This is a genomic window from Neorhizobium sp. T6_25, from assembly GCF_002968555.1.
Lineage (GTDB): Bacteria > Pseudomonadota > Alphaproteobacteria > Rhizobiales > Rhizobiaceae > Neorhizobium.
Genome location: NZ_PVBL01000031.1, coordinates 1 through 54,045 on the forward strand (window position 1 = coordinate 1; position 54,045 = coordinate 54,045).

General features: G+C 58.1%; 61 protein-coding genes and 4 pseudogenes (1 of these 65 only partly in view). 34 read left to right on the forward strand and 31 right to left on the reverse strand.

Annotated elements, in window-relative coordinates:
* A partial coding sequence (locus tag C5L10_RS28705; RefSeq protein WP_105432452.1) for a hypothetical protein occupies window positions 1-350 on the reverse strand: 350 nt, incomplete at its 3' end.
* Between the two features lie 958 nt (window positions 351-1,308).
* On the opposite strand from C5L10_RS28705, the gene C5L10_RS28710 reads away from it, so the two are divergent.
* Together C5L10_RS28710 and C5L10_RS28715 are read left to right on the forward strand one after the other, a co-directional pair.
* Entirely contained in the window at window positions 1,309-1,563 is a 255-nt protein-coding gene (locus C5L10_RS28710) for a type II toxin-antitoxin system Phd/YefM family antitoxin (protein WP_105432453.1), read from the forward strand.
* Window positions 1,563-1,988 (forward strand): type II toxin-antitoxin system VapC family toxin, encoded by a 426-nt coding sequence (locus C5L10_RS28715; protein WP_105432454.1) that lies wholly within the window; start codon window positions 1,563-1,565, stop codon window positions 1,986-1,988. Before C5L10_RS28710 ends, C5L10_RS28715 begins: the two co-directional genes overlap by 1 nt.
* Window positions 1,989-2,417: 429 nt before the next feature.
* Here C5L10_RS28715 and C5L10_RS33935 read toward each other — a convergent pair whose 3' ends face one another.
* Together C5L10_RS33935 and C5L10_RS28725 are read right to left on the reverse strand one after the other, a co-directional pair.
* The gene (locus C5L10_RS33935) at window positions 2,418-2,585 is read right to left on the reverse strand and encodes a hypothetical protein (RefSeq protein WP_172717233.1); all 168 of its coding nucleotides are present in this window, start codon (window positions 2,583-2,585) and stop codon (window positions 2,418-2,420) included.
* Window positions 2,586-2,635: 50 nt separating this feature from the next.
* Window positions 2,636-3,031, reverse strand: coding sequence for a DUF1236 domain-containing protein (locus C5L10_RS28725; protein WP_105432456.1), 396 nt, complete (start codon window positions 3,029-3,031; stop codon window positions 2,636-2,638).
* Window positions 3,032-3,280: 249 nt separating this feature from the next.
* Here C5L10_RS28725 and C5L10_RS28730 point away from each other — a divergent pair, with 249 nt between their 5' ends.
* The 4 genes from C5L10_RS28730 (at window position 3,281) to C5L10_RS28750 (ending at window position 8,112) form a co-directional block, all read left to right on the forward strand.
* Window positions 3,281-3,586: a DUF1236 domain-containing protein gene (locus tag C5L10_RS28730; protein ID WP_105432518.1), complete on the forward strand. Its 306-nt coding sequence runs from the start codon at window positions 3,281-3,283 to the stop codon at window positions 3,584-3,586.
* A gap of 73 nt (window positions 3,587-3,659) precedes the next feature.
* Complete coding sequence (locus C5L10_RS28735; protein WP_105432457.1) at window positions 3,660-4,523, forward strand: DUF1236 domain-containing protein; 864 nt, start codon at window positions 3,660-3,662, stop codon at window positions 4,521-4,523.
* Between the two features lie 557 nt (window positions 4,524-5,080).
* The gene (locus C5L10_RS28745) at window positions 5,081-7,378 is read left to right on the forward strand and encodes a bifunctional diguanylate cyclase/phosphodiesterase (protein ID WP_245448264.1); all 2,298 of its coding nucleotides are present in this window, start codon (window positions 5,081-5,083) and stop codon (window positions 7,376-7,378) included.
* A 356-nt stretch (window positions 7,379-7,734) separates the two neighbouring features.
* Window positions 7,735-8,112 carry a PH domain-containing protein gene (locus C5L10_RS28750; protein WP_105432519.1) on the forward strand — a complete coding sequence of 126 codons (378 nt, stop codon included), beginning with the start codon at window positions 7,735-7,737 and terminating at the stop codon, window positions 8,110-8,112.
* 461 nt (window positions 8,113-8,573) lie between these two features.
* On the opposite strand, the gene C5L10_RS33940 is transcribed toward C5L10_RS28750, so the two are convergent.
* Entirely contained in the window at window positions 8,574-8,759 is a 186-nt protein-coding gene (locus tag C5L10_RS33940) for a hypothetical protein (RefSeq protein WP_172717234.1), read from the reverse strand.
* A gap of 496 nt (window positions 8,760-9,255) precedes the next feature.
* Here C5L10_RS33940 and C5L10_RS28765 point away from each other — a divergent pair, with 496 nt between their 5' ends.
* Window positions 9,256-9,483 (forward strand): DUF982 domain-containing protein, encoded by a 228-nt coding sequence (locus tag C5L10_RS28765; protein ID WP_105432520.1) that lies wholly within the window; start codon window positions 9,256-9,258, stop codon window positions 9,481-9,483.
* A gap of 157 nt (window positions 9,484-9,640) precedes the next feature.
* Here the strand turns inward: C5L10_RS28765 and C5L10_RS28770 are convergent, their stop codons facing one another.
* From C5L10_RS28770 to C5L10_RS28785, 3 genes and pseudogenes are all read right to left on the reverse strand, one after another.
* Window positions 9,641-11,644 carry a bifunctional diguanylate cyclase/phosphodiesterase gene (locus C5L10_RS28770; RefSeq protein ID WP_172717235.1) on the reverse strand — a complete coding sequence of 668 codons (2,004 nt, stop codon included), beginning with the start codon at window positions 11,642-11,644 and terminating at the stop codon, window positions 9,641-9,643.
* Window positions 11,645-11,867: 223 nt separating this feature from the next.
* Window positions 11,868-11,978, reverse strand: a pseudogene (locus C5L10_RS34570) (transglutaminase family protein); the annotation flags it as partial.
* Between the two features lie 342 nt (window positions 11,979-12,320).
* Window positions 12,321-12,620 (reverse strand): I78 family peptidase inhibitor, encoded by a 300-nt coding sequence (locus C5L10_RS28785; RefSeq protein ID WP_105432521.1) that lies wholly within the window; start codon window positions 12,618-12,620, stop codon window positions 12,321-12,323.
* Between the two features lie 259 nt (window positions 12,621-12,879).
* Between C5L10_RS28785 and C5L10_RS28790 the strand changes: the two genes are divergently transcribed.
* Window positions 12,880-15,213 (forward strand): EAL domain-containing protein, encoded by a 2,334-nt coding sequence (locus tag C5L10_RS28790; protein ID WP_172717236.1) that lies wholly within the window; start codon window positions 12,880-12,882, stop codon window positions 15,211-15,213.
* Window positions 15,214-15,334: 121 nt separating this feature from the next.
* Here the strand turns inward: C5L10_RS28790 and C5L10_RS35080 are convergent.
* Window positions 15,335-15,676: pseudogene (locus tag C5L10_RS35080) on the reverse strand (exodeoxyribonuclease III); the annotation flags it as partial.
* Window positions 15,677-15,896: 220 nt separating this feature from the next.
* Here C5L10_RS35080 and C5L10_RS28800 point away from each other — a divergent pair.
* Both C5L10_RS28800 and C5L10_RS28805 read left to right on the forward strand, forming a co-directional pair.
* The gene (locus C5L10_RS28800) at window positions 15,897-16,106 is read left to right on the forward strand and encodes a cold-shock protein (protein WP_037062590.1); all 210 of its coding nucleotides are present in this window, start codon (window positions 15,897-15,899) and stop codon (window positions 16,104-16,106) included.
* A gap of 120 nt (window positions 16,107-16,226) precedes the next feature.
* The gene (locus tag C5L10_RS28805; RefSeq protein WP_105432463.1) at window positions 16,227-16,451 is read left to right on the forward strand and encodes a hypothetical protein; all 225 of its coding nucleotides are present in this window, start codon (window positions 16,227-16,229) and stop codon (window positions 16,449-16,451) included.
* Window positions 16,452-16,662: 211 nt separating this feature from the next.
* Here C5L10_RS28805 and C5L10_RS28810 read toward each other — a convergent pair whose 3' ends face one another.
* Window positions 16,663-18,066, reverse strand: coding sequence for an ATP-binding protein (locus C5L10_RS28810; protein WP_105432464.1), 1,404 nt, complete (start codon window positions 18,064-18,066; stop codon window positions 16,663-16,665).
* Between C5L10_RS28810 and C5L10_RS28815 the strand changes: the two genes are divergently transcribed.
* Window positions 17,993-18,889, forward strand: a complete 897-nt coding sequence (locus tag C5L10_RS28815; RefSeq protein ID WP_245448266.1) for an IS1595 family transposase — start codon at window positions 17,993-17,995, stop codon at window positions 18,887-18,889. The genes C5L10_RS28810 and C5L10_RS28815 overlap by 74 nt on opposite strands.
* Here C5L10_RS28815 and C5L10_RS28820 read toward each other — a convergent pair.
* A complete protein-coding gene (locus C5L10_RS28820) occupies window positions 18,886-19,128 on the reverse strand; it encodes a hypothetical protein (RefSeq protein ID WP_105432465.1) in 243 nt (80 codons plus the stop codon). The two genes, C5L10_RS28815 and C5L10_RS28820, sit on opposite strands and share 4 nt — an antisense overlap.
* 557 nt (window positions 19,129-19,685) lie before the next feature.
* Between C5L10_RS28820 and C5L10_RS28825 the strand changes: the two genes are divergently transcribed.
* Together C5L10_RS28825 and C5L10_RS28830 are read left to right on the forward strand one after the other, a co-directional pair.
* Window positions 19,686-19,943, forward strand: coding sequence for a hypothetical protein (locus C5L10_RS28825; RefSeq protein ID WP_105432466.1), 258 nt, complete (start codon window positions 19,686-19,688; stop codon window positions 19,941-19,943).
* 177 nt (window positions 19,944-20,120) lie between these two features.
* Window positions 20,121-20,498 carry a response regulator gene (locus C5L10_RS28830; RefSeq protein WP_105432467.1) on the forward strand — a complete coding sequence of 126 codons (378 nt, stop codon included), beginning with the start codon at window positions 20,121-20,123 and terminating at the stop codon, window positions 20,496-20,498.
* Between the two features lie 66 nt (window positions 20,499-20,564).
* Here C5L10_RS28830 and C5L10_RS28835 read toward each other — a convergent pair whose 3' ends face one another.
* Window positions 20,565-20,768, reverse strand: coding sequence for a cold-shock protein (locus C5L10_RS28835; RefSeq protein ID WP_105432468.1), 204 nt, complete (start codon window positions 20,766-20,768; stop codon window positions 20,565-20,567).
* Between the two features lie 1,229 nt (window positions 20,769-21,997).
* On the opposite strand from C5L10_RS28835, the gene C5L10_RS28840 reads away from it, so the two are divergent.
* Window positions 21,998-22,384, forward strand: coding sequence for a response regulator (locus C5L10_RS28840; RefSeq protein WP_245448256.1), 387 nt, complete (start codon window positions 21,998-22,000; stop codon window positions 22,382-22,384).
* A gap of 88 nt (window positions 22,385-22,472) precedes the next feature.
* Window positions 22,473-23,546, forward strand: coding sequence for a sensor histidine kinase (locus tag C5L10_RS28845; RefSeq protein ID WP_105432469.1), 1,074 nt, complete (start codon window positions 22,473-22,475; stop codon window positions 23,544-23,546).
* Window positions 23,547-24,551: 1,005 nt separating this feature from the next.
* Here C5L10_RS28845 and C5L10_RS28850 read toward each other — a convergent pair.
* From C5L10_RS28850 to C5L10_RS34770, 8 genes are all read right to left on the reverse strand, one after another.
* Window positions 24,552-25,130: a DUF2076 domain-containing protein gene (locus C5L10_RS28850; protein WP_105432470.1), complete on the reverse strand. Its 579-nt coding sequence runs from the start codon at window positions 25,128-25,130 to the stop codon at window positions 24,552-24,554.
* Window positions 25,131-25,158: 28 nt separating this feature from the next.
* The gene (locus C5L10_RS28855; RefSeq protein ID WP_105432471.1) at window positions 25,159-25,875 is read right to left on the reverse strand and encodes a Bax inhibitor-1/YccA family protein; all 717 of its coding nucleotides are present in this window, start codon (window positions 25,873-25,875) and stop codon (window positions 25,159-25,161) included.
* Window positions 25,876-25,892: 17 nt separating this feature from the next.
* The gene (locus tag C5L10_RS28860; protein ID WP_105432472.1) at window positions 25,893-26,654 is read right to left on the reverse strand and encodes an anti-sigma factor; all 762 of its coding nucleotides are present in this window, start codon (window positions 26,652-26,654) and stop codon (window positions 25,893-25,895) included.
* Window positions 26,647-27,177 (reverse strand): sigma-70 family RNA polymerase sigma factor, encoded by a 531-nt coding sequence (locus C5L10_RS28865; protein WP_105432473.1) that lies wholly within the window; start codon window positions 27,175-27,177, stop codon window positions 26,647-26,649. Before C5L10_RS28865 ends, C5L10_RS28860 begins: the two co-directional genes overlap by 8 nt.
* 175 nt (window positions 27,178-27,352) lie before the next feature.
* A complete protein-coding gene (locus C5L10_RS28870) occupies window positions 27,353-28,603 on the reverse strand; it encodes a cyclopropane-fatty-acyl-phospholipid synthase family protein (protein WP_105432474.1) in 1,251 nt (416 codons plus the stop codon).
* Window positions 28,604-28,977: 374 nt separating this feature from the next.
* On the reverse strand, window positions 28,978-29,535 hold the full coding sequence (locus C5L10_RS28875) for a hypothetical protein (protein WP_105432475.1): 558 nt from the start codon (window positions 29,533-29,535) through the stop codon (window positions 28,978-28,980).
* 294 nt (window positions 29,536-29,829) lie between these two features.
* Entirely contained in the window at window positions 29,830-30,885 is a 1,056-nt protein-coding gene (locus tag C5L10_RS28880) for a Cj0069 family protein (RefSeq protein ID WP_105432476.1), read from the reverse strand.
* Window positions 30,882-31,010 (reverse strand): hypothetical protein, encoded by a 129-nt coding sequence (locus C5L10_RS34770; protein ID WP_256384743.1) that lies wholly within the window; start codon window positions 31,008-31,010, stop codon window positions 30,882-30,884. The genes C5L10_RS28880 and C5L10_RS34770 overlap by 4 nt, the downstream gene beginning before the upstream one ends.
* A gap of 161 nt (window positions 31,011-31,171) precedes the next feature.
* Here C5L10_RS34770 and C5L10_RS28885 point away from each other — a divergent pair, with 161 nt between their 5' ends.
* Together C5L10_RS28885 and C5L10_RS28890 are read left to right on the forward strand one after the other, a co-directional pair.
* Window positions 31,172-31,465 (forward strand): hypothetical protein, encoded by a 294-nt coding sequence (locus C5L10_RS28885; protein ID WP_205837107.1) that lies wholly within the window; start codon window positions 31,172-31,174, stop codon window positions 31,463-31,465.
* A gap of 323 nt (window positions 31,466-31,788) precedes the next feature.
* Window positions 31,789-32,181 carry an ester cyclase gene (locus tag C5L10_RS28890; RefSeq protein WP_105432477.1) on the forward strand — a complete coding sequence of 131 codons (393 nt, stop codon included), beginning with the start codon at window positions 31,789-31,791 and terminating at the stop codon, window positions 32,179-32,181.
* A 758-nt stretch (window positions 32,182-32,939) separates the two neighbouring features.
* Here C5L10_RS28890 and C5L10_RS35085 read toward each other — a convergent pair.
* On the reverse strand, window positions 32,940-33,269 hold the full coding sequence (locus C5L10_RS35085) for a DUF982 domain-containing protein (RefSeq protein WP_371412000.1): 330 nt from the start codon (window positions 33,267-33,269) through the stop codon (window positions 32,940-32,942).
* 1,170 nt (window positions 33,270-34,439) lie between these two features.
* Between C5L10_RS35085 and C5L10_RS28900 the strand changes: the two genes are divergently transcribed.
* Both C5L10_RS28900 and C5L10_RS28910 read left to right on the forward strand, forming a co-directional pair.
* Window positions 34,440-35,561: a helix-turn-helix transcriptional regulator gene (locus C5L10_RS28900; RefSeq protein ID WP_172717238.1), complete on the forward strand. Its 1,122-nt coding sequence runs from the start codon at window positions 34,440-34,442 to the stop codon at window positions 35,559-35,561.
* A 588-nt stretch (window positions 35,562-36,149) separates the two neighbouring features.
* Entirely contained in the window at window positions 36,150-36,332 is a 183-nt protein-coding gene (locus C5L10_RS28910; RefSeq protein WP_105432481.1) for a hypothetical protein, read from the forward strand.
* A gap of 150 nt (window positions 36,333-36,482) precedes the next feature.
* On the opposite strand, the gene C5L10_RS28915 is transcribed toward C5L10_RS28910, so the two are convergent.
* Entirely contained in the window at window positions 36,483-36,719 is a 237-nt protein-coding gene (locus C5L10_RS28915; protein WP_105432482.1) for a hypothetical protein, read from the reverse strand.
* Window positions 36,720-36,827: 108 nt separating this feature from the next.
* Here C5L10_RS28915 and C5L10_RS28920 point away from each other — a divergent pair, with 108 nt between their 5' ends.
* Window positions 36,828-37,091, forward strand: a complete 264-nt coding sequence (locus C5L10_RS28920; protein ID WP_172717239.1) for a hypothetical protein — start codon at window positions 36,828-36,830, stop codon at window positions 37,089-37,091.
* A gap of 6 nt (window positions 37,092-37,097) precedes the next feature.
* On the opposite strand, the gene C5L10_RS28925 is transcribed toward C5L10_RS28920, so the two are convergent.
* A complete protein-coding gene (locus C5L10_RS28925; protein ID WP_105432484.1) occupies window positions 37,098-37,370 on the reverse strand; it encodes a hypothetical protein in 273 nt (90 codons plus the stop codon).
* Window positions 37,371-37,779: 409 nt separating this feature from the next.
* Between C5L10_RS28925 and C5L10_RS28935 the strand changes: the two genes are divergently transcribed.
* Window positions 37,780-38,115, forward strand: coding sequence for a hypothetical protein (locus C5L10_RS28935; RefSeq protein WP_245448258.1), 336 nt, complete (start codon window positions 37,780-37,782; stop codon window positions 38,113-38,115).
* A gap of 1 nt (window position 38,116) precedes the next feature.
* On the opposite strand, the gene C5L10_RS28940 is transcribed toward C5L10_RS28935, so the two are convergent.
* Window positions 38,117-38,842, reverse strand: a complete 726-nt coding sequence (locus C5L10_RS28940; protein WP_105432486.1) for a Crp/Fnr family transcriptional regulator — start codon at window positions 38,840-38,842, stop codon at window positions 38,117-38,119.
* 342 nt (window positions 38,843-39,184) lie between these two features.
* On the opposite strand from C5L10_RS28940, the pseudogene C5L10_RS28945 reads away from it, so the two are divergent.
* The 3 genes and pseudogenes from C5L10_RS28945 to C5L10_RS28955 all read left to right on the forward strand — a co-directional run bounded on the left by C5L10_RS28945 (window position 39,185) and on the right by C5L10_RS28955 (window position 40,882).
* Window positions 39,185-40,020, forward strand: a pseudogene (locus C5L10_RS28945) (IS5 family transposase).
* A gap of 90 nt (window positions 40,021-40,110) precedes the next feature.
* Entirely contained in the window at window positions 40,111-40,317 is a 207-nt protein-coding gene (locus tag C5L10_RS28950) for a DNA-binding protein (RefSeq protein WP_245448260.1), read from the forward strand.
* Window positions 40,318-40,330: 13 nt separating this feature from the next.
* Window positions 40,331-40,882 (forward strand): hypothetical protein, encoded by a 552-nt coding sequence (locus C5L10_RS28955; RefSeq protein ID WP_105432487.1) that lies wholly within the window; start codon window positions 40,331-40,333, stop codon window positions 40,880-40,882.
* Window positions 40,883-40,892: 10 nt separating this feature from the next.
* Here the strand turns inward: C5L10_RS28955 and C5L10_RS28960 are convergent, their stop codons facing one another.
* Window positions 40,893-41,243, reverse strand: a complete 351-nt coding sequence (locus C5L10_RS28960; RefSeq protein WP_105432488.1) for an ethanolamine utilization protein — start codon at window positions 41,241-41,243, stop codon at window positions 40,893-40,895.
* Between the two features lie 972 nt (window positions 41,244-42,215).
* On the opposite strand from C5L10_RS28960, the gene C5L10_RS33945 reads away from it, so the two are divergent.
* The gene (locus C5L10_RS33945) at window positions 42,216-42,362 is read left to right on the forward strand and encodes a hypothetical protein (RefSeq protein ID WP_172717240.1); all 147 of its coding nucleotides are present in this window, start codon (window positions 42,216-42,218) and stop codon (window positions 42,360-42,362) included.
* Window positions 42,363-42,453: 91 nt separating this feature from the next.
* On the opposite strand, the gene C5L10_RS33950 is transcribed toward C5L10_RS33945, so the two are convergent.
* From C5L10_RS33950 to C5L10_RS35090, 3 genes are all read right to left on the reverse strand, one after another.
* The gene (locus C5L10_RS33950; protein ID WP_172717241.1) at window positions 42,454-42,717 is read right to left on the reverse strand and encodes a hypothetical protein; all 264 of its coding nucleotides are present in this window, start codon (window positions 42,715-42,717) and stop codon (window positions 42,454-42,456) included.
* Between the two features lie 75 nt (window positions 42,718-42,792).
* The gene (locus C5L10_RS28965) at window positions 42,793-43,323 is read right to left on the reverse strand and encodes a DUF4142 domain-containing protein (protein WP_105432489.1); all 531 of its coding nucleotides are present in this window, start codon (window positions 43,321-43,323) and stop codon (window positions 42,793-42,795) included.
* A 508-nt stretch (window positions 43,324-43,831) separates the two neighbouring features.
* Window positions 43,832-44,014, reverse strand: coding sequence for a helix-turn-helix domain-containing protein (locus C5L10_RS35090; protein WP_205837108.1), 183 nt, complete (start codon window positions 44,012-44,014; stop codon window positions 43,832-43,834).
* Between the two features lie 495 nt (window positions 44,015-44,509).
* On the opposite strand from C5L10_RS35090, the gene C5L10_RS35095 reads away from it, so the two are divergent.
* From C5L10_RS35095 to C5L10_RS29015, 6 genes are all read left to right on the forward strand, one after another.
* On the forward strand, window positions 44,510-44,641 hold the full coding sequence (locus tag C5L10_RS35095; RefSeq protein ID WP_172717245.1) for a DUF982 domain-containing protein: 132 nt from the start codon (window positions 44,510-44,512) through the stop codon (window positions 44,639-44,641).
* 102 nt (window positions 44,642-44,743) lie between these two features.
* Complete coding sequence (locus C5L10_RS28985; protein ID WP_172717242.1) at window positions 44,744-45,031, forward strand: DUF1236 domain-containing protein; 288 nt, start codon at window positions 44,744-44,746, stop codon at window positions 45,029-45,031.
* 521 nt (window positions 45,032-45,552) lie between these two features.
* Window positions 45,553-45,837: a hypothetical protein gene (locus tag C5L10_RS28995; RefSeq protein ID WP_105432492.1), complete on the forward strand. Its 285-nt coding sequence runs from the start codon at window positions 45,553-45,555 to the stop codon at window positions 45,835-45,837.
* 244 nt (window positions 45,838-46,081) lie between these two features.
* A complete protein-coding gene (locus C5L10_RS29000) occupies window positions 46,082-46,273 on the forward strand; it encodes a hypothetical protein (protein ID WP_105432493.1) in 192 nt (63 codons plus the stop codon).
* Window positions 46,270-46,587, forward strand: a complete 318-nt coding sequence (locus C5L10_RS29005) for a hypothetical protein (protein ID WP_105432494.1) — start codon at window positions 46,270-46,272, stop codon at window positions 46,585-46,587. Before C5L10_RS29000 ends, C5L10_RS29005 begins: the two co-directional genes overlap by 4 nt.
* A 1,235-nt stretch (window positions 46,588-47,822) precedes the next feature.
* The gene (locus C5L10_RS29015; protein ID WP_105432496.1) at window positions 47,823-48,080 is read left to right on the forward strand and encodes a hypothetical protein; all 258 of its coding nucleotides are present in this window, start codon (window positions 47,823-47,825) and stop codon (window positions 48,078-48,080) included.
* A gap of 147 nt (window positions 48,081-48,227) precedes the next feature.
* Here the strand turns inward: C5L10_RS29015 and C5L10_RS29020 are convergent, their stop codons facing one another.
* Window positions 48,228-48,617 (reverse strand): hypothetical protein, encoded by a 390-nt coding sequence (locus C5L10_RS29020; RefSeq protein ID WP_105432497.1) that lies wholly within the window; start codon window positions 48,615-48,617, stop codon window positions 48,228-48,230.
* Window positions 48,618-48,716: 99 nt separating this feature from the next.
* Here C5L10_RS29020 and C5L10_RS29025 point away from each other — a divergent pair, with 99 nt between their 5' ends.
* Both C5L10_RS29025 and C5L10_RS29030 read left to right on the forward strand, forming a co-directional pair.
* Window positions 48,717-49,028, forward strand: coding sequence for a helix-turn-helix domain-containing protein (locus tag C5L10_RS29025; protein ID WP_105432498.1), 312 nt, complete (start codon window positions 48,717-48,719; stop codon window positions 49,026-49,028).
* Window positions 49,021-49,497, forward strand: a pseudogene (locus C5L10_RS29030) (HipA N-terminal domain-containing protein); the annotation flags it as partial. The gene C5L10_RS29025 and the pseudogene C5L10_RS29030, both read left to right, overlap by 8 nt.
* Window positions 49,498-49,852: 355 nt before the next feature.
* Here C5L10_RS29030 and C5L10_RS29035 read toward each other — a convergent pair.
* Window positions 49,853-50,806 carry a LysR family transcriptional regulator gene (locus C5L10_RS29035; RefSeq protein ID WP_105432499.1) on the reverse strand — a complete coding sequence of 318 codons (954 nt, stop codon included), beginning with the start codon at window positions 50,804-50,806 and terminating at the stop codon, window positions 49,853-49,855.
* 93 nt (window positions 50,807-50,899) lie between these two features.
* On the opposite strand from C5L10_RS29035, the gene C5L10_RS29040 reads away from it, so the two are divergent.
* A complete protein-coding gene (locus C5L10_RS29040) occupies window positions 50,900-51,859 on the forward strand; it encodes an MBL fold metallo-hydrolase (protein ID WP_105432500.1) in 960 nt (319 codons plus the stop codon).
* Window positions 51,860-52,453: 594 nt separating this feature from the next.
* Here C5L10_RS29040 and C5L10_RS29045 read toward each other — a convergent pair.
* Window positions 52,454-53,503: an ABC transporter ATP-binding protein gene (locus C5L10_RS29045; RefSeq protein WP_105432501.1), complete on the reverse strand. Its 1,050-nt coding sequence runs from the start codon at window positions 53,501-53,503 to the stop codon at window positions 52,454-52,456.
* A protein-coding gene (locus C5L10_RS29050) for an NAD(P)-dependent alcohol dehydrogenase (protein ID WP_105432526.1) crosses the window boundary here: on the reverse strand, window positions 53,503-54,045 show its 3' portion. 504 nt of this gene lie beyond the right edge of the window; only the last 543 of its 1,047 coding nucleotides appear in the window; its start codon lies off the right edge, out of view; its stop codon occupies window positions 53,503-53,505. The genes C5L10_RS29045 and C5L10_RS29050 overlap by 1 nt, the downstream gene beginning before the upstream one ends.

Consider the following 54,045-nt stretch of genomic DNA (forward strand, 5'->3'; position numbering starts at 1 on the left):
TCGAGATTGATCGTATTGCCCTCGCGGCTACCGGCGAGGGTCGAAGGCTTGCCCGACACCCCTACATATGTACCCGAATAGGAGTTACCCGACGTATTGACCTTGGCTTTGAAGCCCCGTGTAACGATCACGAGGGCACGGCATGATCCATCCATGGAAAAGCTTGATGCATCAGCCTCGGACTTCATATTGCAGGACACGCTGACGTTCTCACCACCGAGCCTCCGGAGCACCTTGCCGCCGCCCGTCCAGTCACCTTCGATCGACTTCAGGAAGTCTTCCTCGGTTGCCATCGCGCCGAAGGGAATAAGCGAACCTGCGATCAACGCAGCAATCGAGAATATGTGCATCGTCAGCTTCCTTGTTCTTGATGCATCACAACCGCGGTATGTCGGCGATGGTTCCGCTTGCTCTATTGGCATCGAAGCCGCTGGCGGGTGTAAAAGGAACCGAAGGCGGCGGGCACGCCTACGAAGCGTAGCTGCTTGGCAGTCGACTTCCGGTAGAAACCTCGGCAGCATTCACAAGAGCAGAACGCGCTGATGATTTATCATCTGTAACGCCCGGTTAAGCATAAGCCGGGCTGAGATCTCGCCGTTGGAACGGCGGCGGCCTGGCAGCGTTTGGCCCCCGTAGGACGGAGGCGCATATTGGACATGTTGTGTTTTTGGGGAGCTGCTGCACTGCAGCTTTGGCTCGGTTTTTTTCTAATTCGCTGTCATTTCCAATCCGGACGACGCGACGATTTGCGAGCCGCCTGGCACGCCTCGGCTATTTCTTCTCCGAGATGGGAGCACGAAATCACAGCGGCATGAACCGGAACCCCCCGCACACGCTCTATGTTACCAGATGATCTGCCTGCACCAACCCTTTCACTCTGCACCTGCCGCCGAGGAGCCCGCCAATCGGGGTAGCGGCGAGGTGGGTGCAAGCGTCCGATTGTTGTTGCCAAGTGGCGGGAATGAGCGCGTCGTACCACCTCCAGCATTGTGCCGGGAGGAGAACTACCATGCCGTGAAAGCGAGGACCGGCCTATATAGCGGGCGTTCAAATGGGGCACTCCCATTGCCGTTCGCATCGGTTACGGCTCGCCCTGAAATGATAGAGAACGCTGCGGACGGGCTGGATTTCAATTTATCCGAAGGGTCTCGGTAGCGATATATCAGCATCAATGGTGCCGCTTTCGTTTGTCGATCCAACTCGAGCTTCAAGCTTTTTTCCCGAGCGCCCGACGCCCGCGTCCGTTCTTCCAATTTCAGCATCCGTAGACCAAATGTGGTTACGTAGCCACAAACGTTGAGGCTGGTCATGACCATCACAACAATTTCAGGCCGTGAACTCAATCACGATCTCGGTCGCGCAAAGCGCGCCGCCAAGGACGGGCCTGTCATCATCACCGACAGGGGACGGCCCGCGCATGTCCTCTTGTCTTTCGAGGAATACAAGAGGCTTACTGGTAAAATGCGGACGCTGGGTGACATGCTGGCCGCGCCGGGGGCGGAAGACGTTGACTTGCCGCTGCCGCTACGCACGGAACCTGCCCAGCCGCTCGCTCTGTCCTGATGTTGTTGCTCGATACGAACGTCGTGTCCGAGCTGCGCAAGGTTGCGTCCGGCAAGGCCGATCCCAATGTCGTGGTCTGGAACGAAACCGTCGATCCGGCCGAAACATTTATTTCGGCGGTGGTTCTGCATGAGTTGCAAATTGGCGTTCGGGTGGTGGAGCATAATGATGCCGTCGCCGGGAAGGTGCTTCGCAACTGGCTCGAAACCGCAGTCCTCAAAGCATTTTCTGGGCGTATCCTGCCGCTGGACGAGGCGGCAGCCGTTAAGGCCGCCCAATGGCATGTGCCCAATCCAAAACCGATCAATGACGCCTATATTGCAGCGACAGCCTTCACCCGACGTATGACGCTGGTGACGCGTAACATCAAGGACTTCGAGGGCATGGGAGTGACGCTCGTGAACCCGTGGGACACGCCGGCATAGGGCCAATTTCGATCTTAGCGGTTTAGTCTCGGCATTTGATGGAGCGGATCGAGGGTGAAGCGTTCGGGCTGCGAAGCCCATGCTTTGCATATGAACTCGGAAAGCATCATGAAGCATGTCTCCATCGTTCTCGCGGCACTTCTGACGCCGCTCCTGATCGGAGCAGGCACCGCGGCTGCCGATTCATGGAAGGATGAGAGTGGCAAGGGCTTCGACAAACGACGTTCGAACGAAGATGGTCAGTATGGACGCGGTGAGCGCGAACGACGCCGCACCGGGGAGATCCCACGGGGCCATCTGCCTTCAGTCGGTGGATGCAGGATGTGGTATCGCGGAGTTCCGGCAGGGCAACAGCCACCGCCGTACCGTTGCTAAGTTTCCCCAGGCAACGGAATTCCGGTAATGCGCCCTCCGGGTGATCGATGGATTTCAGGATTTTGCCTTCAGTGCCAGCTCCTCGGGAATATAGACACGGGCAGGAGAATTCTTCGAAGAGTCGTTGAGCATGACAAGTGCGACGACCATTCCCACTATGGCCATCAAGACCATCAGGACGGGAGTGCTGCTGCGGCTGCTTCTGGGCTGATTGTAAATCATGGACCGATCCAACACGGTCGGGCGTGTATCCCACGCCCGACCGCACTAATTTAGTTGATGACCTGGATGACCTTCCGCGAGGAAGGTTCGACGATCACGCGCTGCTCGTTCACGACGGCATAGGCGTAGTTCGGATTGTCCGGCACTGCCTTGACGACGACAGTCGAGGGTAAGGGCTGGCCGACGACCACCTTCTCCTTCACGACGACCCGTTCCGTCGGTGCGGGCAAGTCACGGACATAAGTGACCACCGTCGGGGGCGGCGGATCGATTGCCGTACCTGCGACCGCCCCGACTACCCCACCGACCGCAGCCCCGACTGGTCCTCCGACGATAGCGCCGGTTACCGCGCCGCCAGCCGCTCCGTTGACAGTGGACGACTGAGCAAAGGCTGTTCCGCCTGCCAGCGCGAGCATGGCCGTCGTCAGGATGAGTTGCTTCTTCATTGTGTTTCCTCCTTCGTTGCTGCGGCCGAAGCCGTGAGACAGCAACGTTGGCTCGCACACGACGTTCCTCCCTTGGACTTCGGTCCAAGCGCCATAGGCCTTTATGCCCAATGCCGGGGGAGGAGGGTTGGGCCCTAGGTCCCAGAGCTTTCGGACCGAAGTCCGGGCCTCGGAACAGGACGATCCTTCCGCGGTTGTTCCAACACCTCGCGAGGCGAGTGCGGGAACAAGGAAAAGAAGGATAACATGATGAAAAAGTACATGATTTTCGCAGCAGCAGGCCTAGCCGCCATGGCAGGAACTTTCGCCGCTTCAGCACAGACCGTCGTCGTGGCCCCCGAGCAGGAAACGGTCATCAAGGAGTATGTCACCAAGCAGAAGGTGAAGTCCGTAGATGTTCCGAATGTCACCGTCAGTGTCGGTGCATCGCTTCCCGAAACGGTTGAACTCCACACGGTCGACGTGCCGGACGTGAAGTATCGCTATGCCGTTGTCGGCGGCAAAACCGTCCTGGTTGAGCCGAGCACGCGCAAGGTGGTGCACGTCATCAACTGATCAGATCGGAAATCGCGCGTCCTAACAGTCGCCAGACATGTGGGCGCCGTAAAACACAAGATGGAGAACCAACATGAGACTCTTTAATAGGAAAGCCCTCCTCGTCGCCCTGCTTGCAGGCTCCACACTTTCGCTTCCCGCACTCGCCCAGAATTCGTCCGGCGGCTCTGCCGATCCGAGGCTCCTTCCCAAGGAGGGAACCTCCAAGCAGGGTTCGGCCTCGGGTAGCCAAGGCACCAAGGCCACCGCGCCGGAGGCGGGCGCCTCGGGCCAGTCGGCAGGCAGCAACAGCCCGGAGGCAAAGCAGCAGCCGGCGCAGAATCAGGCGCAGTCCGAGCAGCTTCGCAAGCCCGGTGAAGCAGGTAGCGGCGCGTCGAAGGACGGCCAGAGCGCTGCCACGAAGGACAGCCAGAGCAAGACTGGCACCGATGCGGCTCAGACGGACGATCAGAAAAAGAAGATGAATCAGGACGCCGCCGCCGGTTCGGGCACTGATCAGACAAAGCAGTCGGCCCAGGGCTCCGGCACTTCGACCGAAAAGAAGGATACGAATGCGGCCAGCAGCACCACTCAGACAAGCCCCGACAACAACACCAATACAGCAAGCGGTACGCAGCAACGTCAGTCGAACGAGACGGACGCGGCCTCGGCTGACCGGCCCTCGAACGAGGTCACGGGCAGCATCAATATCTCCACCGAACAGAAGACCGAAATTCGAAACATCATCGTGGAGAACAAGGTCGAGCCGATCAAGCCGAGCTTCAGCGTATCGGTCGGCGTCGCAGTCCCCAAAACGGTGGAACTGCGTCCGCTTCCGCCGAGGGTTGTTGAAATCCTCCCGGCCTATCGCTCGTACCGCTACTTCGTGCTTGCCGATAATCGCATCGTGATCGTCGAGCCGGACACCTACGAGATCGTCTACATTCTCGTGGTCTGACTTAGGTCGCCACGTCTGCAGAGAGCGTCGCTGGCCAGGAAGGGTAGCGGCGCTCCTTCTTGTTCGGGCCGTACTGCGACCGCTGGCACGGCTGCGGGCCAAACAAAGACCGCCTGGTCGAATCTTGATGGTTGTCTCGGCGATGCCGGGAAGCCGTACCCGATGTTCATCACCATCTCGCCTCCGACCCATGTTGCCAGGTCAGCCCTTGCGAGGGAAAACAACATTGGAGGAGCCGATTGAAATCGGCCAAAACCGTCGCGAGTTTATAGCTTCAAGGAAGCTGTCATCTGCCTGCAGGATGAGCAGCCGAGAGGTTTGATGGCTGTCGATGTAAAAGTACCGATCGCCATTTGGGTCGGGGATGCGTAGCACCTCTATCGCATGCCCTTGGGCGTCCTGACATAGGATTACTTGAGTAGGATCTGGTGTCATCTCCACGATTCTCCCGCCTGGCCGATGATGGAACAGCGGTTCGTACGAATCAACAGGTCAGCCCATCGAGATACCACCATGGAAAAGTTGTACCTCCCGCTTGATCGAGTGCCACGTTGAGCGTGAGCCATTCTTCATTTTCGTCCGATTTCAGGTCGTTAACCAAATCGATTTCGGGAGGCTTAACCTGCGCGTTTTATTTTCTGCTTAAATACGAAAAGGCAGATACTCGCATGGTCGGTCAGTCGCAGTGGTTCTTGAAATGGCTCCTCCCCACAATCGCGTCGGCTTTGGTTGGAGGGCTGCTCCTGGGGACATTGTACTGGGCCGCGGCGAGAGCCGACCAGGTGGCTGCAGCACGCCAGAAGGACCTGGTCACTCTGATCGTTTCCAAGATGCAATCCTCTGTTGCCCACGATCAAGAAAGCGCGACCGTGTGGGACGACGCCGTCATCAAGAGCAAGGCCGGCGATCTCGACTGGCTCGGCACCAACCTGGGGCAGTGGATGAACACCTACTTCGGCCATGACGCCGCAGTGGTGCTCTCTGCGGAGGGCCAAGTAATCTACCAGTTCATAGCAGCGTCAGAGAACGCGCCTTCTGCAGAAGACTTGCGCGAATCCTATCTGCCCCTGGCCAGACGCCTTCGAGAGAGGCTGACTGCGGGTGACGAAGAAGGGGTTTCGGACACTGTCCTGTCGATTGGGCAGAGCGACCTGACATATATCGGGAAAAGGCCAGCCATCGTCAGCGTCAAACCAATCACTTCCGACACAGGCGAGATTGAGCAGCAGGCGGGCGAGGAGAACCTGCACGTCGCCGTGCGTTTCCTCGACAGTGATTTTCTCACCGACATCGCCAACGAATACCAGTTTGCGGAGATGCAGTTCACGGTTCACGAACCGCATGACAAGAGCCATTCTCAAATCCCGCTCAAGTCCGCATCTGGGCGGCCGATCGGTTTCTTCAATTGGCATCCATTCGAGCCGGGATCCAGCGTTCTCTATGCGACGCTTCCTGTGATCGGGCTTTCTGTCCTGTCAATATTCGGCGCTGCCAGCCTTGCGGGTCGAGCAATCTGGAGGCGCTCGGTCAGGCTCGCGTCCAGCCGCCGGGAACTTCAACATCTCGCGCTGCACGACAGTCTCACAGGATTGGCCAACAGGGCCTATTTCGAACGGGAGCTTTCCAGCCGGCTGGAGAGCGCCCTGCCGCAGGCCAAGCACGGTGTGCTGTTCGTGGACCTCGACCGTTTCAAGGCAGTCAATGACACCTACGGACATCCGACCGGGGATAAACTGATATCTCTCGTCGCGCTGCGGCTCGCGGATCTCCTCCCGAACGCCCTGATTGCCCGGATCGGAGGCGACGAGTTTACCGTCCTGCTTGAGGGGTTCGAGATCCAAGATGCCGGCGTTTTAGCGGACAGTATCGTAAAACGCCTACGCGAGCCCTTTGAGATCGATGGCGCTCATGTTGTGGTTGGGGCGAGTGTTGGGGCCGCGCTGTCGACCGGTAGGCTCGATGCCATGGAACTGACCCGCAGAGCCGATATCGCGCTCTATCATGCGAAGGCGGCTGGACGTAACACCTACGCGATCTTCGGCGAGCATATGGACGATCTCCTTCGCAAGCGCAGGCGCCTGGAGCACGACCTGCGTGCGGCGCTGGACGCCGGAACGCAGTTCGAGGTTTTCTATCAGCCGGTCTATCCTGCAAATAGCGACCTCCCATGCTCATTGGAGGCGCTGTCGCGTTGGCGGCACCCGGAGCTGGGCCTGATTCCCCCCGACGTGTTCATTCCCATCGCAGAAGAGATTGGCGTCATCCATGAAATTGGGGCTCTCGTTCTGGAGGATGCATGCAGCTTGCTCGCTGAGCTGCCGTCGACAGATATCGCGGTCAATGCCTCAGCCGTTGAGCTCGGTTCTCCTGGATATCCTCTCCGCGTCCTATCCATACTGGCGAAATGGGGTGTCGCACCCAACCGCCTCGAAGTCGAGATCACCGAGAGTCTCGCGGTCAGTGGAGAAGAGCAGACCACGCGGAACGTTGCAATGCTGAGAGCAGCGGGCGTGCGGCTCGCCATCGATGACTTCGGCACGGGGCATTCGTCATTCTCCAGGATCCAGAACATGATCGTGGACCGGATCAAGATCGATAAATCGTTTATTCAGGAGATCGATCAACGCCGAAGCAGAGCAGTCGTGGAGGCGATTATCACGATGGCTCGTGCGCAGGGGCTGGATACGACGGCCGAGGGCGTCGAGACTAACGACCAGAGAGAGACCTTGATTTTGCTTGGATGCGACCACGTCCAAGGCTTCCTGCTGTCACGGCCGGTCTCCCGTGGACAGGTCACGGCTCTGTGCTCTGCATCGCCGAGCACAGTCCAAAACCAGCAATGGGAAACCGCCTAGATTGATTTCCCTGACGAACTGCCAGGAGTTCGTGCGCGGGGGGTGCATGACGCGGACGACGGGGGGCCTGTCAAGCTTCCCTCTTCGGCTGCGCGAATTTGATGGTTCGGATGAAGTTGCCGAGATGCGGCCAGAATCCCGCGAACGCGGGGTTGCCCCGGTTGTTCATCATCGCGCGATGCCTTTTCTCGACAAGCCTGAGCCGGTATGGATGAGAGGTCCTGACCGCGGAAGGAAGCGACACCGCCTTTCTCCGGGGGACGCGTGCGGTGATGCTCCGCAAGAGGGTTTTCCCGCGCCGTCTTGCCGTCGACGCGCTTCACTACTACCTTCATGAAAAAATGAGGGATGGTGATATGGGTATCTTTGATGGGCTTCTTGGGCATGGATCTACGGTAGATCCCAACGACCTGAAGCGCCGCCTGGACGGTGTTCTGATCGAGGGAGAAACACCGCAACTTGCCTTCAAGGTGATTCGCGATTTCTTCGTCTTCACTCAGTCCCGCATCATTCTGGTCGACATCCAGGGCATCACCGGCAGCAAGGTCGACTACACCTCCATCCCGTATAAGGCCATCACCCGCTTCTCGGTTGAAACGGCTGGGACGTTTGATCTTGATTCCGAGCTCAAGATCTGGGTTTCCGGCTCCAGCACGCCTATCGCCAAGACGCTCAAAAAGGGAACCGACGTGCGCGGCATTCAACGAGCGTTGGCAACTGGAGTGCTACGGTAGACCGGCCAAGGTTCAGCCCTGGTGTAAGTCGGATCCCGGAGCCTGACGCCAGGACCATTGCCGTTCATATCAATGAAGATGGTTCCTACAGCATCTAGGGCAGCGCGGCCGACCGGCATCGTGCTCATCCGCTAGCCGGTATCGCCGCGCTCGATGTTCTTCACGCTCATCTCGGACTGCTTCGCAGCTCAAAAGCTCAATGATTTCACACGCGCTGGGCGTAAGCGGGATGAAACTATTCAGGCACCATTCATCGACCAGCGCGCTAAGTGCCTCCACATGGAGGAAGAAAATGCGCAATGTACTTTTGGCAGCCGGCCTATTGGTGGCTGGATTGTTTGCTGGTCCAGCCAGCTCGATGCCGGCCAGCGGGATCACTGTTCCGCCGAATCCCAACATACAGTTAGTGGATCGTGCCTGTGGCCGTGGTTTTGAATTGACCCGCCGCGGATTTTGCCGGCCTAGCCGGTGGGCGCCACCGCCGCCACCGCCGCGGTATTATCACCGAGATCGGCGTGATCGATGGGACGACCGTCGCGGTCCGCCTCGCCGAGATTGGCGAGACGGTCGCGATAGGCGCGATCGCCGCGAGTGGCTATGAAAGCGAGCCCCTTCCGTGAGGAGGGGCTTTTTCGTATCAACCTCATAAGATTCCTTGCGTTAACGCTAAAGCTCGATGTCTACCGGTGTGCGGGATAGCGGTCGGGAGATTGTCACCTTGCGATCATCACACGGCATTCTTCGATCGCTCACGCGTCCAAATCGAGTGGCTCGAAAACGCCGGCGTGCAAGCGGTGTCCAACATTGCCATGTTCAGACCGGGTTCGGGACGCGGTCCGAGATAACAAGGCTATTTTCAATGATTGCCTAAAGCTGAGCCCTCGAATGAGCAGACGGAGCAAGCCCAGGGCGTTGAAAGAGCGGTAGCGACCGCGTTCCGGAGTCGACCGCCCGTGGCCTGACCACTGCAGGCCTTAGGGTACTGGCGTCAGAAACATGAGATCCTCAGTGGAAGGCGACCGTCGCTTGGGCGTTTAGTTTGACGGAGCTGGCGTAGTGGATGCCGGACGGAACGCGGCTGAACCTATTTACCTTATCCTGCGGTTAACTGAGGCGATGGGAACGTTCTCCCACCTCAGGACCATGCTCGTAAATCGGTGGGAAAAGCCGCTCGTTTTAGAGCGGGATGGCCTACGGGTCACAATTACTAGTGCGGAAGAAGGCGTGAACTGGCTTGCTCACGAGCCAGGCCAGGCAAATCAAGCCTGGCAGCATGCTTGGCAGACCTGCCGGGCAGTGGATGAGGGGCGGTTGCCTGCGGAAGAAGCCAGATCGGCAGTGTTACTGGCGGCGGCCAACCGCCGCCACTAGCGCGCGTGCCATCTGGCTTTCGCGGGCATTTCTTTTCAGTCTGACTCATCAGGGATTGGGAGCTCGCATATGCTTTAACGTTTTGGCGGATTGCAGTAATTCTGCAGCACGTCGTAGACGAGTTGCGCCGCGGTTCGCTGGTGGATAGATAGATCCGTCAGGCAGCCTCCGGCGGTTGGCGCTTCAACAGTTCATGGACGCTGCTGATAGGGAGAGGCTTTCCGAACAGGTAGCCTTGTATTTCGCTACAGCCCTGCTCTCTTACCCGGTTCAATTGATCGCTCGTCTCGACACCTTCGGCGGTGGTCGTGATCCCGAGACTTGCCCCCAGATCGACGACGGCCTTCACAATGGCAGCGCAATCCTTGGAGTTTCCAAGTTCGCGAATGAAGGATTGGTAGATCTTGATCTTGTCAAATGGAAAGAGCCGCAGATAGCTCAAGGATGAGTATCCGGTACCGAAGTCGTCCATCGCAATCCGCACCCCCAGGCTCCTGATATGGTGCAGCGTTGCCAAGGCCGTGTCGTTGTCGGTCAGCAGAACCGATTCAGTGATCTCGAGTTCAAGCCGAGATGCTGGTAGCCCTGCATCGCCGAGCGCAGAGACGACGGTGTGGGCAAGCGTCTGGCTCTTGAACTGGAGCGGGGAAATATTGACGGCCACGGCGATATCGGCCGGCCAACTCGCGGCGTCTTTGCAGGCCTGACGCAAGACCCATTCCCCAATGGGCACGATCATTCCGGTTTCCTCCGCCAGCGGGATGAACTCAGCCGGGGAAACCAGACCGCGCTCAGGGTGATGCCAACGCAGGAGGGCCTCGAACCCAACAACCTGTTCGGTTACCGTGTCCACCTGCGGCTGATAGTAGAGCTCGAATTGATTGGTTTCGAGGGCCTGCTGGAGCACAATTTCGAGATCACGGCGGGCTTGTCTGTCGGCATCCATCACAGTTTCGAAGAAGCAAAAGGTGCCCCGGCCATTCGCTTTTGCCTTATACAACGCCGTGTCGGCGTGCCGCAAAAGTGAGTCGCCCATGTCGCCGTCGTCTGGGGCCATCGCAATGCCGATGCTGACGCCAATACGAACGGATTTCCCGTCGATGATGAAAGCCTTGTCGACAACGTCAATAATCCGCTGGGCCAGGGATGAAGCCTGGTCTCTGCTTTGGACATCGGTCTGAAAGATAACGAATTCATCGCCGCCGAGGCGCGCGATGCTGTCGCCGTCACGTAAACAGTCCGTCAGCCTGTCTGCAACCGCTTTGAGCAGGAGATCGCCCACGGCGTGCCCCAGGCTGTCATTTACCTCCTTGAATCGGTCCAAATCCAAACATAACAAGGCGCTTGCCTTCCCGCTGACTGCGAGCTCCCTGTCGATCTTCTCACGCAACAGCGTTCGATTGGGCAGTCCTGTCAGCGGGTCGTGGCCGGCCATATATTTGATTTGCTCTTCCGCGCGCACCGAGTCGGTGACATCTTCGTGCGCTGCGACATATCCGCCGTTTTCCATGGGATTGTGTGAGATCTTTATGACCCTGCCGTCCATTAGGGATATGTTCTGACTTGCCGTTGATCGTTTCAGGGCGGCTTCAACGACAACATCAAAATAGGTTTCACGATGGGCGGGCGCATTGCCCGCTATCACCCGGTAGTCGAGAATCTGCTGCAATGGTGTACCCGGTCGGGTCAGTTGCTCCGACAAACTGTACAAGCGCGAGTAGGCCGTGTTGCACAGCATTAGATTTTTGTCCGCGTCGAACATGCACAATCCGTGAGGCATGTTGGCTAAAGCCGAATCGAAAAGACTGGTCTGTTCGGAAAGCTCTTTTTTTATCGCCGCATGTGCTGAGATATCCTTGCACTGGATCAACCAGCAGCCATCGCCCACGGGAGTGGAAGTCATGGACAGCAGTACCCCGCCGACTTCTATTTCCTGCTGCAGCGATTTCTGTTCGGTGACCAAGTGTGTCAACCAAAGCCTCGTTTGGTTACAGGCAGGCAAGTGGTCTGCGATCGCCTTTGCATCCGCTACCATAGTCAGTTCAGGAATTTGCAGCAGTTGCGACAGGCGATTGTTTACCACCAGCACCCGCAAATCCGAATCCAGAAGCGCGATACCTTGAGCGATGTTAGCGAAAATGACCTCGAAGGGGGTGAGCATGTTCCATCCTCTGCTCGCTGGAGCATACACGTGTATGTGGTGTGGGGCGAGCCGAATGCAACGGGGCTCTATAGGGCTGTCATTCCTTTCGATCAGGTACCTCGTGCGCATATCGCCTCAAGCGCGCATGATGGCTTGCGATGATCGAAGGGAGCCGCGGACTAGTAGGATCGTTCAGCTTCCGTGACCTCGACCGCAACATCCATTGTCATGAAGGCGTCCATACTGGAATGAGGTTTGCACCGCCCAAGCTTTGGTTGGTTGGATCGAATGTTATCGGGCTCGCTCCGGGGACAAAGGCTTCCGCCCACGCATGGGTCGAGCCGCTATCCGTCATGGAACTGGGAGCCCCACTCGCCCAACCAGCTTCAGCAGATGAAGGACGGCCTCGCACGCCTCAGGGCCCAGGGCAGGGACGTCATCATACTTTGACAAGCGACCGGGAGCCGCCCGAGGCGGGCAGCGTAATAGTAATCGCGCGCCGAGTTCTTATCAGGCAAGCCCGACCGACTAGCAGATGATCTTGATGCCGACCATATGGCCTGGAGTTGCGGTGCTGCTATTGCCTCCGCGTTGGCGCTCAACTGTTCCCCTCTGGAGGCTTTTGGCCTCCGCGCCTTAGGCGCCGCGGTTTTGCTGCACCTTTTTTCTGCACGCATGAAATCAACAGCTGATACTAGCCACAAGTCCCCCTGACGATGCGGCCCGTTGCCGGGTCCGTTTCGATGGTCACGCGGTTTTCTCTGAAATCGTGGGTGACGCTTTGGTCCGGCTTGATCTGACGGACGATGTTTGCACCTGTCAACCGCATAGCCTCTTCATCAGTTAGCCTTGGCTTCCCCGCAAGAGCCTGAGCCGCCGTGGGGTCGCACGTTCGTTGGGGCGAGGACGCCAATGCAGTCTTGCCGTTGCATGAGACCAAAGCGGGAAGCAATCCAATCAGCAGAATGCCGAACACCCAATGCGGTGTAATCATGAGCAGCTCCTGGTTGACTGTGAATGGGAAGCGATCAGCGCAGCCGCGAAAAGAGTTGGCCGTTGCGTCAAAACTGTGGCGGAGCATCCTGTCATCGGTCTCTTGACATGCCTTTTCCTCCCTCTGTCAACTTTGAGGCGCTCCTGAGGCTGTGACGCAGGGCTTTGGTAGGTGCCTCGAATTTCAGTCGTTAAGATTTTACCGACTTCTCTAACTCGGGGGTCAGGCGGTCATGAAAGGATGGCAGCCGGAGGTCCTGATGTTCCAACTGGTTTCCTGTATCACTGAGCAACACAACTGGCTGCTTTTGCTTGTCGCAGTCTGTGTCTGCAGCGCCGGCAACCTGGCGGGGGTTTTCATGCTGTCGCGCGCTCGACAATGCGTGCGGGCGCATCGGAACCTATGGCTTGCGGTCGCCGGGACTGTGTTTGGCGGGACGATCTGGGCAACCCATTTCATCGCCATGCTGTCATACAGTATTCCCGTTTCCTACCGGTTGGTAGAAACAGGCTTATCGATCGTCGTGGCGATTACAGTCTCTTGTCTTGCTACTTTTGCGTCCCTCTGCAGTCGGGGTCGACAAGGCGCCGTCGTGGCCGGAATTCTTCTCGGACTGGCAATCGCAACGATGCACGCCATCGGCCTCAGCGCCATTGGTTCATCCGCCCTTATCGAAGGCGATTGGGCGACCCAGATGGCCGCATGGATGCTGGGCGGTGCGTTTGGAGTCGGTGCAATGCTGGTTCTCGTTCATCGGATGACAGGCGGCAGGCTGATCCTCGCCGCGCTGCTGATCGTCGGCGCCGTCTGCAGCCATCACATGGTTTCGATGAGCGGCCTTGACATCGTGCCACATTCTGAAGCGGCTCGTACTTTGACGTTCGTCGACCGTGTGGGCATCGCAGTCGGCGTCTGTATCGTCTCCAGCCTGTTGATCGCTACAGGCGTTGCGGCGCTATTCTTCGATCGGCATCTGACGGATGTCAAAGGACTTGCCAACGCGACGTTCGAGGCAGTTGTAATGACTCGGGCCGGGCGGATTGTTCATGCCAACGTGAGATTTGCAGCGCTCATGGGAAGGGCGGTCACCGAACTCAAGTCGCAGGTTCTTTCTGATTTTCTGATTGACCGGCAGGGGTCGCGAGGCGTCCTCAAGTCGCCAGATGGGCCGGTTCCCGTAGAGATCGTCGAGGGCATTATAGAATTCCGTGGCCGCGAAACCTCGGTGCTCGGTCTGCGCGACATCAGTGAGCGGCTGGAGGCCAACCGGCAGCTGGTTCATCTTGCCTCGCACGACCCGTTGACCGGGCTTCTGAACCGGCGTTCGTTCAGCAGTCGCTCCGAGGAAGCGATCGCCGAAGCTGCGGCTGGAGGAAACGAAGTCTCGCTGCTGACATTCGATCTTGATCGCTTCAAGTCGATCAATGATGTCCACGGCCACGCGCAGGGCGATGTGATTTTGCAGCAGGTTGCTGATGTTCTCAACGCTTCCTTCGACGACGGCGCGATCCTTGGGAGGATGGGCGGAGACGAATTTTCCGTCCTGTTGCCGGGACGTCAGACGTTTGAAGCGCAGCAAGCTGCATCGGTGTTTTTCACCAACTTCAAGTCACTGTTTGATGCGCACGACAAGGCAGGAGCTCTAGGTGTGAGCGTCGGGATCGCGACATCCCCGGAACATGGACTTGAACTCAAGCAGTTGCAGAATAATGCTGACGCTGCCTTGTACCGCGCGAAATCGCAGGGCAAAGGACGTATATGCGCATTCGACCGTTTCCTCGACCAGCAACTACGGACGCGTCGGCGGCTCGAGGAAGAATTGCGAGGAGCGGCGGAGTCCGGTCAACTGTTCCTTCTCTACCAGCCTATTGTTGAGGCTGTGTCGGGTGAGCCACGTGGTTACGAAGCACTGTTGCGATGGCGCCATCCCACCTACGGTGTCCTGTCTCCGGCGGTGTTCATTGGAGCTGCCGAGGAGAGCGGCAGCATCCTCGAGATCGGGAAATGGGTTCTGGAGGAGGCCTGCAGGCAGGCCGTGACATGGAATGACAGGCTCTTCGTTGCTGTCAACGTCTCGGCAAGACAGTTGTTTTCCTCCGATTTGATCGAACACGTGACGACCGCTCTCAACATAAGCGGTCTTTCAGCGGACAGGCTGGAGTTGGAGATCACCGAGACATCGCTTCTGGAAGATCGCGCAGATGTTGCCGCTTGCTTGGAAGCCCTGACAGCACCTGGTGTCAAATTGGTCATGGATGACTATGGCAGCGGTTATTCGTCGATAACCAACCTCCGGCGCTTTCCGTTTCACAAGGTAAAAATTGACCGCAGTTATGTCGCTGCGCTCGATGAAGACCCGGTCGCCGAAGTCGTCATCGACTGCGCCTTGGCGCTCGGCAAGAGCCTTGGACTGACGGTCGTCGTCGAGGGAATTGAAACGGAAGCACAACGCACTCGCGTCGCTGACAAGGCTCCGCATCAATTGCAGGGTTTTCTGTTTGGACGTCCTGAGGTCATGGAAGGGAAAATCTCCGTCTCAGAGAACGAGCCATCCGCGACACACACACCGCGACCCGCTTTTACGATGCGTTAACCATGACTCGATACCATAGGGTTCCCGACGCGATGTCCTCCCTACGCGTCGCTGGGAAAACTTGGACCGTGAGACTTCGTCTCCGGTCCTTTTTCTCGTGACGGCAAAGCTCGTGGCTCGACTATCGGTCCTGCAGTTCAATCCACTCGGGCGCATGGTCGCTTGTGTGTGACCCACGCAAACTTATCGACCCTGGGCTCGGTCAGACGGTCATGCAGCGCTGGGCCAAGCAGGAAATGACCGATGCGCTCATCGGATGGAGAAACCGGATCGCGTCCGCCCGGCCCTGGTTCATGAGCGCGGCATATGTAGGTCTGACCTCCGGACGGAGCAACGCGTCGTCCAGCCACCGCCCGGCTTGTAGACCTCGAGCTCGGCCGGCATGACGTTGAAGTCGCCGTTCATCCGCATAGGCGCGCAAGCGTTCGAACCAGCGAAGCGTGTAGTCGAACTTCAGGCCGGGGCACCGCGCCCATCAAACTATTCAACGGTGATCAGAACTAAAAGTTGACTCCTTCGTAAGATTCCGCTATTTGTGGTTTATCGATCTTTTGCTTGCTGAACTTTGGTTGCCGCGCGATTAGCACCGCGCCTGACGAACTTCCCTTTCAAAATCAATCGCTATCACCATCCGCAGGGCTTCGGCTCTGGGGTCACTTAATCTTGCTTTGAAAGGGTTCATCATGACCACAGGCACAGTAAAATGGTTTAATTCCACCAAGGGCTTCGGCTTCATTCAGCCTGACAACGGCGGCGCTGACGCGTTTGTCCACATCTCTGCCGTCGAGCGCGCCGGAATGCGTGAAATCGTCGAAGGCCAGAAGATCGGCTACGAACTCGAGCGCGACAACAAGTCGGGCAAGATGTCGGCCTGCAATCTTCAGGCGGCTTGATTTTAGGTTTCTGCTTTCCCTTGACCACGGATGTACTGGCACTGTCGAAAGCAAGTTATCTGCGAGGCCAGGCGAACAGCCTGGCCTTTTTCCGTTCTCGCGACCTACTTTGGACGACCCATGACACAGACACATTCAAAATCGCGGCAGCAGGCTGAGATTGCGTTCGGGCACACCCAGACGGAGTTTTTCGCACGCGCTCATGCGGTCGAGGAACTCGACTCGATCGTCCAGGCCCGGGAAGCAAAGACATTGCGGCTACGCGAGGCGCGCCTCGCCAAAGAGGCACAGGGTATCGCCGCCGCCGCCGAGGCGCTTATCAGCAGACGCCTTAAAAAGCCCTGATCTGCACGGGGGCCGTCCTGTTCCCTGACAAGGGACAACGCTTGGCCCCTAGTCTAGGTCTCGCCCCCGCAAGGAACCGCGGCATTAGGTAGCAAAGACCACCAAAAGCAGCTTAGGCATCTGAATACTACAGAAATTATCGGCGTTTTGGAGCAAGTGCCACATGCGTCAGGCGGCGCGTTAGGAAGTGGCAATCGCCAACGTTGTGCCTCTACCGACGCGGTTTTACCAGTGTTTCTGGGGTTATCAGATGCAGCCGCTCGTTTTCTTTCGCCAAACTCTCGACATCGCTTGAAAAACCACTTCTACTGAAAAACAGGTAGTGCTTGCCCGTCGCTCCTTCCCCGTAAGTCGTTTTCTCGGATCGCTCACGCAACAATCGGACGTGGCCAAGGTCGATCACGCGCGATCGCCATTTGCATTCGCCATAGAAAAATGCACCATCCAACAATCGCCCCGCGACATCGATGTCGAAATCGGCGTGACCCCAAATCTGGCCAACCTCCTGCGTCGGAACCGCAAGGACCTCCTGCAGATGAAGCCTTGCAAATTGAAGGGCGATCGGTTCGAACGCAATCCCCATATATTCGGAGAACCGAGGCTCCACGACGCGGTCGTAAACCTCCTCGCCAAACCCGCTGCTGATCGCGCTCAGGTTTGGTCGCACGAAACGATGCCAGAACGACATCAGGCTGTCTGCAACGCGATAGCGGCGGTTTCGGCCCTTTTTCTCGGCATCCAGCGATTTCGAATTATCGATCAAATCAAGCGCGAGCAGTTTTGCCAGGTACGGTCCAATACCGTCTGCTTTGACACCCAGTCGGTTTGCGATCTCCGACTTAGTGTTGCAACCGTCAGATACAGCCGCAACCACGCTTGAGTAAAAGGACGGCTCTCTGAGTTCGGTCTGCAGCAGCGTGTTCGGTTCGTCGATCAGCGTGCCTGTCTCGGTGAGCAAGAGTTTGATGACGTTGTTGCGGAGCGGTTCCTGAGCGTCGCAAAGCTGAAGATAGTAGGGAATGCCGCCGAAAATCGCATAGGTTCTGATAATGTCGTCGGCCGTGTACTCCGGGAAAAACTTGGCGACATCGACAAGCGGCAAGGCCTTCATGTCGAGCGACAGGGTTTTTCGCCCGTAAAGCGGGTTCCGTTCCGCCAACAGGTCTTCCATTTGAGAAATGGCAGAGCCGCAAAGGATCAGTTTCATCGCCCCATCTGCAAGCGCGCCGGAATCCCAGAATTTCTGCACGATCGATGGCAGTGCTGGCTCGTTATCAAGCAGATAGGGAAATTCGTCGATCGTGACGATCAATCCCGGATGCTCGCCGGCATGCTCGGCAACATAGTGCAGTACCCCCTCCCAGCTTGACAGGGCTTCGAGCTGTGGCTTTGATCCGATTGCCCTTCCGACATCGGATTTGAACTGCTCCAGGTTCAAAAGTGATGAGACGCGGGTCGCCTGAAAGTAGATTTCCGGGCGATTCTTGGCGGCCTCCCGAAGGAACCGCGATTTGCCGATCCGCCGTCGGCCAAATACGATGATGAGGGAAGGTCGTGGCGAATCCAATTCGGTCCGCACCAGCTTGAGTTCACGTTCGCGCCCGAGAAACTGCATATGCCTGCCCTCCGGTAAATATAATTACCTTAATCGTGATTACCTTAATCGTGATTATCATAATGGCGGTTCCTTTTGTCAAGGTCTGCGCGCTAGGGGCCATCTGGTTCTTGGTGAACTCGGTGAAGGCAAAGCGGCGCTCCAGCTCTCGCGCGACGAGATCGGCGTCCAATACAAGACCGCCTGGGTCCTCCTGATGAAGCTGCGCGATGCCATCGCATGGCGCAGGGAGGGGATGGTACTCGATGGCGAGGTCGAGATTGACGGCAAGTACGCTGGCGGCCACATTCGTCCTGAAAACAAGGCCGAGGATCGCATTGATCGTCGCCTCAAGAAATACCAGAACGTGAAGCGTCTGTGCGCCCTTGCGATCCGCCAGCGCGGACTGGAAGGGCAGACGTTCACGCGGATCATCCGAGACGAAGACAGCAATGCGGCTTGGGCAGCCGTCCGAGATCACGTGTCGCGGGAGGCAACGGTCTTCGCGGACGAGCACGGCAGCTATAACGACTTGGCTGGTTTGAACGCGTTGAAACGCGTCAGCCATTCAAAGGCATATAAGACCGACGACGGCACAAACACCAACCAGGTCGAGAGCTTCCTCGCGGGTCCAACGAGCCCACGTCGGCATCCACCATCGGTTTCCGTTGAAGTACTTCGACCGGTACGTGGCCGAACTCGCGTGGCGCGAGGACTGCCGCCAGATGAGCAACCGCGGCCATACGTTCCAGGTGCTGGGCAAGGCGCTATCTCGCCCAACGTCACGATATCTGTGCGGGTACTGGCAGGTAACAAGCCACCTGACATGATCTGGGAAGCCTAAGCGGCGACCTCCCACAGAACCTTACGGCCGTCGAACTGGCCGGACTGCCGAACGCGTCCCGCAGTCGTCAGTTGGGTGAGGACCGCCGATAGGCGGTGGGCGGTGCCTGAGAGGTTCTGTGGCTCGCTCGGGATTCCAAGTTTGGAGGCGAACTTCGTAGCGCAGTCGGTAACCGAGATCGGTTCTCCTGCTTCGCGCAGGACCTCCAGGACGGCTTGGCGCTTGTTTATGCCATTCATGGCCGCTTTTACCTCGGACAACGACGGCTTTGCCTTACGAGGCCGATCACCGCGACCTGACCCCGGCTGTACGATGCCTGGAAGTCTGGCTCATCTACCCGCTCCCTTTCAAGCTGCTGCAGCCTGTCAATCAAGGCGGCTCGCTTCTGCTTCAACTCGTACGCTACACTCATTCGAGGCTCCGTTTTTACCGGAAACCAGGGTAGTCGGGATACCATTTCAGGTCTGGTGGTTTTTGCTAACTAATGCCGAGGAACCGGCGGGTACGGGAGCAAGCTCCTGTCACGCACGATGACCGGACACCTTGGCGGAACGATCAGCCATAACTGGTCCAAAAGCGGTGTCCTCGTCACGCTTAAGATCGACGGTAACAAGCTCGCGGTCTAGCGAATAGGCATTCACAGCCAGCGGGTGGCCATTGGTCGCCGATGTTGCGGCGTTCGAGATCGCGTGCTTTGTAACGAGCTGAACCCTTGTCGCGTCAAGGAACTGATTTGAAACCTCCGAACTCGTCCGTCGTTTCTCAGGATGAACAGGCCTGGCGAAAAGGATAGCCTATGCGTGATCTTCAACAGTTCTCAACAAGCTCCAACGGTGACCGCTGGTTTCTCGGTAAGCGCGAGGGCGACGGTGAACTCGCCGTCCTTCACCGGGCCAACCTGCCTTCAGGTGGGCACGAGACCGAAACGTTAGTAGCCGACTTTCTCAACACAAAACCGTTCGGCCCGGAACGAGAGGCGCTTCTTCAGGTCTTGGGAGTGGGAGACGACACGGGCGATGACGGCCAGGAAAGTTACACTTCCGCGTCCCAATAGGATCTAGCTGGCGACGTATCCTGGGGCGGCCACCTCTGGGCCTCGACGGTATGGGCAGGGGCGCCGCCGTAAAGCGATCATTCGCATTTTATTAAGTTTGTTAGCAAAGACTGTTGTACGGGGATCGACCAGAGACGGGGGTTACGAGTTGTCGCTGCAGCCACTGAGGAGACGAACATGTATTCACGTACCGTCCTTGTCGTCGACGACGAGCCGCTGATCCGAATGTTGCTGGTGGAAGCGCTAGAGGACGAGGGCTTTCACGTGCTAGAGGCGTCCAATGTCTTGGAAGCGGTCGTCGTTTTCGGCACCCATGATATCGACGCGCTCGTGACCGACGTCGATATGCCTGGACCCCTTAACGGGTTTGATCTTGTCGACCTCGTTGCGAAGCGAGGACGACGAATTGCGATAGTCGTCACGTCCGGCCGCCACCTCGGCGGCGACCGCGTGCTACCGTCATCGAGCAAGTTTCTTCCGAAACCTTATCTTGTCTCGGAGGTACTCGAGGCACTAGCCGAGGTGGTACCCATCGAGACCTCGCTGGCGAGCTAACTCAGGCCAACATGCTGAACTCGCAGGGGCTCCACCCCGAGGCGGGGCCGCATGCGGGTGCGCTCCTCAAAGAACCGAAACGTTTTCGGCTTTCGATTTCCCGGTTTTGCGATCCTGCCCGAGTTCGAAGCTGACCTTGTCGCCCTCCCGGAGCGATCCTCCGCGCTCGAGCGCGGAGACGTGGACGAAAACGTCCTGTCCACCGTCCTCAGGCGTGATGAAACCGAAGCCCTTGTCGTCGTTGAAAAATTTTACCGTACCGGTCGCCATGATATCCTATTCCCTTATTCGCAATCTTGCGGTCGCAACGTAGAGCGGTAAGGGGCCGTCGGCAACCCAACGGCCCGGAAGTCAGCTTATAAATCGCTACACCGGCAAGCCGAGGCAAAACCGATCTTCCCTGGATGTCTTGTCGTGGAGGGTGTGCCCCCAGCGCAGCTTCCGTTGACGTGGATGGAGATCGCCGCACCGCCGATAGGGCGAACGACGACCTCTTCTCCCCTAGTAGGCGCAGTAGTGCATATCTGCGCTGATCAAACCGCATCAAACCAATCACGCGCGGCTCGCTCACGACTGCCCAGGCATACTTCGAGGTCAGATGTCCTCGTCGCCACCGAGTCCATCTCACCCGCCGGAGCCTCGGCCTCCGGTGCGGCAGCCTCGGGTGTTTCCTGATGAGGCGGCGAGTTATCAATCAATGGATTTCGAGGGCGCCCCACCAGTACCTCAACGGCAGCGCCAGATCACGGCGCTGGTGGACGCCCGGCACTTCTCAAATCAAACAAGGGGCCGAGGCGGCCGCTGGAACCTTCGACATGCGGACAATGGAAGTCCTCCCCATGCGGCGACGTCCTGCCTGGCGACCTCCGGTCGATCTGCTGACCTTAGGCTATCGCTCCAGACGATCGAGCGGCAAACGCGCTGGAACAGGAGAATGCACATGGAGGGTTCCGGCCAGATCGCTCGAACACCTTGCGCCTCCTGTGCTTCGCTCACCCATCTGTTGAACAGATTTTGCGAGCGAACCAGCGTCATCATCCCAACGAACCTGTGCTTCGGCGAATGGCCAGTGTCTTCGGCGGCGCCGAGATAACCGCCACGCTGCGCCACGGTCTCAGAACATTGGCCACATCCTTGAAACCAAAAACGACAGCTTCCGCGTCAAGAATACCTTAGCGCGTGGCCCCAAAACGACGAAAGAGCAAAGCAGGAGCTTGTCCGCGACCAAATGCGCGAAACCTAGCTAAGGCTCATTGGGAGGGAACTCCTGGGCGTCGCAGGGCAGGATTGCGCGCGGATGGCCAGCGACAGGCCAATACAGCTATGTGGAAATGGGCGATGCAACCGATGCTCAGGGCGCCGGGTAGCGAGCCACGTTTACGGCCCTCACGGTGACATGCCCGTCGATCGTGACGTCCGCTGAGCCCAGCGACGTCCGGTTGAGCCCGACGCTGTTGCAGTCGACAGGAACATATTGCTCGGCCAGAGATTTTCCTCGCGTGACGCAGTTCAGATCGGTGCAGCCAATGCCGCGGACGACCATACTGGTGATCGAAGATGAGCCATTGATCCGCATGGCAGTAGCGGACGAGTTGCGCGACGCCGGCTTCCACACCCTGGAAGCAGCAAATGCCGACGACGCCCTCGGTATTCTATCTACTGAGGCATCGATCGGAGCGATTTTCACCGATATCGATCTGCATGGCGAGCTAGATGGGTTGAGCCTTGCCTGGATCGTCAAGGATCGGTGGCCGCCGATCGGGATCATCATAACCTCTGGAAAGCGGCGGGTAGAAAGCGACCAAATGCCTGACCAGGCGGTTTTCTTTCCGAAACCCTATGCCTATCAGGCAGTCATTGACGCATTGGCGCGGCTGGTGGCGTAAGCCGCTCGGTTCTTATCCGATAAATCCTCTAGCCCTTTCTTTTGATGGCGTGATATGGACTCCCGCTGCCGACACTGCGGATATCCCCATGACAAACCCTGACGATCCGAACCCGCCGTCTCCGACCCTTTCCGATCTTCCACATCTTGCGGAAGCGCTCGACGACAACCGGTTTCGGCAGTTTCTCGACCATGTCCCCTTCGCGGTCGCGGTCTCGGAACTTGGCGGCAACGAAACGCTCGTCTATGGAAATATCGAATTCGAACGCCTGACCGGCATTTCGGCTGGAGAGCTGCAAGGGAAGTCCTGGTCTGTCCTCCCTTCTGCTCCTCCCCTGGCAGGTGGAACCGAACTCGCTGAGGCTTTGCTCGAAACCGAGGAGTACCTGGGTGCTTTCAACCTCTCGGGGAGCCCGGAGGCATGGGTCGTCGACGCCTGGTCGAATACGATAGTCGACGACGCCGGCCAGCCTCTCTTTCGGCTGCTGGCGATGTCGGCGCGCGAACGCTCCGACGATCAAGCCGCCATGACCTCGGCGCTGGCGGAAAAGGATGTTTTGCTGAAGGAACTTCAGCACCGGGTCAAGAACAACCTGCAGATGATCACGGCGTTGATCCGGATGGAGGCACGAAACGCACAGCGTCTTGAAGAGAGTGAACGTTTTCACGGGCTGGCGGGGCGGATCGAGGCGCTGTCGATTCTCTATCGGTCACTTTATGCCGGCGGCGAAACCGAAACCGTCGATCTCGGGACCTATGTCAGCCAGATCGCTTCTTCGGTGATGGCGGCCCATGCGATCGAGGGCATCCGCCTGGACATGAAGGTCGATACCTGGCCGGTTTCGGTCAATGTCGCCATGCCCGTCGGTCTCGTGGTCAACGAGCTTTTGACCAATGCTCTCAAATACGCATTCCCAGGTCGCGATGGCGGTGAGATCAAGGTGCGCTGCACCGTTGATGATGAAGGCTGCAAGGTCCTCATCGCTGACGATGGGGTTGGACTTTCGAATAAGGCCGATTGGCCGAGACGAGGCAAGCTCAGCGCCATGATCGTGCAGTCGGTTAAGCACAACGCGAATGCCGAGATCGAAGTAGAGTCTGGACCCGGCAAGGGCATGGCTGTAACGATCGCGTTTAGACGGCGGGACGCTGTTGACGCCTGACAAGGGCATCCTCCACCCAGCGCGGAATTCACGTCGCGGATCCGCCATGCCGCCCGCTCTTCCAGCTCAGCATTTGTTCGATTTATCAGGCGACCTTGTCGGCCTCGTAGATCTCCATTGATTACGTCGAGACATTACCAAGCAGAAATGCTTGCGTATCCGAGATGCCGAGGAGCCGGCCGATCCCCACGTTTTCTCGGCCTGAGAAGAAGCCTGGAATGCAAAAACGTCGACATTCACTCATATGCGATACGATGATCCACTGCTGCAAACCGAGGTGCCACGAGACGCAACGGTTGAGCATGAGGGAAAGCTTAAGCATCAGGGATGGGGCCACCGAGAATCAATGTTCAATTTGGAAACCTCCAGGCCGACCTCCTGCAGGAGGCCAGACAGCATTTTCAATTGCCTTGTCGATGCACACCGGAACAACCAGGACATCTATGTTGTTTACGCTAACGGAGCCGCATCATGCGTAGATGACAGGAGTGAGTTGACATGCTGAAGTTTATCGGTGGAACCATCGGAGCGATCTTTATAATCGGATTGATCGTGGTGGTCTTGTTCCTGAAACTTATTTTCTGACTCGGCGTCCGTTTGATGGAACCAGCCACAACTAGAGACGCGCAGCCGGTCAGGTCTTCCGCCCCTATACTCCATCACACCCCACTCGGGTCTATGTTTCTTGCTGCGGCATCACCCCACGCCGATCCGTTGGCTGTTGCGGTGGCCGCCTGGGACATGCTGTTTGATGGAAAAGAACTGCCTGAATGCACGCTTGTCGAATTGGTCGCGATACTTGTGCAGCGAGCGTCAATTCCACAAGCAATCCGCTCGGCGTAGACCCGCAGCCATCCCATCTTGCGTCAGCGGCGCCTCCCGCATCGAACACGTTGGCGGCAGCGAGCTGAGAAGACAAGCCAATCAACTATTTAGCTTCTCGATGAGCCACCGAAGCTTGGGAGGATGGGACGCCCCGCGGGTCAACTCGAATTGGTGACGAGATCAGATGTCCTCGTCGCCACCGAAATCCGTCTCATCTGCCGGAGCTTCCGCCTCCGGTGCGGCAGCCTGGGGGGTTGCGGCTTGCGCCTTGTCAGCGCCGAACATGCCACCGATCGCGTTGCCGAGAAGAACACCGCCGGCGACGCCCATGGCAGTCTGTGCCGCGCCGGCAAGGAAGCTGCCACCGCCGCGGCTCTGGGTCGGCATGCCGTTCTGGCTATATCCCTGGTTCTGCCCGCCCCACGGGGAACCGGGAGCGGCGCGCCCATCGAAGGACGGCTGTGGCGGTGCGGAACGCCGGGCAGGGGCGTTGTTGCCGAACATCGAGGAGAGGAAGCCTCCTCCGCGCGAACCCTGTGTTTCCTGCGCTTCGAGTTCTTCAATACGGCGCTGTGCCGCTTCGAGAGCCTGCTCCTGCACCACGATGGTCTGGGCCATATAATAGGGCGCGCCGGGCTGTCGGCTGATCCGCTCCTGGATGAGGCGTTCGGATTCGGCATCGCGATGGCCGGCCTGGTGCTCGACATGGGCGAGCTTGGAGAACAGACCGTCAATGGCCTGCTGGTCGTTGCGATCCATGAGATCTCTCCTTGGGTATGGACTACTGTTACTCTTCGCGCTGCCCGGTGAAGTTCAGCAGCAGCTGGAAGATGTTGACGAAGTTCAGGTAAAGCGACAGCGCGCCGAATACGGCGAGCTTCTGCTGGGATTCCTGGTCGTAATTTTCGGCGTACTGCTCCTTGATGTTCTGGGTGTCCCAGGCAGTCAGACCGACGAAAACGACGATGCCGATGACCGAGACGGCAAATTGCAGCGCACTGGAGCCGAGGAAGATGTTGACGACCGAGGCGATCATCACACCGATCAGACCCATGATCATGAATGACCCGAACTTGGCGAGGTCACGCTTCGTCACATAGCCGTAAAGGCTGGTCGCGCCGAACATGGTGGCGGCGATGAAGAATGTCCGCGCGATGCTCGCTCCTGTGAACACCAGGAAAACCGATGCAAGCGAGAGACCCATGACCGCGCAAAAAGCCCAGAAAGTCATCTGCGCTGCGGACGCCGACATCGAATGCATCTTGAACGAGAAGAAGAAGACGAAAGCCAGCGGTGCCAGCATCACCACCCACTTCAAGGGGGTGGAGAAGATCGGCACGTAGAGCGCGGGGGTCGTGCCAACGATGAAGGCGACAAGCCCGGTTACAACCAGGCCAAGGCCCATATAGTTATAGATGCGCAGCATGTGCTTGCGCAGTCCCTCGTCGAAAACTGCGGCAGATGCCGGGTTGTAGGTGCCGTAGCGGTCCTGTTGCGGATACATGATGGTCTCCCTGACGATCAATAGAGTGAGTTTTTGAGAAGTTCGGCCTCGTCGATCAGGCCGATATTGGGAGTGCTCGAGATCACCGCATAGGCGACTTCGCCGAGCTGCCACCAGGCGGCTTCGGCGTCCCTAAAATCGAGGTCTTTCACGGGCTCCACTGCAAATTGGCCTGGACGGACCGCAAAGAGCGAGATCAGCGCGCCCTCTTCCGTCCGGACACTGGTCTCGACGCTGGGCCCGAAGTCCGATGGGAAGACCTGGACGTCAATGACCGTCCAGCCCTTGGGCAGTTCCGGCATCACGATCCCAGTGGCGGCGCGGATGTCATCGCGGTCATAGGTCTTGACCTCGGGTTGTGACGGCATCCCGGCGCGGACGAGCGATGTCTGGTGGGCGCGAACGGCCTGTCCGACGAATGAAGGCGGAGGAACGGAAGCATTGACCTCGCCTGGTCCCATCGAGGAATGTGCAAACCAGCCGGCTGTCAAAAGGACGCCGACGGCCGCCACCTTCTGCAGCGCCGTCCACAACCGGGCATTGGCAAGCCCCGAGGACAGGTGACGAGCTGCTTCCCGGGTCCGCGGGTTACAAACGACATCGTCTGCGGTCATTGCGAGCTTCAAGGTTGTACGCATCCCGAGATCCGCCATCACCCGGGCCGCCGCCTCGGGATGTTTCGCGAGCCAGGTTTCGACCCTGAGCTTCCCGGCAGAGTCCAGTTGGCTGTCGACATAGGCATCGAGGTCGGTATCGAGAATGGTTGCGACGTCAGTCACTGCCGCCTCCTACGATTTTGAGATGGCTGGGCTTCCTGGTGCCGTCCTCGAACGCCCGGAGGTTAGCCCTTGCTCGAGAGACCCGGGACATCAGTGTCCCGACCGGGATGCCGATCGCGTCGGCGGCCTCCTGATAGGACAGGTCTTCGACGGCGACGAGATGCAAGGCTTCACGCTGCTCTTCCGGCAGGGCCAGAAATGCTTCCCGCACCTGGGCGAGATGTACGGAATGCTCCTGGCCGGCAGCATAGGACAGATCGGCTTCCAACATCGCCGCATCGTCGCGGCGAGTTCCTGCCGCTGACGAACGCACCCGGTCTACGTGGGTATTGTGGATGATGGAAAGCAGCCAGTTCCGCAGGCTCGCACCGGGGCGAAAGGTTGCCCGCCGTTCGTATGCCCGAACGAGGGCATCGTGAACGAGATCTTCTGCGTCAGTCGCGTTTCGTGCCAGCGAGCGCGCATAGCGCCTGAGCGTGGTCAGCTGTCCAATTACATCAAAGGCACGTTTGTTGCGGTCCATATCTCCATATACGAAGCCGGCACCGTTTTTCTTCCATCATCGCCAGAATATTTTTCGCGTTGAATGAATTAGGCCCGCGCTGTCCGTTCCGGTCGTGTGGCGCCCAATCTGGGTCAGGCCTTATTGGTGTGGTGAAAACAGCGGTAGCGATGACAACAGTCGAAAGGTGCCTGGCCTAACGTCCCTTCATAGATAAGCCAAAGGCCTCTTCCTGAAGCAAATAAGCTTTCTGCTGTTCTGTAATATAATCTCGAACGATCGGGGCCGCGTCCCGACTGCGCGACAGCTGCATGTGAAACACCAGTTGGCTTCCGGTCCGGAACATCATTTCGCAACTGATCAGATAAAATTCCCACATCCGGGCAAAACGCTCGCCGTGCAATTCGACGACCTTGTCGCGGTTCTTCTCGAAACGTTCCACCCAATGGGCCAGCGTCATCGCATAGTGGACGCGCAAAAATTCCAGGTCGGTGACCCAAAGGCTATTGCGCTCCACGACCTCGAAGACTTCCGACAAAGCCGGAGAATAAGCTCCGGGGAAAATATATTTTCGAAGCCAGGCGCTCGCCATGCCTGGAGGGCTCATGTGGCCGATCGAGTGGATGACGGCGATACCATGGTCCGGCATCAGTGCGTTCAACTTCTTGAAGAACTCGTCGTAATGACTGACCCCGACATGCTCGAACATGCCGATCGATACGATGCGATCGAACGTCTCGGTGACGTCTCGGTAGTCGCGCAGGTCGAACCGGACACGATTAGCGACGCCGGCATTCCGCGCCCGTCCAGTCGCCAGCGCCTGCTGTTCCTTCGACAGGGTGACGCCAACCACTTCGACATCTTCGAGTTGGGCGAGATAGAGGGCCATGTCGCCCCAACCGCAGCCAATATCAAGCACCTTCATCCCGGGCTTTAAATGGAGTTTCGAGGCCAGCAACCGAAGCTTGTTTCTCTGGGCCTGTTCCAGGGTTTCGTCCGCCTCGCGAAAATAGGCACAGGAGTAGAGCATGTTGTCGTCGAGGAAGAGTTTGTAGAAATCGTTGCCGAGATCGTAGTGGTGGGCGACGTTTCGCTGCGCCTCGCCCTTGACGTTCGACTGCTGGCGCTTGCGGAAGCGCATCTTGACGGCGCGCAGCAGCTTTTGGATTGGATAGGAGCCAAGCGACAACCGATTGATCGAGAACAGGGTCAGGAAGTCTCGAAGTGTCGAACCATTTTCAAAGCGGAGTGTGCCATCCATATAGGCTTCGCCGGCCGCGAGTTCCGAGTTGAAGACCAGAGTCCGGTAAAGTCTGCGGTCTGTCAGACGCATCGTCACTTCCGGGCCCGCCTCACCTGCAAAGACATGGCTGCGCCCGTCGGCGTCGATCACCGTTAGGCTGCCCTTGCGGATGAAGGCTTTCATCATATGCGACAGAGGAAACATGCACGACCTCGACGGGTGGGGCGGGATTTAAGCGTCGCGAGCGACGATTCTGCACGTGGATGAAACGAGCTTAGACAGCGGAGACAAGACCAGCCTCCGGCTGACGATAACAATGTAGCAGTCGATCGACAACATCGGCTGCATCTGTCGCCGATGTATGAGGTAAGGTCGACAGATCGCGGTGGCACCTGCCATCAGATGCGTGCCCTGCGGTTAACTCGGCGGAATTGACCAGACGCCAGTTTACGCGATCAGCTTGAGAGGGCGCCTGAGATGTTCGGACAAGAGTATTTGGTGCTAATCTCGAGCAGCCCCGGGGTGTCTCCCTTTGGGCGGTCAAGGAGCGCTATCGTTGAAACATCCTCGTGAAGCATCTAGTTCTCCACCAACTCTTCCGCGACCGCACTGGCCAGGACTTGATCGGTTCCACGAGGATACCGGGGCAGGGTAAGGGTGATGGCAATGTCGCGTCCCGCGACATTGGTCGAAAAGCGCTTGTAGATCGTGTCCTGGCCTTGCTCCTCACCGAGAGGCCTGGCCTGGATGAGGCCCGTGAGACCTTTCTCGACTGACCTCGCGTCGCTCCCGGCCGATGCTGTCGTGCATCCTTCGACCGTTCTCTTCCCCACCATCGCCTTGTAGACGACCAGGGCTTCGAGCGGGGTTCCTTCGCCGTCGCCGATCATCCAACATTCGATCGCGACTGGATCATCGACTGGGGTAAAGGCCGTGGCCATGTCTGCTGCCAGGGGAGCCCATCCTTCCTGTCGTGCCTTCGACAGCGTTGCCTCGAACTTTGGTCCTTCTCGCAAACAACGGGAGACGAACAGGTCGATGCCACCCCCAACTCCGGCGGCGGTCGCGGGCGTTGCGATCCCGGCAGCGAGCAAGATTGGCAGGACCGATATTCTCATGCTCGTTCCGTGGATCATGCGGTTACGCCCGTCGCAAGAGCTTAGGGGTTGCCACGACTATCAAGAAAATTCCCGCCAAGGCTTCAAGTTTTTTGATGTATTGGCCGTGAGCTTTTCTGCTCGCCCCGGCTAACATCCGAGATGGAATGAACTCATAGCGCATTTCAGGACCGCGCAATTGCAAGGCACGAAGGGCATCGCCAGTTGGATGGTAAGAAAAAAGCAGCTGCTTTCGAGGAGCCGCCGAAGTTCAATGATCTGTCTGTCAAGCCGAAGCTGCCGACCGGCGCCTGACGTGAAATCAACGCCCAACTACAGTGATGGCCGGTGCAGCCGCATCGCCATCGCACGCGCAATCGCTGCAGGGGCATCGTCAGGAACGGCGAAGACTGAACTGACGTTGATCTCGCAGAGAACGTAGGTGTCGTTGCCCGAAGCGTCGGGTGGGCCGTAGAGGAAATCGGCGTCCCAGATGATCGGCAACGACGCTGCTTCTAGTCCAAGCTTCGACATCATTTCCGGCGTCCACTCATTTTCCATGTTTGTCCTCAATGTCTGGAAAGGTTCTGCGGATGCTGAATGCATGATCCGCGGACCAGGCTGAAGTGGTTCTCGACCAGATCCCGGCGGCGGCGTCACCAGCGCCTTGACCAACTGTTGCCCGAATCCAACCACCCTGCCTCCAGACATGTAGCAACGAATCATGCCCTCCGGCAGACGGGACTGAAACGGTTGATCGACGATGCAGCCACCCTCCGTGAAGTAGGTCTCGCAGCGGGAAACGAAGTCGGACAGGCCTACCCTTTCCGGGACGCTGCCTCCTTTCGCTTCCAGTACCTGAATCACCGCCGGACCGTTCGGCGTTGCATTCACAAGGTCCACCTTCCAGACGCCTTGACCGCCGTTACCGCGGTTCCGTTTCAGCACACGAGGCCCGTCGGCCTGCAGCCTCGGGAAGAACTCCTTCCGGAACTTTGCAGGCGTGCGATAGAGGTGGGTGTCGACGCCCCAGCCAAGTTCTCTGGTTTCGTAAAGTACTTCCTTGACCCCCATCTTGAGGATCACGTCCGGATGCGCGCTTACAAATCGGCCAGCTTCCGCCACCTGTCGCAGAAGCGGATCGAGGACCTTTCTTGTTTTTCCGTCATCCAGCGGGTTCACCCAGACAAGAACTGCGTCAACGGCAAGAAGCTGTTCGAGGACGTCGTCTGCGAATTCTTCGTCGAAGACTGCGGGCTCCGGCGCAAGGCCGACTGCCGCGAGTTCTTCGAATATCCGGTGGAAGCGGTTGTTCTGTGGCGTGGCAGTGCGCCGTGCTTCCCGGTCGCCGCGCCAGACGATCGCAATCCGTGGAGGCGAGTTCTTCATGGGTGCGCTCCCAAGGTCAGGCCATAGGCCAGCCCGGCAACAGCGCTCGCCGCCAGAATGGTCAGGAGCCCGGCCCCTTGGATGCGGACAAGTTTGTCAGGTGTGATTTCAAGAAATGACGGCATGACGCGTCCTCCGTTGTTGCGGGTTCATGGACGCGATTCTCTAGCCGTGGCCTCGTGGGGTGATCGCAACCCCATGGCAGAGAATTTGCCCCAGCCGATCCGGATGTCAAGCATCTCGTTCAACGAAGGCCGCGCCGCATCAAATCCACCGCGACAGCTCGATGGCCGCCACGGAAATCAGTCAGGCTGGCGAGGCGCAGCCCGTTCCGGTCCAGCCGACGACATCTCAGGACTCCACGCAACCCGTGCCGCAGCAGGGTTCGAGCATTCTCGACCGGATTATCCGCGAGTTCGGGGTCTACAAGAAGGGCCGTGCCCAGCCGTCTGATTGCGGCGAATTGGAAGCCGCCTTCGACGGGAAGCACGGATGGTTCTGGCGAAATCGTACCACCAGCCCTGTCACCGACACATTGAAGACCAGCGGAGCCTACGGTGAGATCAAGCGCATGATGTGATGAAGATATAGACGGCGCGACTTAGTCGCGCCGCCTGCTCACTGTGACATCCTCGGAGACTGATGATGCTGCAGGTCTAAAGGAGGGACCCGACCCGCTGAGGAAAGACGATTTGGTCGGTACTCCGGACGCAGATCACTGAGAGCCTTCGGGTCGTCTTCCCGGCCCAGAGGACAGGACCGTGACAGGGCGCATCCTATAAAGATAAAGTAGCTATCCGCCAGAAGGCGCCAGTCGCCGCCTTGTAGGAAGGGGAGGGTCGCCATATCTCCGCCTTTTGAGGACCGCTCGGCATTTGGGCCTTCGGCGCAGGGAGACTGCCAATGATCGGCGAACTGGCGGATATATATCGTGCCTACCTGGATTGCCTCAATCGGCAGGCCTGGGATGAGCTTGGTCGCTTCGTCGACGATGACGTGCAGCACAACGGTCGGATTTTGGGGTTATCGGGCTACCGAGCGATGCTGGTGAAGGATTTCGCGGATATTCCGGATTTGTATTTCGACATTCAACTTCTTGTCTCCGAACCACCACGCCTTGCCGCGCGCCTTTCATTCGATTGCTCCCCGAAGCGCGAGTTCATGGGTCTGGGCGTCAATGGGCGTCGCGTGTCCTTCACGGAGAACGTCTTCTACGAGTTCACGGGATCGAAGATCAGTTCGGTATGGTCGGTAATTGACAAGGCCGCAATCGAGGCACAGCTCCTAGATCAGTGAGTTGGCAAGCCGCCGCCTTGGCCGAAGTGCCCGGGTCGCTTCGCCGTGACGACGTCGCCCGCACTCTAATTGCATGTGGCATCAAGGGCTGGCTCTCCTGAGAACGCCAGCCCCTGGGCTCTGACAGGGAGCCCGGCCAACAAGTATCTCAAGAGCGATTGGTTCCACCAGCAACTCATTTCGTGTGCAGCCGGCTGAAGCTTGCCTTTGGCTCGCCGACCTGATCGTCGACGCCGAACTGGATGGCCGATCCGATCCCGACGTACGGCCAGGGACTTCACGCAGCATCGCGCATATCGGCGCATCCTCCTCTGCATTCTGCCCGGCCTCCAAAACCGCAAGTTTAGTTGGTGACGGAGTTAAACCCGCCCATCCAGATGTAGATGCGCTCTGGAGTCTGGTCAGCGAGATACGGGCAAGTTTGCCTGCTCCGTCCGAGCATCGCCGCCTGCTTCCCTTCCTCGAATATCTTCTTTCGTCGCTCGGCGCTCAAATTCATGGCCCAGAACTAGCGCCGACTGCAGGCGTTCCAACCCTGCCGCTGCTAAATTCTCAGCCGCCGAGAAGATTGTTCAAGTCAATCAGCGACCAGAACGCCACAGCCACGGAGAGCAAGATCAGTGTAAGCACAACGGCGGTTCTTCGCTTCATAACTCAGCAGTTAGATCGAGTAGGAGCAAAAGCGATAGGTCGAAAGTCCCAAGCTGTCATCGAGGGCATCAGGTCCACGAGTACCCCAGCGCCGGATGAATTTCCGGCTAAGCGAGGACATAGGACTCGATCGCTGCCGCAATAAACTCTTCGCGCGCTACCTCGCTCGGTATCTGCCTGTTCAAAGCGGCGACGCACTTTCGCTTGGCGTTCTCGAAATGCCTGCCGCGCTCCATAGGCCATCGCCGGGTCAGGTAACCAACGGCATCGGCAGGGCTGCGAACTGTTTCCGATGCTCCATACCCTATTCTGATCATGACGGGTACGTGCCATTCTCTGTCCACCTCACGAGTTGTCCTGTCGCCATCCATGATTTTTCTCCCCATCGAGTAGGCGCGATGCCCGCGACTGTGCCTCATGGCTCCGGATCGCGCCATTCCTCCCCCGCACGTCAAAAAGGCGTAACAATGTTCCCATCACCGGTCACGAGAGTAACGGGGATGGTAGCAATGGCCACCCGATCGACACGGAGGAAGCGGCCCGCCCCATGCGGATGTTCCTGATCAAGCAGAAGGCGCGTTCCTCCGGACAAGATCCGGGTTGTAGATATCGACCGACCAGTCCGCAGCCTCCGTATCCTCGGCCCCCGGATGTCATTCGATCCCAACGGCCCATTTCATCGTGTTCGAGTCCGATACGGGATGCGGAGAAGTGATCGAGCTGACCGAGATGACGGGTAGCATCGGAGGAACCGATTTTTCGGGGCTCGCCTAACAGGCCTATTACGCCCGTTAGGCGATGTCCGCCGGGCGACACTCAGGGGACATCGTGGCGTCTTAAACTCCCTCTATTTCTCCCGTCAATTTGGTTACGATGGCAAAGGTTAGCCAATGGGATGGGATGTACTCGCTCGATGGGGAGACGACGCGGTTCGCATTGAGCCGCTGGCTGGCTCGATCGAGGAGCAGAACCGAATTGCGAAACAGACCGACGACGTGAGGAAACTATTGCCAACGACGACTTACTCAACCCTTGGAAGCCAGCAGCGATTGCGGATGCTGCAAAGACTGAAAAGCCAGCTGACGGGTGGAGCACCTTACGCTCCTTCGTCGTGTGTCGAGTTTCGCGTATCGGTTCGGGGATAACATCGGACGACGTGGGCATTTACAACAAGTGTTCTTCCCCGATCCAAGTGCTTCACTGCTTCCACACCCCAAGGCAGGTCTCCAAATGCCCTGTTAGGGGTAGCGGCAGTTGGGCAATTTCGTTGACGATCGACCCGGGGACAGCTCAATCGGTATAGCGCCAATGCCGGCGTGGGATGTGGCTTACTATGTGCAACGTCGTGAATCACAGCAAATCCTGCCTCATGCCGAAGTAGGTGCGGGAGTGTTGCGTGAGGTTGGCGCGGATGTCGGCGAGCGCCTCGGAGTTCGTCTTGGCATATGCTAAGTCCGCGGCGAGTACTTTTGTGGTGGTTCGTTCCAGAAGTACCATTTGTTGCACAACGGTGGGGACTGCCGACGCATCCAATGATTGATGACAGGACGCCACGAAGATAGTAAGATTCGCTGAATACCTGGGATATGTTTTGCGAAGTTATGAATTTGATCGATGCCGAAAGAGTGCTGGCGGCTGTGGCCGAAGAGGTTGAAGCGGCTGCATGTGGCATATCGACGTGGTCGAACGTTGGGCTTCGACTTAGCGAGGGGTTCCCGGGTTCGGCTTGTGTTATTCTGAACGAAGATCAGTCTCAACAGGTCCTCAGACACTACGATGCTATCAATATCGAAAACCATTACATGCATGCCTATGCGGAGTATTTTGCGTTCCGCAACCCTTGGATAGAGGTTTGGTCGCATTTACCGGAGGGGTCGTGTGCCGTTTCGGAAAGGGATTTTCCAGTCTCTCAGATCGAGCACACCGAATATTATAACGATTTCCTCCGACTGATTCCCAATTTCGACGCCTCAACAGGGCTGTCGCTCGACATCGACCCAGTCAATACGTTTAGGATACCGCTTCACTATTCCATTGCGTATGCCGGTCGCTATGACTGTCCGGCGGAATGGGTGCTCTCGCGCCTGAGGGGCGTGCTTAGACGCACCGCGAACGGGTTCGATCGATTGCAGAGCGAGGCCGACCGGCAAATCGCACAGGGCGCCCTTGCGAACCGAGGGGATACAATTGCGATCGTGGTTGACGCCAAAATGAAATTATTGGACGCAAACCCGGAAGCTTTGAACGCATTTGTTCGACGTGATTTCGTCATGGAGCAATACGGAAGGATTGCGTTTCAACCGCGGAAGCTCGGCGAGATGATCGCCGCTACCGTGAAAAGTATCGCCTCGTCCCCGACATCCGGGGTATCCTCTCTCATTTCACCCGGCGATCATGGCAAATGGGTAATTTCATTTTCGATTGTGGCCGGTTCAAGGATCAATCCCTTCGTTTCTCCCCGGCCGCTGGTCCTCATTCAGGCCAAGAACATATCGTCCTTGGCGCCGGCTCAGCCACTCCTCGAATTTGCACAGCTGTTCAAGCTCACGCCGGCCGAGGAGGTCTTCTGCCGCCACCTCATCACCGGTGTTTCTTTGAAAGACATAGCGATCGTGACCGGGGTTTCCTTCGAGACTGCGCGCGTTCGGCTTAAGTCAATCTTTCAAAAAACAGATACTCATCGTCAGGGCGAGCTCGTGGCCTTGCTTCACCGGTTTGCGAGACCTTAGAGAGCAAGGGTCGCATTGGGTGCAGGCAGGAGTGAATGGAAGACGGCGGACAAGCGGCTCGGATAGACGAGGGCGAAAAAAGCCGAGGAGAAAATCCCAAATATCGAGGAGGCGTTGGCAAAGCAATAAAGGAGTGCGGCGCCTCAATCTGTCGCCGCGTCGCGGTGAAGCTCCATTCCCTCCTGGAAAAGGAGGATCCGGGCTCTGCCCTACAGGAAGCGCCGTGGCCGGAGCTTCGGACGATGCTTGCCGATCTTGTGCGGGTCCGATGGCGATTTGAGTGAGGGTAGATGAAAGGGTTTGGAGGCCACCGAAACATGACGATGTCGCAATACATCACCGAAGTCGGCGCAGGAGTATAGGGCCCCTCGGGCGGGACCAGCGTGTTTTGCGAGACTAAAGGTAACTCGCGCGACCTCGTCGATCGACCCGACGACGCTATCGTGAGTTTCGACGGGTACCCGGCCGAATGTCTGGGACCGTACAAAGTTCTGAAATACCTTGGCAGCGCCCGCTCTTGCGATATCTTAGGCCCGCTGGTGGCGCGCAGCCATCGAGTGTGACAGTGGCCTTGTACAGGAGTGGAAGATGACGAATTCCGTCAAAGTCATCCCCGAAGACGAGCAGTTCACCGTCCGCGTTGTTGAAGACGGTGAAGTCTCCGAGAAACATTTCTCATTCGAGAAGTTCGCCCGTTCGTGGGCTGATGGGCAAAAGGTAAGGCTTGATCAAGCCAGCGGAACCGACGACGCTCGTCGAGCGCGCGGCTGACTGGCTAAGCCGCCAAAACACGCCCCTGATAGTCCCGATTGAACCGGGTATCTGCACTGTAGATGTAATCCTTGAGGCGGTTCAATCAGCTACGGGAACAAAGGCTCGGTGCGGCAAATGACACCAGTGACGATTGTCGATCCAGCGACGTCATCCATCGAGGCCGCTTCGGAATGATATTTCTCCGTAGTGAACCTGCAATCCGTTGCGATCGCGGACATTCACCCGGATATTCGCTGCGTCAGCATAGGTAATTTCGTCTTTTGCGATGTCAGTGAGAATGCGAGTTACCTCGCGCCTGATTTCGGTATCGGAGGAGAGGTCTTGACCGCTGTCGTCTCGCTCCAGGCCGTGGCCGTTGATGACATCGAAATAATACCGGGGCATGCCTCACCTTTTTGTACGCTTCCGCACCAACCATCACGAACTCCGGAATGTTCCTGCTCGACCAGGCAAGCCATTCATATTAGACGGAACTAATGCATTCTGCCGTCATTGACAGGGTCCTGCAACAGCGGTGGACCGATGACACTTTTTTATCTGGAAATTTCAGACAGCATCGAGGCGGAAACCTCGATCGACGTACCAAATCCTCAAGAAGCGATGAATGCAGCGTTGAATGCGCTCGCCCAATTTGCCTGCCGCAACTTTCCGCCGCCAGAAAAGCTCGTCATCAAGGTCTCTGATGCGGATCGAGATCATATAGCGACGCTTCGCTTCGGCTTCAGCATCGACTATGCCGAAAGGTCGCTGACCTGAGAAAAGCTACCAGTCACCCGCGATCAGGTCGGCGAGTTCCTCATCCATTGGCGGCTCGTTATCGTTGGCCGCGCCCTCCCGCAATTTGAGAAGGTTGGCCTTGTGACAAGCGAGGAACCATTCGGCCTTCTTACGCTCATCATCCGTCACGTCGCCTAAGTCGGGGAGTATGATCCGATACCCGGTGTCAAACGCCCGCAACAGGTCCTCGTACTCGCGGACAGCCCTTTCATGCAAGGCGAGCAGTTCCAATTCCCAACCTTCCAACAGTCGATCCATGAGGATACTCCGTAAGCGATACCCCCCTAACGCCTATCTCCACCGTCTGGCTCCACGATGCCGTCCCGGGGCTCGTTCTCCTCGTCGGAGCTATTGCAGACAGGACAAGGCATTCCGGCGGCACCACATCCACAATGATAATGACCCGACCATGGTCTGCGGACGTGCGCATCGCATACCCATCCGGTGTTGTGGCAGTTGTCGCACTTCGCCATCATGCGGGAATGGTAGGACGTGCTTTGGAGATGTCAAAGGGAACCAGCCTGCGCCTCTCTGGTCGATGACCCAAATGTCCGCCTCGTCGGCCTGACCGCCGCAATGTGTATCGGGTGACCATGGACATTGAGCCATGCGAAGAGCTCTGGCTTTCCATCGATCCGCACTACGCTCTGCGTACGCCTGCCTATTCTTGACCGAAACCCTACCCTCCTTTATTTTTCCGAAAGCACCGGAAGACGCCGCGCGTGCGTACGATCGAATGTCGTCATCGAACGCGAAGGTTCCGATGCCCAGATACTATTTCAATATCGTTACCGGAGACGGCATTCGGGAAGACTTGGAAGGAAGCGAACTTCCGGATCTTGACCATGCTCGCGTCGAAGCCATCAAGGACGCACGCGCTCTCATGAGTGACGCCATCCTGCAGGGCCACGATATCTCTTCACGGCGGCTGGATATTTCAAACGAGGCTGGCGACGTCTTGCTGACGGTGGCATTCGCCGACGCGATCAAGCCCGTAGCTTGAGTTACCTTACCCTCGATGGCAGGCCGAGCAACTTTTCGTACTCCCGCTCCGGAACGCCATAGCAACCGCCAGCGATATCCAGGAGCGTATCGCGACTGAGGACGCGGACGTTTCCGCGGGTCGATCGGATGGCATGCCTGCCCTCCAGGATATGAAGATGATCGGTCACTCCGGAGCGGCGAACGCCAAGCATAAGTGCCAGGAATTCATGCGTGACCGCAAGGTTGTCGCCGTCGAGACGGTCATGACACATCAAAAGCCAGCGAGCGAGCCGCTCCTGCACGCTGTAGCGGGCGTTCGCCAGCGCCGAGTGGGCAAGCTGCAAAATGGTCGTGTGAACATAGCGGAGAAAGAATTCACGGGTCTCACGGTCAGAGACAACGGCCTCGGTGAACACGTTCAAAGGGACACGTATCGCCGACCCCTCAACCTGGATGAAGGTTCGGCCCGGCGTCGCAGGTACAGCAAGCATGACATGCATACCTGATGCACCTTCACGTCCGATGTGTCCGACCTCAATAGCCTCGCCGTCCGAACTCGTCGCGACTACCGAGGCGAGCCCGTCCTCAAGAAAATAGATATGGCTGGGGGCGACTCCGTCTTCGACCAACACGAATTTCAAAGGCAAGTCGACCCGTTCCATATCACCCGCCAGGCGGGCGAAGATTTGAGGACTAACTGTCCTCAGGAGGGTGTTTCGGGTCGTGGATTGTTCGAAGGTAGTCATGGCAACTCCATCCGCGGAGCCTGGTGCTACCAAACGCCAAAGTGATTGGTAAAACTACGGAGCAAAAACCGGATTGGCCACCGCGAGACGCGATCTGTACGATTTCGACATAAGTCGGCTAAGCCATTGCTTGTACAAAACAATCTGTCCGGCGACGAGTGGTCGTTGGATTGTCCGTTTTCGCATACGCCCGACTGTACTCCCTTCTCCAGCGGTTTGTCGGATTAATCGTCGGGCGAACAAATAAACTATCCGGCCTCTAAGAGCCCGTCCGAGAATTGGGTTGAGTGATCGGGCCGATGATGATTCCAAGAAGGTGTCTGAAGCCTGAATGGAAGCGCCATGTGGAACCCGACCACCCGGCGGCAGTATAGTCGCAAACAGCCACGATACGAAACCGACCTGACGGACGCGGAATGGGCGGTGATAGCGCCCCTTCTTCCGCAGCCTGCGCCAAGGGGGCGTAAGCCAGCCTGGCCGCTGCGGGAGATCATCAACGCCATTTTTTACGTTCTGCGGGGCGGCATTCCTTGGCGTCTCATCCCGAAAGACCTGCCGCCCAAGAGCACGGTTTTCGGGTATTTCTGCCGCTGGCGTGACACTGGTGTCTTCACGCGGATCAATCACTGCCTCGTCATGGTGGATCGCGAGCGGACCGGCCGCCAGGCCTCTCCAAGTGCTGCTGTGTTGGATAGCCAGAGCGTGAAGACCACCGAGAGCGGCGGTCCGCGTGGATATGATGCGGGTAATAGGCGACAAACTGCGTTTGCGCTGAGATCAAAGGCCGCAAGCGACAAGCAATGGTCGATATGGATGGACGTGCTCTCGTGCTTGATCCTCAACCGGCCGACGTTCAGGATCGCGATGGTGCCATCCCGGTTCTGCGACTGTCTCGGAAGTCCTTCCCGTTCGTCGCCAAGGCATTTGCCGACATGGGATACTCTGGCGACAGGCCGCAAAATGCGACGCTGGTCGACGTCGAGATCGTCCGCAAGCCGAAGGATCAGGTCGGCTTTGCCGTTCATCCAAAGCGTTGGGTTGTCGAGCGCTTCTTCGCTTGGATCAGCCGAAACCGCGGGCTATGGAAAGACCCGGAAGCAACCATCAAGTCCGCCAAGGCCTTCCTTTATGCCGCATCCATCATGACCCTCGTCAGACGGATCGCACGCCCATCATGAATTCTCGGACGGACTCTAAATACGCGGCGCGGTTTCAGGAACTCCAGTCGCTGTCTGCAGTTCTTCATCTCGCCAATTGATGGAGTTTCCATGGACATCTCTAGCACGCACAGCATCTTATTGAAGGGGCCCGCGCAGACTGCCGGGAGCCTCCTGAACGCCCGCCTGGCAAAAGGTTACAGCGTGACCGAACTTGCTATCGCGACCGGCCTGACCGAGACCGAGATCAGGCTCGCGGAAGAGGGGCAAATGCAGAACCCGGACTACATCCGCCGTATCAAATCGGCGCTCGCTTGAGCGCGGAGTATCGATGGACGACTATCGCTCGGAATTCTTCGACACGATCCAGGAGCTCTGCGATATCGCGGAAGGACCTACGCTATTCGACCAAGCCGTCTGGAAAGCTGAGTACCTGACCCGATCCGGCCACTGGTACCACTATTACGGGATCGTCAGAGGCGGGAAGGCAGCATCGATCGGGCACGATTACGATTGTCGTACGGGCATTTCGCACGACGCCGACGCTCACACTTTCGTATTCACGCTCCTCGGTTTTGCAACCAATGACGTGATCGCCTCTTATTGTGGCGGACGTTATGCCGCCACGGATATTCTGGAGGAGGTCGAGAGCTCGGGACTGCAATCGTCGGAGGTTCTTCGGATCGGCGTCGAGGTGCGCGAGCGGCTGGGATGTGGTCGCTCCGTGATGACGGTGACCGATTTCGCGTTCGTCGGTCTGCTTCAGAATAGACTGGAAAATGTCAAACCGCGCTGCCTGTCATCGCGGGGACAGGTTTCGCCGAAATGGTGCCGGGGGCGGCGCTTCATCGGAAGCGCTGCTCATTTCGTCGGCAATGGCTGAGCCGATCGTTCTACTCGTGAACCTCCGCCCAGTGGGGATATGTCACATAGGCTGTGAGCGCTCCCTCCCCCTCGGTCGTAATCGTCACCGACTCCCCCTTTGGCATGTAGACGATCTCGCCCGGACCCGCCGTGACGGTGCCAGCGCCCGTCGAGACCGCAAGCCGTCCTTCCAGAACAATCATGACGTCATCGACCGCTATGGTTTCTGTGAGGGTCTGACCCGGAGCGTACCGGCCGTAGCCAATGGTGATCGGCCCGCCGTTCTTCTCGTCGACCAGGTTCCCCACGAATATATCCCCATCCTGACCCGGAGACCTGACCAGGTTCGCGTCGGCGATATTGAATTTCTGGACTTTCATCGCTTTCTCCCGTTTTTCGACGGAGGTAGCGCGGCTGCCGAGGATGCCAAGGCCCAGACCAACACGCAGACGGGCATGTCGACCATGCGGTGCCGTGTTCCAACACCCGCAAAGACGATTCATGGGGATCAGGGTGGCGGCGGACCTCTGCGCCAGAGGTTTGCGCTGTCAGACCGGCGAGCCTCCGGTCTCAGAAGGCCATGCTGCGGGTGGGATTTTTGTTCGTCGGGATGACCGAACATCTTGGGAACGTCCTCCGCTTCTACGAGATGCAACGACCCGGCAAATTTGGGATGCCTTTACGCGCGGCTTGACGCGCGGCGAGGGTGTTACTTAACGCCGCGGCGATGACCCGACCCGAAAACAAGAGACAGACCCGTAGCCTGTGGCGGCTCCCCAAACTTCGGACGTTTGTTCTTGTTCCGGTCTGGTTGACCATGCCAACGGCGACTCCATTTCTCCGGTGCGAACTGGAGGCGCGTGAATGCGATTATGCAAATCATGTCAGGATACGGGCTGGGTCTGCGAGACACATCCAACAAGGGCTTGGAGTGGAACGCGCTGCTGCGGCTGCGGTGCCGCGGGCATACCCTGCCCCCGTTGCTCATCGGAGCTCGCATGGGACAAACCGCCGGACTATTCGAAGCTGTTTCAATCCGCGCGCCACCTCCCCGGCAAGAAGGTCAATTGACCTTTGTCGAGCGAGGTCTCGCGCTATGACCCCTGCCGAGCTCGAAAGGTGTGCGTCCGCCGGCGACGGAAAGAACTGCCGGTCAGCCATCGCGAGGCGTGTTGGCGTTGATGCTCGATCCGTTCGCCATTGGAAGGCTGGTGATCGGCGCATGGGTGACTCGCTTGAACGGGTGATTAACATTCTTGAGCGCCACGAAGATGAGTGGCAGGACCGACGTCTCAGCCGGGGGTGGAGATGCCTTCCTATTTCCGGCCCGACACGGGAGGAGACAATATCGGATGAAACCAGAAGCTGCCGCACGTACTTTGTGTCTGGGGGAGCAAATGACGCTTGCACCTATCTTGATTATTTTTGGTTTTGCCTTGCTGATCGCCGTTGGACTACTTGTCTTTGTCGCGAGTAAAAGACCTCCGCCACCAATTTGACGTGGCTAGATGAGCTTCTTCCGTTCCGCCCTCGCTGCTCATGTCGCGGCTGCGGCTCTTTCGGCGGCTCCAGTTTTGCATCAGTAAGAAGTCACGCCCCGAAAGAACGCAACAGGAACGGATGAGCAACACCACTTGCTGCGGGTGGTGCGGCAACATCAAGCGCAACGGTTTCCCCCAACTCGTGTTCGTCCTGTCGAATACTTTCCTTCATCATCATCGTGGCCGGCCGGTAAAGGTCAGCGATTTTGCCTTCTCCGGAAAGCAATGTGGACAGAGAAAAAGGCCGGGCGAATTTCGCGCCGACCTTCTCTTTGCATTCTGCTGGTCCCAGTACATCCGTGTTCACCAGCAAAAGCAATCTCTGAATCGACTGGCCCGGTCGTTAGAACGACAAGCCTTTGTTCCCTTTTGACGAGCAAGTGACCGCTTATTTTTCCAGATCCTGAGCCATCTTATAATGGTGCTCGAGCGCCGGGAGCGTCTTCGCGGCCCATGCTTTTAGTTCAGCATTTTCGCCACCTTCGGCGTAGCGCTTGAAGAGGTCAACCGCATCTTCGTGCGCGTCCACCTGGTCATCAAAGTACTCTTCTTTGAACTCGGCGCCTGAAAGCTTTGCCAGGTCATCGACCTCTTCCTTGTGATCCTTGGTCAGCGCTGCAACCGGAGTTGCCTTGATCTTTCCGCCCGAGAGCAAAGCCTTCAGCTCGGCGCTTGTCTTCTCGTGGTCAGTGATCATCTGCTGCGCAAAAGTCTTTGTCTGGTCATCTCCCTTCTGAACTGCCAGCTTACTCGACTCGATTTCGTACATATCGCTTGCGGAGACCTGCATCACGAAGTCCTCGGTCGAGGGCGCCCGGCCGATAAGCGAGTTCGCGCCGGTGCTTTCGGCGGTCGATTGCGCGAAGGCCGCGGTTGATGCCGCGAAAATGATGGCTGTTGCGATGATGGTCTTTTTCATGTCGGTACTCCTTTAATGCGGCCTATGAACCCGGCATGGATCGAATGGTTCCATCAGATCGCCCTAAGAAAGCGACGCGGAAGCGGCCATTTGTGGGCGAAGGGCGATATACGCCGCGGGCGAACGCCAGCGCGCAGCAGGTAAGAATTGTCCCCACGCGCGATAGGTGCGGTAGCGCGCCGAACCACTGTACATGAGCGCTTGGGCCTAGGTATCGGCGTGACGGGTTGCAATCGCGCCGTAGATCAGGGCGCCGGCGCCGAACGCTGCAAGCGGCAACCAGAAGCCGTTTTAGCGACGGTAGCCTGGGCGGTCGTGCCGATAGTCTCGACGGCCGTTTTTTCAGCCACGCCGGTCGCGCCACCCGCGACGATAGGCAAATGCGATTGCGCCGCGTGGATCGCGAACACCAACTGGACTATCATAACCGTCAAGGCGAACGTCGAGGGCAACGATCTCCATCGGCGTCAGCGATCTCGTACAAACGCCGAAATGCAGGCGGCGCGGGCTACTTGCAGGTCCTTGTCGAATTTGAGTATCTTTTTGCCGTTTCGAATTCGGAAACGAACCGGCGACCGACGCCGGCGAGATCTGCGAAGGTCTGTTGGGACAGCCGGCGTTCTTTACGGGCGTGGCGCACCATCCGCCCGAGGTCTTCAAGTTCCCGCCGCTCGTTCCCCAATGCGCGCATCGCTTGTGGAATCAGCGCAGAAGCCGCCGACCAAGCCGATTGAAGAAGACCTGAGGGCCCGGCTAGCGATTGGATCTAGATCAACGTCTTTCGGAACATAGGAGCGGTCCACGGCATTACCTTGGCGATCCAACCGGATCTGAAATCAGACCCATAGTAGGTGGCACCATGAATAGCATCGTATGGCTCGTTGGAGCCGTCGTTATCGTCCTCTTTATTCTCGGCTTCTTCGGACTGAGGTAATATCTCCTCGGCGACGCACGGATGTGGCCCAAAAACTGCAGCCGCTGCGACTAGATATTGCATCTTGGATGAGTGCTTCGGACGCACTGAAACGTCGTCCGCCCGTAGCCGACCCTCTGCCTTCCCCTCGGACTGCGCTAGCTCCTCTTCAGGAGGATCTAATATGTTGACGCTGATGTGGGAGAAACCGGTTCAAGCCGCAGGACAACCGATAGTCGGGCCGCTTGAGGCGCACCAGTTCTTGATGCACGGCTGGATGCCTCGAAAAATGAGGAATGGGCAGCGGCTGAAAACAGCGCGGAGGCGGCGCTTGATGGTCGCAAATCCCCTGATGAAGCTCGCCAAAAATTTGAGGCGGCGCTCAAGTCGGCTCAGTGGAACTGACGCGGAACGAAGCAGCGACTGCCCCGTTCTTGTCTAACTCTGACGTCCACATCGATGGGTCGACCATTCTGTGCATGGACCACTCAGAGGAAAGGCACGGCCATGAAAGATTTTGTCCTCGCCGCCGCTCTTGTTGCTGTAGCCGGCGGCGCTTTTGCTCAGCAACCTACCGCGGCACCACCCGACAAGGCGGTGGAATTTGTCAGCAGGCAACCCATGCCTGCCAATCCTGTCCAGGTCAGCGAGAAGATTGCGGTTGGCCAGCCGATACCAAACAACCTCGTGCTGTCACCTATTCCGGATGCGCCGAACTTCGTCTTCGCGATCGTCAATCAGAAGCGCCTGATCATCGACCCCAAGACCTTGGTGGTGGTGCGGATCGTTGAGTGAAGGGCGGAGGCATATCCCGTCCGGGCGATCGACTAGGATTTACCTCAATATCTGAGGGTGGAACGATGGCATCCTTCCGGCGTTCTCTCTGCGCTAGAAATCAGAGGCAATCCCATGCGAAATTATTTCCGACTGACGACGCTGCTCGTCGGACTATCCGCTACTGCCGCCTTCGCTCAGTCGCCGCCAGCCGACACTTCGTCGCTGCCGAAGGCACCTCCGGAAGTAACAGCAGACAATCCACCACCACCTCCGGGACCACGTGGACCGGGAGCGGATATGGGCCACCGCCCACCGCCGTCAGAACGTGGAGCCCGCATCCACGTCGAGAACGGTCGGACGCGGGTCGATCTGCGATGCGCCAATTCAGATTCGACAAAGGAGTGCGCCGACGCATTGGTGCAGATCCTCGACAGGCTCCAAACGTCGGTTTCGACCGATGGCGAATCGGGACGCGGCTTCAGCCGTGATCGTGGGAGCGACCGAGAATATGATCGCGACCGGGATGATCGGAGATAGTTATGAAGCGCGACTACATTTCCGAGATCGACCGCATTGGCAAACAACTTGCCGATCTCCGTACTACGCTCGCTGGGCAGGCTGGCGACGCAGCGGAAAGTGCGGCGACATACATCGCTCCTAAGGCTCGCCAGTTCGCACGGCAATTCCAAAAGGAAAGTTACGGTCTTGGCAAGGCTGCGCAGCGGAACCCTTCCGCGGCAACTGGAGCCATTGTCGGTGTTATGCTGCTTGGGGCGGCGGTAGCTTGGCTGTTAGCAGCGGGTGGCGGAGAGAAGGACGACTGACTATTTCAGGGGATGGCGTCCGAAGCGCCACCCCCAAACTTGCTGAAGGAACCTTCTTTAGTTCACCGGCGAGAGCAGCACTTGAAACCTTCCACCCACGCTAGGAAATGCTCCGGGTCCAAAAATGGCTCCCGTTCTATTTACTTGCCGCCTTTTCCCGAGGGGTAAACAGCTGGCCGCTCGCCGCAATGGTAAGTCTGCTACAAGTTCTTGACTCCCTGCAACTTCGTGTCAGTTTCCCGTCATGAGCACACGCCACCGCTTCGACCTCCGCCAAGACGGCGAGCATACCTGGGAAATATTCGACACCACCAACGGGCGCACTGTGGTTTTCGGTGGCGAGCCCTTCTGCGGCCTGCCACTCGATAGTGCCGATACCTTGGCGGACTACATGAACTCGGCGGGGATGGCACCCGACAAGGACACGCTGCATTGAGTTCGACCAACGACTTCATTGCCGAGTTGATCCGAGCTGCCAATCAAATCGATAAGCTGACGGCGCTGGAAAAGAACCGGCTGCTGGATCGTGCCGCCACGGTCGTGCGGGAGATGCGAGAGCAGATCGGGATCCCGATCACCCGCACCGGTGGCGACGCCGTCACAGAGATTCAAGTCGTCGCAGCTGCAGTTCCTTTCGGGAGACGAACAAACGAGGAGGTCAAGGCCGTCCTGCTCAACGCCGCGGCAATGATACGGGACCTGCATATCGTGCTGGACACGGGGACCGAGATCCAGATCAGCCGGAACTGAGAGACAGGCACGAAGCCCGCGGAAGCTCCTGTCGAATATGAAAACCCCGCAGCCGTCCCCGCACTAGGAGATCTTTTGGCTCGGAGACGAAGTTCAGCGGCCCAACTTAAAAGGACGGGGCGCCTTGTCAGTTACCTCTATCGTTACGCGTCCACCTGACTTGGCGTTCCGCCCGTTCAAATTCGACAGCTCAAGCGCCGCGCAAGTTTCCGCAGCCAAATAAGCGAAAGCTAAATTAGGGAGCTGCCGATGACTTACGAATGGGATGCGGAACGTTTTCTTAATGTTCGGTCGAAAAAGAGGAACGCCTGCGTCAGCCTGATCGCCATGGCCACGATACTCATTTACAGGGCGTTGATTTGAGCGGGAGCGGCACGATAATCAACCAGGCGCACGGAACTGTTGAGCACCCGAACGATTAGAACACTATCAGGAGGCCGGGAAAGCTCATATCGCCAAGGACATCTGGGCGACCAAGAACTTTTCCGGGAGAACGGACGCAGTGCGACCGCGCTCTACTCCCGACATGGAGCCCTGCCAGTTAGTCCTGCTGGTGGGGCTTTTCTATGCTTTCTCGTCCCAGGCGGTCGTTTTGCGCTTGTCGATCTGGTCCGGGCAAGTGGCGCCAGCGAGCCGGACAGACCCGCGAGGGCGGAGACCTAAGCAGGCAACACGGGACGGGGGCGATCTGAAGCTTCGTAGGTAACCTGAAGGGACATTAAGGTTACCTCGTAACCTCATTGCGCAGATCATGTTGCCGGTGTCCTTCCAGCCGATAAAACGCCTTCATTTGGAGGGCTATCATGTCGAGACGTAGAGCCAACTCGGTCCGCAGTTTGAGAGTTTCCTATCGCGCCCGATTGAGAAAGCCCGTCCGAAATGTTCCAGAGCCACGGCGGGTGGTCCTCCATATCCTCCACGCCGGACGCCTGGGGGACGCGTATGTTCTGCCTCACGCTGCCCCAGAGGGGGACGCTGGGGTGTGGACATTGACAGCTTAATCACCAACACGCACGCGCGACGTGGGAGACCCGGCCGCATTTTGATATAACTTGGCACCGCAGTGGCCCCTCTGGCCATACCCCCCTGCGGGAGAGGCCTTGCACGGCACCTCTGCCGTTGCGGGCCTCGCAATGCAGATCGAAGTGCCACGAAAATGAGGGATCTCCGTCCGCTGGCGTACGGGAACGAATGGCTCCTGCAGTGGTTATCGCCGCTTCGGAAAGGAGCGGCTCATGCCGAGGTTCTACCTTCACCTGAACTACCTTCACGATTTTCTCGCAGATCCGGATGGTTCCGACTACCGTGACCTCCAATCTGCAAGGTCCGAGGCACAGCAGGGTATCCGAGATCTCGCGGCCGAGTGTCTCCGGAGTGGTGAGGAATTCAAGCTCTTCAGTATTCGTATTTGCAATGCGGAAGGAGAGACGCTGGACGAGGTATTCGTCCAGGATGCCCTCGAGGGCATCATCCCGTTGAACGCCGTCCAATGAGCCTGTTTACGTTTCTGACGGCGAACAATGTCGTTCTTTTCGTAAATTTAGCCTCTGCGCCGAGTCCAAGAGAGTGGCCAGGCGGGGGTGATGGCGGGCCATTCCGTCCACTATGATACCTGGGGCACTAGCGGCTAATCTTGTCATTTATGTTGCCTCAACCACCGGATTGATCTTGCCGAGCGCCGAGACAACCGACCTCTGAAGCAGGAGGCCAAGGATCAGCCTGACCAGCAGGGCGATAGCAGCGCCGCAATGAGCGTGAAAGGAGATGATTGAAACACCTTCGACGATGGCCGCGGCGCAGGTGCGATCGGCGCGATGCGCAGCGCGTAGAATTCCTAATTTTTTGTTGAAAATGACGTGATCGAAGAACCTTGTTTTGGCATGCTCATTTCGTTCCCTCAGGCGCCAGTGCCGAGGGCGAGCGGGAATAGCAGGCTTTAACAAAGCATGTATCGGAATATAAAAATTGACGGGTCGCGCCGGACCCGGGTGCGCATAAACTCTTTTAAAGAAGATATGTTTACGGATCATATCTCTGAATATGATCCGTAAACATATCAAAGCCACTGACTTTTAGGAGCAGATATATGTAAACGTGACATTCAACACGCAAATAGGTTTAGAGATCAAATGATTGCTGAGTCAGAGGCTTTGCTTGCGATCGGCCGGCTGTTGAAGACGGCCCGTAAAAACTTGAGGCTCACTCAAGAGCAGGTTGCCGACTTGGCGGGCATATCGCGTCCTCGCTATCGCGAGATCGAGGCCGGAAGCGCCGCTGTTCGCACGACGACCTTGATCAACATTTCGCGGGCGCTCGGTCTCGAACTGATGCTGATTCCGCAGGCTATAGTGCCAGCGGTCGACGCCCTGCTGCGGCCGCATGATGACGACGATGACCTTCCTGCGTTCGTGGTCAGCGCCGACGGTGATGGGAATGCCTGAGGCTCCTCTCGATCCAAGATCCATATCGTCTCTTGAAGTGCAGCTGAATGACCTCAAGGTCGGCACGATCGTCTGAACGCCCGGCGACTTCAACGCGTTCAGCGTCGAGGATAGCTATCGCGCAGCGGGCGGCTTTCCGGTGCTCAGCCTGTCTTTCCGCGCAGCCACCGGCGGTCTGCGCAAAGACCCCAAGCCTGTTGCCAGAGCGTTACCGGCGTTCTTTGCCAATCTTCTTCCCGAAGACAAGCTGCGCGAGGCGATGGAAAAGCACCACGCTGGCAGTATTCGCGCCGGAAATGACTTTGATCTGCTGGTTGCACTCGGGTCGGATCTGCCGGGTGCTGTCCGCGTTGTGCTAAGTGAAGGAACGGTTGCTCGCGTCGACGATCCGTAGCCAAAGGCCTGCTTTTCGCTCGCCGGCGTGCAGATGAAGCTTTCCGTCATCAAGAACACCGGCAAGGGCGGTGGAGGATCGATGCTCATGTGAAGTTGATGATGCCGATCCTCGGCACGTGCGCGCAATAACTTGATAGGCTCGTCGGTCGGGGCGGGCACAAGGCCCTATACTAGCCAGCACGCCAATTCTCCTGGCGTTTTTTCACTGTTTGAAAAAGGGTATCCTCGACGATCCCGAGCGACAGGACTTCCTGGACGACATGCAGCTCGGTCTTCAGCGACACCCGACGCTCCGTGGTGGGGCTTTTCCGGTAGGTGAGGCGGTCAAAGACATATAGGCGACCAGCTGCACCACCGCGGCCAAATTCGCAATTGCGCGTCGTTGGTTCACACCTGTTTCAAGGCGTGGCCTTCAAATACACCGCACGTTACGCCGCAATATCCGCAACGTTGCTCCCGTTCGTCCTCAGCATCGCGTCACGGATTTGCTGCCGCAACCATCGACAGCCAGGATCGCTGTCCATCTGAAGCGGCCAGACCATAGCCACGGGTGGAAAAGAAAGCGCCAGTGGCACCGGGCTGACCTCAAGTCCCAACAGCGGCCCATAACGGGCCGCGATCCGCGATGATACGGTGGCAATCACCGCAGACGAGCGTGCCGTGGCCAATATCGACATGAAATCGGGTGCTGCCGCCACCACTTCCAGTTCTGCACCCGCATGCTCCAGAGCATCCTTGACGCAGCCATGCAGGCTGTCGGTCTGGGAGATCACCGCGTGTTGTGCGGCCATATAGGCATCAAGGCCTACCGGATTGGAGAGCTTCAGCAATTGCGGATTAAAACAGCACAATACGCTGGACTGATATAGCGGTTCGCAGTGGTGCCGTGAGTCCGGCAGATAACTGCACCCCACGGACAGATCGATGACCCCCGCATCGAGCATCGCCTCGACCTCCTGCGCATCGCCGCCACGGGCCAGAATACGGATGCCCGGCGCGATATCCCGCAGACGCGCCGTGAGATCGGGCAGAAGTAGTAGTTCCACCTCGCTGGAAAGTCCCAGCCGGAATGTGCGTTTCTCGATGGCCGGATCGAAGGCGTCCACCGTCAACACCGCCGCCTGCGCCTGCCGCAAGGCCTGCCGCACCGGACCAGACAAGTTGAGCGCACGTGCCGTCGGCTTCATCACCTGTCCTACACGGATGAAAAGCTCATCCTGAAACAGCGTGCGCAGGGTGGATAGATTGTGGCTCATGGCAGGCTGCTGGATTTTCAACCGCTGCGCCGCACGGGTCACGCTCATCTCTTCCATCATTGCATCGAAGGCGACGAGAAGATTGAGGTCGAAGGAACGGAGATTGAAATGATCGATGACTTGCATGATTGGTATCGATTTGATTGCTGACCAAGACATCCTTAGCTGATGGGCAGGAACTTGCAAGCCGTTCCGATCCATCACCCAAGGAGTAAACCCATGCCATCGCGTCGTTCCATTCTCAAAACTGCTCTGAGCGGCTTGATCGCCGCACCCTTTGTTGCACCGTCGATCGCCTTCGCCAAGGCGCCTTATGCCGTAGTTCAGGCACCTGGTTTTCATCGGCTTAAAATAGGCTCCGTAGAGGTCACGGCCCTGTCGGACGGCACTGTCGCGCTGCCGCTGGCCAAGCTGTACACCAACACCAGCGAACAACATGCGCAGAGCGCGTTGAACGATGCCTTTCTGCCGGAAATGGTTCCAACCTCCGTCAACGCCTTCCTCGTCAACACCGGGGAAAGACTGGTACTGATCGATGCAGGCACCGGTGCCTATCTAGGGCCATCGCTCGGCAAACTCGTGTCCAACATTGAGGCCTCCGGCTACAAGCTGGATGACATCGATGATGTCGTCCTCACCCATATTCACACCGATCATTCCGGCGGGTTGATGAGCAATGGCAAGCGCACCTTCCCGAACGCCACATTGCGGGTCAATGAGCGGGAGGCCAAATTCTGGCTCAGTGCGGTAAACGCCAAGGCGGCGACCGGCATCGTCAAGCAGCATTTTGGCGAGGCGGATCAGTGCGTGACGCCCTATGTCGAAGCCGGGAAATTCGGCACCTTCGCGGATAACGCAGCGCCCGTTCCCGGTCTTGGCTCCATTCTTTATGCCGGGCATACGCCGGGTCACAGCGCCATCACGCTGGAAAGCGAAGGCCAGAAGATTGTATTCTGGGGCGACATCACCCACGGCGATATTCTGCAATTCGATGAACCCGGCGTCGCAATCGAATTCGATATCGACCAGAAGGCCGCCGTGATTACACGCGACATTGCGTTGAAGCGGGCGGTGGAAGGCAAATATCTGGTGGCAGGCGCACATATCGCCTTTCCGGGCATCGGCCATGTGCGTAACGATAGCACGAATTACGACTGGCTGCCGGTCAACTACGCTTAAGGTCTGGCGACCAGCCAACGGGCGGATAAGCCGCACCGGCAAGATGTGCCGGGCGGCTCCGACACAGAGCGACCGCGCGCGATCAGCATCCCCCGCCGCGGTCGGTGTCCCTGCCATCAGAAACGCAATTGCCCGCCCGCGGCGCGGCGGGCATCGATGCGCATCTGCCTGAGCCCTTGCTCACAGGAACTCGCCAGCCATGCATCTATCAGGTCGTGGCCCGGATCCGCAGATTTCCGGATTGCGACAGCCGGCCTATCCGCTCAAATTAAAGGCTTGCTGCAAACCTCGTCGCCGACGCTGGCGACGATCGAGATCACAAACCGGACGCGTATCGGTCCAACCGAATTGCGGAGGGAAATTTCGCCTTATCTGTTTGGCCCCCGAAGCGCAGATCAGGCGAGGGGGCGTGAGTGAGCTTCATCAGGCGTGCAGCACCTGTCCACTCGGAGCCCCCCAACCGCTTCGCGCGTCGCCTGCTCCGGACTCTGTTGAACAGGGCCGCATAACTCGGATGTCCCTCAGCACGCTCGGAGCGATTCAGAGGCGTCCCGTCCGTCGACGGACGCAGCCATCGGTCCAATCACAACGATCCTAGTTCAACCTCAGTCCGGTGCCGGGATCGAATACGTGGATGTCGGACAAAGCAACGTCGACACCAAGCACGTCACCGATTGCAGGCCTGATCTGCGCCGGAACGGAGATATTGATCTCATGACGGTCATTTTTCAGACTGATGAGGCGGGTTTCTCCATGGAACTCGTTGCGTTCGACGGTGCCGCGAAATGCCTGGGCTTCCTCGCTCACGCGGAATGAGCCGGGCCGGATCCCAACGGTTACCTCTCCCTGGCGAATTCCGGCAGGTGCTGCGAAGTTGACGAGGTTGTCGCCGAGCCATTCTTCCGTCAGCTGCAATTGCAGAAAATTCATGTTCGGCGTGCCTATGAACCCGGCGGCGAAGACCGTCGCCGGTGCCTGGTAGATCTCCTCGGGCGTGCCCATCTGCTCGATGCGACCGTCCTTCATCAGCACGATCCGATCAGCGAGCGTCATCGCTTCGAGCTGGTCGTGGGTGACATAGATGCTCGTCGTCTTCAGGTCACGATGGAGCCGCGCGATCTCGACCCGGAGGCTGCCGCGCAGCTTGGCATCGAGGTTGGAGAGCGGCTCGTCGAAGAGAAACACCTCGGGCGTCTTGATCATCGCGCGTGCAATCGCAACGCGTTGCTGCTGGCCACCCGACAGTTCTGCCGGTTTGCGGGCGAGGTAGACAGCCAGGCCCAGAGCCTCAACCACGGGAGCGAGCCGGTCGTCGATCGCGGCCTTGCCGACGCCGGAACGCTCAAGGCCAAAGGTTATGTTCTCGCGCACGCTCATATGCGGATAGAGGGCGTAGTTCTGGAAGACCATCGCGATGCCCCGGTCCCCGGGGTCACGGTCATTCATCCTCGCGCCACCGATCAGAAGATCGCCGCCCGAGATCTCCTCGAGCCCCGCGATCATCCGCAGCATGGTGGATTTTCCGCAACCTGACGGACCGAGGAAGACAACGAATTCATGATCGTCGACCTTCAGGTCGAAATCGCGCATGACTTCAAGTGCGCCGTAGACCTTGCGGATGGCCCGGCATTCGACGATGGCCATCAGTTCCCCTCCCTGTCCACGACGATCTGCAGCTTGACGTCTTCCGGCCGCCCTTCGGCAGCGCGTTCGAAGGCAGCGATCGACTGATCGAAGCCGTAGGTGCCCGATATCAGGGGCTGGAGATCCACCTTGCCGGCGGCAATCAGGGCGAGGGCCCGGTCAAAGACGTTGGCGTAGCGGAACACCGTTTCGATGCGGCATTCGCGGAAGCAGGCCGCTGCAAGGTCGACTGCGACGGGTTCCGGCGGCAGGCCAACGAGCACGACGGTGCCACCTGGCCTGACCACCTTGAACAGATCGCGGATCGCTGCCGGCGCGCCGGAGCATTCAAAGACGATGTCTGCGCCCCAGCCTTCGGTCGCGTCGTTGACCGTCCCAACGAGATCGACCTGCCTGAGATTGACGCCGGTGATACCGCCATAGCTTTCGGCAAGCTTCAGCTTGGTCTCGGAAATGTCCGAAATCAGGACGCGCGAGCAGCCGCCGGCAAGCGCCGCCAGCGCCACCATGATGCCGATCGTGCCGCAACCGGTGACCACCGC

What these genes read in the sequence shown, in the direction of transcription:
- C5L10_RS28875 (WP_105432475.1), bottom strand. Translation starts at nt 29,535, where the DNA reads ATGATCCACGGAACGAGCATGAGAATATCGGTCCTGCCAATCTTGCTC.
- C5L10_RS28845 (WP_105432469.1), top strand. Translation starts at nt 22,473, where the DNA reads ATGACAAACCCTGACGATCCGAACCCGCCGTCTCCGACCCTTTCCGAT.
- C5L10_RS28805 (WP_105432463.1), top strand. Translation starts at nt 16,227, where the DNA reads ATGACACAGACACATTCAAAATCGCGGCAGCAGGCTGAGATTGCGTTC.
- C5L10_RS28835 (WP_105432468.1), bottom strand. Translation starts at nt 20,768, where the DNA reads ATGGCGACCGGTACGGTAAAATTTTTCAACGACGACAAGGGCTTCGGT.
- C5L10_RS33940 (WP_172717234.1), bottom strand. Translation starts at nt 8,759, where the DNA reads ATGAGGTTGATACGAAAAAGCCCCTCCTCACGGAAGGGGCTCGCTTTC.
- C5L10_RS28995 (WP_105432492.1), top strand. Translation starts at nt 45,553, where the DNA reads ATGAAGCGCGACTACATTTCCGAGATCGACCGCATTGGCAAACAACTT.
- C5L10_RS28830 (WP_105432467.1), top strand. Translation starts at nt 20,121, where the DNA reads ATGTATTCACGTACCGTCCTTGTCGTCGACGACGAGCCGCTGATCCGA.
- C5L10_RS28790 (WP_172717236.1), top strand. Translation starts at nt 12,880, where the DNA reads ATGTTCCAACTGGTTTCCTGTATCACTGAGCAACACAACTGGCTGCTT.
- C5L10_RS28925 (WP_105432484.1), bottom strand. Translation starts at nt 37,370, where the DNA reads ATGGATCGACTGTTGGAAGGTTGGGAATTGGAACTGCTCGCCTTGCAT.
- C5L10_RS28890 (WP_105432477.1), top strand. Translation starts at nt 31,789, where the DNA reads ATGATCGGCGAACTGGCGGATATATATCGTGCCTACCTGGATTGCCTC.
- C5L10_RS29020 (WP_105432497.1), bottom strand. Translation starts at nt 48,617, where the DNA reads ATGATCCGTAAACATATCTTCTTTAAAAGAGTTTATGCGCACCCGGGT.
- C5L10_RS28850 (WP_105432470.1), bottom strand. Translation starts at nt 25,130, where the DNA reads ATGGATCGCAACGACCAGCAGGCCATTGACGGTCTGTTCTCCAAGCTC.
- C5L10_RS28730 (WP_105432518.1), top strand. Translation starts at nt 3,281, where the DNA reads ATGAAAAAGTACATGATTTTCGCAGCAGCAGGCCTAGCCGCCATGGCA.
- C5L10_RS28710 (WP_105432453.1), top strand. Translation starts at nt 1,309, where the DNA reads ATGACCATCACAACAATTTCAGGCCGTGAACTCAATCACGATCTCGGT.
- C5L10_RS29025 (WP_105432498.1), top strand. Translation starts at nt 48,717, where the DNA reads ATGATTGCTGAGTCAGAGGCTTTGCTTGCGATCGGCCGGCTGTTGAAG.
- C5L10_RS28750 (WP_105432519.1), top strand. Translation starts at nt 7,735, where the DNA reads ATGGGTATCTTTGATGGGCTTCTTGGGCATGGATCTACGGTAGATCCC.
- C5L10_RS29015 (WP_105432496.1), top strand. Translation starts at nt 47,823, where the DNA reads ATGCCGAGGTTCTACCTTCACCTGAACTACCTTCACGATTTTCTCGCA.
- C5L10_RS28955 (WP_105432487.1), top strand. Translation starts at nt 40,331, where the DNA reads ATGGACGACTATCGCTCGGAATTCTTCGACACGATCCAGGAGCTCTGC.
- C5L10_RS28965 (WP_105432489.1), bottom strand. Translation starts at nt 43,323, where the DNA reads ATGAAAAAGACCATCATCGCAACAGCCATCATTTTCGCGGCATCAACC.
- C5L10_RS33945 (WP_172717240.1), top strand. Translation starts at nt 42,216, where the DNA reads ATGAAACCAGAAGCTGCCGCACGTACTTTGTGTCTGGGGGAGCAAATG.
- C5L10_RS29040 (WP_105432500.1), top strand. Translation starts at nt 50,900, where the DNA reads ATGCCATCGCGTCGTTCCATTCTCAAAACTGCTCTGAGCGGCTTGATC.
- C5L10_RS28885 (WP_205837107.1), top strand. Translation starts at nt 31,172, where the DNA reads ATGGCCGCCACGGAAATCAGTCAGGCTGGCGAGGCGCAGCCCGTTCCG.
- C5L10_RS28915 (WP_105432482.1), bottom strand. Translation starts at nt 36,719, where the DNA reads ATGCCCCGGTATTATTTCGATGTCATCAACGGCCACGGCCTGGAGCGA.
- C5L10_RS28825 (WP_105432466.1), top strand. Translation starts at nt 19,686, where the DNA reads ATGCGTGATCTTCAACAGTTCTCAACAAGCTCCAACGGTGACCGCTGG.
- C5L10_RS34770 (WP_256384743.1), bottom strand. Translation starts at nt 31,010, where the DNA reads ATGCCGTCATTTCTTGAAATCACACCTGACAAACTTGTCCGCATCCAA.
- C5L10_RS28880 (WP_105432476.1), bottom strand. Translation starts at nt 30,885, where the DNA reads ATGAAGAACTCGCCTCCACGGATTGCGATCGTCTGGCGCGGCGACCGG.
- C5L10_RS33935 (WP_172717233.1), bottom strand. Translation starts at nt 2,585, where the DNA reads ATGATTTACAATCAGCCCAGAAGCAGCCGCAGCAGCACTCCCGTCCTG.
- C5L10_RS29000 (WP_105432493.1), top strand. Translation starts at nt 46,082, where the DNA reads ATGAGCACACGCCACCGCTTCGACCTCCGCCAAGACGGCGAGCATACC.
- C5L10_RS28820 (WP_105432465.1), bottom strand. Translation starts at nt 19,128, where the DNA reads ATGAATGGCATAAACAAGCGCCAAGCCGTCCTGGAGGTCCTGCGCGAA.
- C5L10_RS28810 (WP_105432464.1), bottom strand. Translation starts at nt 18,066, where the DNA reads ATGCAGTTTCTCGGGCGCGAACGTGAACTCAAGCTGGTGCGGACCGAA.
- C5L10_RS28725 (WP_105432456.1), bottom strand. Translation starts at nt 3,031, where the DNA reads ATGAAGAAGCAACTCATCCTGACGACGGCCATGCTCGCGCTGGCAGGC.
- C5L10_RS28960 (WP_105432488.1), bottom strand. Translation starts at nt 41,243, where the DNA reads ATGAAAGTCCAGAAATTCAATATCGCCGACGCGAACCTGGTCAGGTCT.
- C5L10_RS28715 (WP_105432454.1), top strand. Translation starts at nt 1,563, where the DNA reads ATGTTGTTGCTCGATACGAACGTCGTGTCCGAGCTGCGCAAGGTTGCG.
- C5L10_RS28865 (WP_105432473.1), bottom strand. Translation starts at nt 27,177, where the DNA reads ATGGACCGCAACAAACGTGCCTTTGATGTAATTGGACAGCTGACCACG.
- C5L10_RS28950 (WP_245448260.1), top strand. Translation starts at nt 40,111, where the DNA reads ATGGACATCTCTAGCACGCACAGCATCTTATTGAAGGGGCCCGCGCAG.
- C5L10_RS28870 (WP_105432474.1), bottom strand. Translation starts at nt 28,603, where the DNA reads ATGTTTCCTCTGTCGCATATGATGAAAGCCTTCATCCGCAAGGGCAGC.
- C5L10_RS28940 (WP_105432486.1), bottom strand. Translation starts at nt 38,842, where the DNA reads ATGACTACCTTCGAACAATCCACGACCCGAAACACCCTCCTGAGGACA.
- C5L10_RS28855 (WP_105432471.1), bottom strand. Translation starts at nt 25,875, where the DNA reads ATGTATCCGCAACAGGACCGCTACGGCACCTACAACCCGGCATCTGCC.
- C5L10_RS35085 (WP_371412000.1), bottom strand. Translation starts at nt 33,269, where the DNA reads ATGGCGCGATCCGGAGCCATGAGGCACAGTCGCGGGCATCGCGCCTAC.
- C5L10_RS35090 (WP_205837108.1), bottom strand. Translation starts at nt 44,014, where the DNA reads ATGCGCGCATTGGGGAACGAGCGGCGGGAACTTGAAGACCTCGGGCGG.
- C5L10_RS28815 (WP_245448266.1), top strand. Translation starts at nt 17,993, where the DNA reads ATGAGGGAAGGTCGTGGCGAATCCAATTCGGTCCGCACCAGCTTGAGT.
- C5L10_RS28785 (WP_105432521.1), bottom strand. Translation starts at nt 12,620, where the DNA reads ATGATTACACCGCATTGGGTGTTCGGCATTCTGCTGATTGGATTGCTT.
- C5L10_RS29045 (WP_105432501.1), bottom strand. Translation starts at nt 53,503, where the DNA reads ATGGCCATCGTCGAATGCCGGGCCATCCGCAAGGTCTACGGCGCACTT.
- C5L10_RS28985 (WP_172717242.1), top strand. Translation starts at nt 44,744, where the DNA reads ATGAAAGATTTTGTCCTCGCCGCCGCTCTTGTTGCTGTAGCCGGCGGC.
- C5L10_RS28800 (WP_037062590.1), top strand. Translation starts at nt 15,897, where the DNA reads ATGACCACAGGCACAGTAAAATGGTTTAATTCCACCAAGGGCTTCGGC.
- C5L10_RS28770 (WP_172717235.1), bottom strand. Translation starts at nt 11,644, where the DNA reads ATGCTCACCCCCTTCGAGGTCATTTTCGCTAACATCGCTCAAGGTATC.
- C5L10_RS29035 (WP_105432499.1), bottom strand. Translation starts at nt 50,806, where the DNA reads ATGCAAGTCATCGATCATTTCAATCTCCGTTCCTTCGACCTCAATCTT.
- C5L10_RS28910 (WP_105432481.1), top strand. Translation starts at nt 36,150, where the DNA reads ATGACGAATTCCGTCAAAGTCATCCCCGAAGACGAGCAGTTCACCGTC.
- C5L10_RS28735 (WP_105432457.1), top strand. Translation starts at nt 3,660, where the DNA reads ATGAGACTCTTTAATAGGAAAGCCCTCCTCGTCGCCCTGCTTGCAGGC.
- C5L10_RS28765 (WP_105432520.1), top strand. Translation starts at nt 9,256, where the DNA reads ATGCTCGTAAATCGGTGGGAAAAGCCGCTCGTTTTAGAGCGGGATGGC.